The sequence below is a fragment of the Streptomyces tibetensis genome, from assembly GCF_040647715.1.
GTDB classification, from domain to species: domain Bacteria; phylum Actinomycetota; class Actinomycetes; order Streptomycetales; family Streptomycetaceae; genus Streptomyces; species Streptomyces tibetensis_A.
The window spans coordinates 378,741-422,322 of the sequence record NZ_JBEZCR010000007.1; the positions used below are offsets into that span (position 1 = coordinate 378,741).

Below are 43,582 nucleotides of genomic sequence, written 5' to 3' on the forward strand. Positions count from 1 at the left end.
CGCGGCGATCCCGTCCTCGATGCCGATGACCCGGCCGAGCCCGTACATGTCGTGCGTGACCTGGTCACCCACGGCGAAGTGCTTGGGAGCGGGGGCTACCGGAGCCTTGAAGGGGCTGGTAGGCAAATGACGCTTCGGAGCAGCAGGCTTTGTCATTGGCCTCAGTATGCGCCCAGTCGGGCCGCTCGCGCTGCGACTGTCCCCGTCCGGTGCCCGAACCGAGATGTGACCGAGGCGCTCGACTGGCCCAGAAAATCGAACACATGCTTGAATTCGGTCATGCGAACGTTTCCCGACGACCTCGTCCGGGCGCAGCGGGAGTGGAGTGCCACCTACCGGCAGCTCGCCGATCGGCCCGGCCGCACCGAGCTGCGCCGGCGCCTGTACCGGCTGTCGGCACAGACGTACTTCCACCCCATCTGGCAGCGGCGACGGCCGAGCCCGGCTGCGTGGTGGGAGCTGCGGGAGCTGGGAAGAGCGGCGGGGGACGTGCGTGAGCGGCTTCCCCGGTGACGCCCCGGCCTGCGGGACCGTACGTCCCGGATGATCCTGAAGGCATGTCCGGACCGATTCGCGTGATCGTGCACCCGCCGTCACCCTCGGGTGGCCGCCGCGTGCGCGTGGACGGCGAGATCCTCGGCCTCGCCCACAACGTGACCGACGTCGCGGAGTTCCTCCGCCGCGCGGGTCTTGAGATCGACCCGGCGGACGTGGCGGAAGTGCCGTGGATCGACTGGCGCGGGGTGGGACCCGAGCGCTGGGGCCCGGAGACGGGTGACTGACGCGCGAGCTCACCCAACACGCCAAGATGGTGGTATCCACCCTTTTCTGCCTTATCGGAGGGCCCCATGAAGGACCTCAAGTTCGAGCAGAAGCGCTCCCAGTCACGCCAGGAGGCCGCCGACCAGCTCACGGCACTCGCGGACGCCCTGCGGGAAGGCGGGGACGCCGAGCTGGAACTCGGCCCCGGCACGCTGGGCCTGCGGATCCCGGACGACCTCCACAGCGAGATGGAGGTGGAGATCGGTGACGGGGAGATCGAGCTGGAGATCGAGCTGAAGTGGTCGACGGCACGGACGCCGTCGACGCGATCGGACACGGGCGCACCTGAGGAGCAGCCCAAGCGGAAGACGGCGTCCGCCGCCAAGGGCCGAAGCAGCACGGGCCGAACCGGCGCGGGCGCCGGCAAGACCAGGAGTACGAAGCGGTCCGCCGCGAAATCCGCGTGAGCAAAGGGGCCCGGCTGTCGGCTCGGCTCCCTTGCCCGGCTTGGACCCCGGCTCGGGGCTCCCTTGCCCGGCTTGGACCCCGGACCCCGGCCGCGCTCCTCGTACCCTGTCCCGGTGCCGTCCTCCCGCCTGCACCGCGTCGCCGTCCTCGTGCTGCCGGGTGCGAAGCCGCTCGACGTCGGCATCCCCGCGCAGGTGTTCACGACTCGCGCGAGCATGCCGTACGGGGTGCGCGTGTGCGGGTCGGCGCCCGGCCTGGTGACCGGCGGCGACGGCCTGTCGTACTACGTCGCCCACGGTCTGGACGCGCTCGCCTGGGCCGACATCGTCTTCATCCCCGGCTACCGGTTCCCGGACCGCGACGACCCGCCGCGGGCCGTCGTCGACGCGCTGATCGCGGCCCACGAGCGGGGCACGCGGCTCGCCGCCATCTCCACGGGCGCCTTCGCGCTCGCCGCGACGGGCCTGCTCGACGGCAGACGCGCCACGACGCACTGGCACTACACACGGGCGCTCACGGCGAAGCATCCGCTCATCCGGGTGGACGAGAACGTCCTGTTCGTCGACGAGGGCAGCGTGCTGACGTCGGCGGGCGCCGCCTCGGGCATCGACCTGTGCCTGCACATCCTGCGCGGCGACCTCGGAGTCGCCGCGTCGAACCACGCGGCCCGGCGCCTGGTCGCCGCCCCCTACCGCAGCGGCGGCCAAGCGCAGTACGTGCCGCGCAGCGTGCCCGAGCCGCTCGGGGAGCGCTTCGCCGCCACGCGGGAGTGGGCGCTGCACCGGCTGGGCGAGCCCCTCACCCTCGAGGGGCTCGCGCGGCACGCGGGGGTCTCGGCGCGTACGTTGTCGCGGCGCTTCGTCGAGGACACGGGGTACACACCGATGCAGTGGGTCATGCGCGCCCGCATCGACGTGGCCCGTGAGCTGCTGGAACGTTCGGAACGCAGTGTCGAGCAGATCGCCGCCGACGTCGGTCTGGGCACCGGCGCGAACCTGCGGCTGCACTTCCAGCGCATCCTCGGCACCACGCCGAGCGAGTACCGGCACACGTTCGCCCGCGGCGAGTAGCCCTTGCCCCGTGACACGGGAGGGCGCGTGCGGCGGGGACACGGGAGGGCGCGTGCGGCGGGGACACGGGAGGGCGCGTGCGGCGGGGACACGGGAGGGCGCGTGCCGCGGGACCTGGTCGGGCGGTGCTGGCGCGATCCTTTCGAACCCTGGCGATCCCGCCGCTGTCCCGCGCGGACGCCCGGCGCGACGCTGGGGGCGAACCGGAGAGACCGAAGGGACACCCCACTCATGACGCGCATCGCCATCAACGGATTCGGCCGCATCGGACGCAATGTGCTGCGCGCCCTGCTCGAACGCGACAGCGACCTCGACGTCGTCGCCGTCAACGACCTCACGGAGCCCGCCACCCTCGCCCGGCTGCTCGCCTACGACTCGACGGCGGGCCGCCTCGGTCGCCCCGTGACCGTCGACGGGGACACGCTCGTCGTCGACGGCCACCGGATCAGGGTGACGGCCGAGCGCGACCCCGCGCGGCTGCCGTGGGCCGAACTCGGCGTCGACCTCGTCCTGGAGGCCACCGGCCGCTTCACCTCGGCCAAGGCCGCCCGCGCCCACCTCGACGCCGGCGCGAAGAAGGTGCTCGTCAGCGCTCCGTCGGACGGCGCCGACGTCACCCTCGCGTTCGGGGTCAACACCGACTCCTACGACCCGGCCGTGCACACGATCGTCTCGAACGCCTCCTGCACGACCAACGCGCTCGCCCCGCTGGCCAAGGTGCTCGACGACCTCGCGGGCATCGAGCACGGCTTCATGACGACGGTGCACGCCTACACGCAGGAACAGAACCTGCAGGACGGCCCGCACCGCGACGCCCGCCGCGCCCGCGCCGCCGGCGTCAACATCGTGCCGACCACGACGGGTGCCGCCAAGGCGATCGGCCTGGTGCTGCCGAATCTCGACGGCAAGCTGTCGGGCGACTCGATCCGTGTGCCGGTCCCGGTGGGCTCGATCGTGGAACTCAACACGACCGTCGCCCGCGACGTGACGCGCGAGGACGTGCTGGCGGCGTACCGCACCGCGGCGGAGGGCCCGCTCGCCGGAGTCCTCGAGTACTCCGAGGACCCGCTCGTGTCGTCCGACATCACCGGCAACCCGGCCTCGTCGATCTTCGACTCGGCCCTCACCCGCGTCGACGGCCGCCACGTCAAGGTGGTCGCCTGGTACGACAACGAGTGGGGCTTCTCGAACCGCGTGATCGACACGCTGGAACTCCTCGCCGGCAGCTGAGGCAGCTGCTCGGGTCGGACGGGCGGCGGCGCGGCCCAAGGCGACGGCGCGACCGAAGGCGACGGCGGCGGATCTGCGGACCGCCACCCGGGTGATCAAGCCCTTCGAATCACTGGCCGCAAGCACATCCGGCGGCCGCCGGGGCCTCCTCGGTCGCCTGACTGGTGCAGCAGGCGTCCCCGGCGGCGATGGGGTCGGCGCTCTTGCCGAGGTTGTCGGCGTCAGCCTTGACGACGTAGACCTCCCAGGGCTCCTTGCCGGGGCCGTGGACCCACACCTTGTCCTGGAGGGCGTAACAGCAGGAGGTGTCGTTCTCCTCGAAGGTGGCCAGGCCGGCGTCCTTGAGACGAGAGGTGGCGGCGTCGACCTGGTCGGTGGACTCGACCTCGACGCCGAGGTGGTCCAGGCGGGTTTCCTCGCCGGGCTGTCCCTCGATCAGGACGAGCTTGAGCGGGGGCTCGGTGATGGCGAAGTTGGCGTAGCCCTCGCGCCGCTTGGCCGGTTCGGTGCCGAACAGCTTCGAGTAGAAGGTGATCGACGCTTCCAGGTCGCTGACACGGAGGGCGAGCTGAGCGCGAGACATGGCACGACTCCCGACGAGTTGCATTGACGTCTTTCGATGCAACATTGCGCTCTGATTCGAAGGATGTCAACATAGAGGAATGTCGAATCAAGAGTCGGTTGTGCTGGGTCAGGACGATGCTGCCGGCGGCTGTTGCCCAGCGCTGCTCACGACCCCCTTGGGCGAGGGCCAGGCAGTCGAACTGGCCAAGGTGTTCAAGGCGCTGGGTGATCCGGTGCGGTTGCGTCTGCTGTCGATGATCGCCTCACGCGCGGGTGGCGAGGTCTGCGTGTGCGACCTGACCCCGGCCTTCGACCTGTCCCAGCCGACGATCTCGCACCACCTGAAGCTGCTCCGGCAGGCCGGGCTGATCGACTGTGAGCGGCGCGGCACCTGGGTCTACTACTGGCTGGTCCCGGAGATGACCGACCGACTGGCCGCGATTCTGACCCGCCCGGCCGGTGAGCCGCTGCCCGACCACACCGCGCCTGCCGGGGCCGCCTCGTGAGCACTGCGGTTGCTGAGGGGAACGTGGCGGGACGCTTGTCCTTCGTCGATCGCTACCTGGCTGTCTGGATCCTCGCGGCCATGGCCGTGGGGCTCGGCCTGGGCCGCCTGGTCCCGGGCCTGGGTGACGCGCTGGCCAAGGTGACGGTCACGGGTGTGTCCCTGCCGATCGCCCTGGGCCTGCTCGTGATGATGTACCCGGTGCTGGCCAAGGTCCGCTACGACCGCCTCGACACCGTCACCCGCGACCGCCGTCTGCTGCTGTCGTCCCTGTTGCTGAACTGGGTCATCGGCCCTGCGCTCATGTTCGCGCTGGCCTGGCTGTTCCTGCCGGACCTTCCCGCTTACCGCACGGGCTTGATCATCGTCGGCCTGGCCCGCTGCATCGCCATGGTCGTCATCTGGAACGACCTGGCCCGCGGACACCGCGAAGCCGCTGCCGTCCTGGTCGCACTGAACTCCGTCTTCCAGGTGATCGCCTTCTCGGCACTGGGCTGGTTCTACCTCTCCGCCCTGCCCGGCTGGCTGGGCCTGGAACAGACCGGCCTGGACGTCTCGGTGGGGGAGATCGCCCGCAGTGTGCTCATCTTCCTCGGCATCCCGCTCGCGGCCGGTTACCTCACCCGCCGCATCGGCGAGAAGACCAAGGGCCGCACCTGGTACGAAGCCAAGCTCATCCCGCGTATCGGCCCCTTCGCCCTGTACGGCCTGCTCTTCACGATCGTCATCCTCTTCGCCCTGCAAGGCGAGGCGATCACCTCACAGCCGCTCGACGTCGCCCGCATCGCTCTGCCGCTGCTGGTCTACTTCGCCGTCATGTGGGCCGGGTCCATGGCTCTGGCCCGTGCCGTCGGTCTGGAGTACTCACGCGCCACGACGCTCGCCTTCACCGCTGCGGGCAACAACTTCGAGCTGGCCATCGCCGTCGCCATCGCCACCTTCGGGGCCACCTCCGGCCAGGCACTCGCCGGCGTCGTGGGTCCCCTCATCGAGGTGCCCGCACTCATCGGCTTGGTGTACGTCGCCTTGTATGCGCGCCGCCACTTCACCGCCCCAGCCGCTGTTCCCGCACCTCAGGAAGACGCCGCCCATGTCTGACGCAGCCACCCCGTCCGTCCTGTTCGTCTGCGTCCACAACGCCGGACGCTCACAAATGGCCGCCGCCTTCCTCACCCGCCTCGCAGGCGACCGCGTCCAGGTCCGTTCCGCAGGCTCCGCCCCCGCCGACACCGTCAACCCGGCCGTCATCGAGGCCATGGCGGAGACGGGCATCGACATCACGGCCGAGGTGCCCAAGGTGCTCACGGTGGAAGCGGTCCAGGCGTCCGACGTCGTCGTCACGATGGGCTGCGGCGACACCTGCCCCGTCTTCCCCGGGAAGCGCTACCTCGACTGGGAACTGCCTGACCCGGCCGGGCAGGGCGTTGAAGCGGTTCGCCCGATCCGCGACGAGATCGAGAAGCGTATCCGCGGCCTGGTCGACGAGATCGCCCCGGCGAGCCGAGCGTGAGTGCCCCGGGCACAGTTCGCAACGTGGCCATGAGTCCCGAGCATGCCGACGAGGTCCTGACGATCTACCAGCTCGGTATCGACGAGGGCAACGCCACCTTCGAGACCGTCGCACCCACGTGGGACGATTTCGACGCTGCCAAGCTGCCCCGACACCGGTACGTCGCTCTCGACGACTCCGGAAGGGTGCTGGGCTGGGTCGCTGCTGTACCCGTGTCCGATCGGTGCGCGTATGCAGGCGTGGTCGAGCACTCGGTGTATGTCCACCCTGGGGCCCGCGGTTGTGGGATGGGCTCAGTCCTCCTGCAAACCTTGATCAGGTCGACCGAGGCGGCGGGCATCTGGACGATCCAATCCGGCATCTTTCCCGAGAACGCCGGCAGTCTCGCCTTGCATCAGCGAGTCGGATTCCGCGTCATCGGCACTCGCGAACGCATCGGCCGACACCGCGGCGTATGGCGCGACGTCGTCCTGGTGGAACGCCGCAGCCCTCTCGTCGCATAGAGCGAACGCACAACGACAGGTTTGGCGGGGTTCACGTGCCTCGTACTGGTCGGTGCCGGTGGAATCCTGGAAGTGAGACGGGCAACGTCGAAGGGCCCCACCGCGAACGGTGGGGCCCTTCGACATCGTGCCCGGTGAGGCACTGGCGGAGGATACGAGATTCGAACTCGTGAGGGGTTGCCCCCAACACGCTTTCCAAGCGTGCGCCCTAGGCCTCTAGGCGAATCCTCCGCTGGGAACATTACATGACCGAGAGGAGTGCTCGCGAACTCGTTCACCGCCCCCGACATCAGGTAACCTTGGCGCAGCCCCTCACGCGGCGCTATCTGACTGAACTCCCCCAGGGCCGGAAGGCAGCAAGGGTAGGTCGGCTCTGGCGGGTGCGTGGGGGGCGTCTGCGTTCCCGGCACGGCCTCCCGGCCGGGTCCGGCCCGGGCCCGATGTCACTGGGCGCCTATAACCTCGTATGCGTGTCGTCTCTCGCTCTGTACCGCCGCTACCGCCCCGAGACCTTCGCCGAGGTCATCGGGCAGGAGCATGTCACCGACCCGCTGCAGCAGGCGCTGCGGAACAACCGGGTCAACCACGCGTACCTGTTCAGCGGGCCGCGCGGCTGTGGCAAGACGACCAGCGCGCGGATCCTGGCCCGGTGCCTGAACTGCGAGCAGGGGCCCACGCCCACGCCGTGCGGTGAGTGCCAGTCCTGTCAGGACCTCGCGCGCAACGGCCCCGGCTCCATCGACGTCATCGAGATCGACGCCGCCTCCCACGGTGGCGTGGACGACGCCCGTGACCTGCGTGAGAAGGCCTTCTTCGGCCCGGCCCGCAGCCGGTACAAGATCTACATCATCGACGAGGCCCACATGGTCACGTCGGCCGGCTTCAACGCGCTGCTGAAGGTCGTCGAAGAGCCGCCGGAGCATCTCAAGTTCATCTTCGCGACCACCGAGCCCGAAAAGGTCATCGGGACGATCCGGTCCCGGACCCACCACTACCCCTTCCGGCTGGTCCCCCCGGGCACCCTGCGGGAGTACCTCGGCCAGGTCTGCCAGAAGGAGACCATCCCCGTCGAGGACGGCGTGCTTCCGCTCGTCGTGCGGGCGGGCGGCGGGTCCGTGCGTGACTCCATGTCCGTCATGGACCAGCTCCTCGCGGGTGCCGCGGCGGACGGTGTGACGTACGCCATGGCCACCGCCCTGCTCGGATACACCGACGGCTCCCTCCTCGACTCCGTCGTCGAGGCGTTCGCCACCGGAGACGGAGCCGCGGCCTTCGAGGTCGTCGACCGCGTGATCGAAGGCGGGAACGACCCCCGCCGTTTCGTCGCCGACCTCCTGGAGCGGCTGCGCGACCTGGTGATCCTCGCCGCCGTTCCGGACGCGGCGGAGAAGGGGCTCATCGACGCCCCCGTCGATGTGATCGAGCGCATGCAGGCCCAGGCAGGCACCTTCGGCCCCGCCGAGCTGAGCCGTGCGGCCGATCTCGTCAACGAAGGCCTGACCGAGATGCGCGGCGCCAACTCGCCCCGTCTCCAGCTCGAACTGATCTGCGCCCGCGTCCTGCTCCCCGCCGCCTACGGGGACGAGCGCTCCGTCATGGCCCGTCTCGACCGGATCGAGCGCGGCGCGAACTACTCCGCCGGCCCCGCCGGCCTGCCCGCCATGGGATACGTACCCGGGCCGGAGGGTCACGGGGGAGCGGCGGCCGCCGCGGTTCAGGGGGGCGGCGCCGCTGCGGCCCACATGGGTGGCGGCGCTCCGGTGCCGCCGGGTGGCGGCCCTGCCGCGGCCCGTGCGGCGGTCCGTGCGTCCGGAGCACCGGGCAACGGCGGTGGTGCCGGTGGAGGCGGCCATACGGCGCCTGCGGCAGGCTCCGCACCTGGGGCAGCCGCCCCTGCGGCCGGGCCCGGCCACTCGGCAGCGGGCCAGGGGACCCCGCCGTCGGCACCAGGCACGCCCCCCGTCCAGGGGACCCCGCCGTCGGCACCAGGCACGCCCCCGGCCCATGCCCCCGCTCCCGGCACGCACGGCGTGCCCTCCGCCCCCGACGGGCCGGACCCCGCCCGGACCCCCGCCGAAGCCCCGGCCGCCTCAGCTCCCGCGGGACCCGCCCCGTCGGCCCCCGCCCAGTCCGCCCCCGGCGCCTGGCCCACCGCCGCCTCCGCCGGAAGCGGCGGCCGTCGCCCCGGCGGCTGGCCCACGGCGGCCTCGGGCGCCCCCGCCTCGAACACCCCACCGGCCAGCACTCCACCGGCCGGCACGCCGCGGACGAGCGCTCCCGCGGCCGGCAGCCCACCGGCGGCCCAGCCCTCGCCTCCGGCCCCGACGACCCCGGCCCCCGTCTCCGGTCCCGCTCCCACGGGCGGCGGTCTCGACCCCCGCATGCTCTGGCCGAACATCCTGGAGGCGGTCAAGAACCGCCGACGCTTCACCTGGATCCTGCTCAGCCAGAACGCCCAGGTGGCAGGCTTCGACGGCACGACCCTGCAGCTCGGCTTCGTCAACGCGGGAGCGCGGGACAACTTCCTGAGCAGCGGCAGCGAGGAGGTGCTGCGGCAGGCGCTGGGCGAGCAGTTCAACGTCCAGTGGAAGATCGAGGCGATCGTCGACCCGTCGGGCGGCTCCGCACCCCCGGCGCCGGGCGGCCCCTCAGGGTTCGGCGGCGGCCACAGCGCCTCCGGCGGTCCCGGTACCGGCAGCCACAACTCCGGCGGCGGTGGCTACAACTCCGGCGGCGGCTACAACGCGGGTGGCGGATACAACGCGGGCGGCGGTACGGCCACGGCCCAGCGCCCCGCCCCGTCCCCGTCGGCTCCCCCGGCCGCTCCCGCCCAGTCGAGCGGCCCCACTCCCCCCGCGACCTCCGCCCCGGCCCCCGCGCCCACCGCCTCCGTCCCCCAGCCGTCCGCCCCACGGCCGCGGCACGTCTCCGTCGAGGACGACATCCCCGAGGACGACGACCCCGACCTCGACGAGTCGGCCCTCTCCGGCCAGGAGCTGATCGTCCGGGAGCTGGGGGCGACGGTCGTCGAGGAGTTCACGAACGAATAGCCCGGGCCTGTCTCGGAGGAACCTCCAACTCGCGGCCCGCCCTCCCTTCGGAAGCCCGCACAAGGCGGAGCCGGCGTCTCCCGTTAGGCTGGCCCCGTGAAGGTCCTCGTCATCGGCAGCGGCGCCCGCGAACACGCCCTGTGCCACTCCCTGTCCCACGACCCCGACGTCACCGCGCTGCACTGCGCCCCCGGCAACGCCGGCATCGCCGAGGTCGCCGAGCTGCACCAGGTCGACGCCCTGGACGGCGCCGCCGTCACCGCGCTGGCGACCCGCCTCGGCGCGGAGCTCGTGGTCGTCGGCCCGGAGGCCCCGCTGGTCGCCGGTGTCGCCGACGCCGTGCGCGATGCCGGCATCCCGGTCTTCGGCCCGTCCGGCCGGGCCGCACAGCTCGAAGGCTCCAAGGCCTTCGCGAAGGACGTCATGGCCGCGGCCGAGGTGCCCACGGCCCGGTCGTACGTCTGCACGACGGCGGAAGAGGTCGACACGGCCCTCGACGCCTTCGGCGCTCCGTACGTCGTGAAGGACGACGGGCTCGCCGCGGGCAAGGGCGTCGTCGTCACCGACGACCTCGAAGCGGCCCGGGCCCACGCGGCGGCCTGCGAGCGCGTGGTCATCGAGGAGTACCTCGACGGCCCCGAGGTCTCCCTCTTCGCCGTGACCGACGGCGAGACGGTCGTGCCGCTCCAGCCCGCCCAGGACTTCAAGCGCGCCCTGGACGGCGACGAGGGCCCCAACACCGGCGGCATGGGCGCGTACTCCCCGCTGCCGTGGGCCGACCCGAAGCTGGTCGACGAGGTGCTGCAGACCGTGCTGCAGCCGACCGTGGACGAGATGCAGCGGCGCGGCACGCCGTTCTCCGGCCTGCTCTACGCCGGTCTCGCGATCACCTCCCGGGGTGTCCGCGTGATCGAGTTCAACGCCCGGTTCGGCGACCCCGAGACCCAGGTCGTGCTGGCCCGGCTGAAGACGCCGCTGGCCGGCCTGCTGATGGCGGCCGCCACCGGCAACCTGGCCCACCTGGAGCCGCTGCGCTGGAGCGACGACGCGGCCGTGACCGTGGTCGTCGCCTCGCACAACTACCCCGGAACCCCGCGCACCGGCGACCCGATCGCCGGTCTGGACGAGGTCGCCGCCCAGGACGCCCCGCACGCCTACGTGCTGCACGCCGGCACCAGGCAGGAAGGTGACGCCGTCGTGAGCGCGGGCGGCCGCGTCCTGTCCGTGACGGCCACCGGCAAGGACCTCGGCGAGGCCCGCGACCGTGCCTACACGGCCGTCGGCCGCATCCGCCTCGACGGCTCCCAGCACCGCACCGACATCGCCGCGAAGGCGGCAGGCGCGTAACGGACGCCCGCGCCCGGCAGGCGAACCACCGCCGCCGATGAACCCCACAGGCCCCGGATCCGTCTCAGGATCCGGGGCCTGACTTTTGAGGTCGGCAGTGGCCTCACGCATCGGGGAAGCAGTGGCCAGACGTGTGGGGGAGGGGTGGCCTGAACTGTGCGGAAGACGGGGGCCTGATGCTCACCGTCCGTCACTCACCTTTCCCCAAAGCCATTCCATCGGGTGACCGATGCCGTATCCGGCTGACGGGGGGCGGAGCCCCAACTAGGGTGCGGCGCAAGCGTTCCGGCACTTGGCCCACCGGCATTGCGATGTCAGTGGCGGGTGCCACAGTGGGGGAGTGAGCAAGGCAAGCATCGGGTCAACGGGGAGGGGGTGAGGTCGGTCGTGACCGGAATGGGTGTGGAAGCAGGCGCGCAGGTCGCACGGGCACGGGCACTGGCCGTCCTGCGCATCCGCAGTCGTGCCCTGGCCGTCGCCCTGCTGCCGGCCGCCGTCGCCGTGATCCTGCTCGCGGGTGCCGCCGGTGACCGTCTGGAGGGCCCCGTCTGGGACGCGGCCCGGGCGGTACTGACACCGGTCGCGGCCCTCGTGCTGCTCGCCGCGGCCGGCATCGCCCTGGTCGTCGCCCGGGCCCGGCCCGCCATGAGCCCGACCGTCCCGGTCACCGAGGAGGCGGCCCCCGATCTGTACCGCATGGTGCGCGACCTCGCCGACCGCCTCGACGTCCCCGCGCCCTCCGCGATAGCGCTCACCCCGGACTGCGACAGCTGGCTGGAGGACCGCACCCACCGGTCCCACGCCCCGCCGCCGGTCGAGGAGCATCAGGACATAGCCGGGGCGGGCAGGCAGGCGCAGCGTCGGCAGCCCGTCGCGCCGGTCCTCGTCATCGGCTCGCCGTTCCTGTGGTGGATGCGGGTCGGCGAGCTGCGCGCGGTCCTCGCCCCGGTCATCGCCGGTACGGGCCCCTCGGCCCACCCCGACATAGCCGCCGCCCGGCGCTTCGTCCGGGGCCTGGACGCCGCGGTGGCCGTGGGGTCGGCTCCCCGCCGCGACCCGCTGTCGCGGGCGGTGCTCGCCGGGGTCGGCCGGGTCGCCCGGCTTCTGCTGCGCAGCTGCCGGATCCACGCCGCCGAGATGGAGCGGGGCGTGGCGGCCGCGGCCGCGGAGCGTGCACAGGCTGTGGACTACGGGCTGCGGATCGTCGCCCAGGAGCAGGTGGGCCTGGCCTACGCGGGCTGGGACCGGCTGCTGACCCGGGTCGCTCTGCCCGCCTGGCGGATGGGCCGCTGGCCGTCCCGGCTGGACGCCGGTGTGGTCGCGGCGCTCACGGAGCTGTCCCGGCGCGACCGTCTGGCCGAGGGCTTCGCGTCCCGGCTGGGTGAGCGACCGGCCTGCGATCTGCTGGAGGAGCCGGGCACGGTCGACGAGGCCGCATCCCTCCTCGCCGCCCGCCTCTTCCACGGCGGTCCCGCAGGACCCGGGCCCGACTGGTCACCGGTCGACTGGAGCGAGTATCCGGACGAGGTCGTGGACCGCAAGTGGCGCCTCGACGCGGCCCGGCTGCACCGCGTCCTGGACGCGATGGGCGTCCGCCCCACCACCGACCCCGGGTCCTCCGCCGCCGACGCCCCGACCTTGTCCCGCGTCCTCGACCACCTCACGGACCCGGGCCCTGCGGCTACGACCGGGAGGGCCCGAGCTGGTGACCCCCCGGCGCCCCCGACCAGGGACATAGCCACGGACCCGACCGCGGACCTGACCACGGATCCGACCGCGGACCCGACCGCGGCCCGGGCGGCCGACCCGACCGCGGCTGCGGCCCCGACGGGTGGCCCCGGACACCCGCCCGGTTCCAGACCGGACACCGCACCACCCGAAGCCCCCGGCACACCCGATCCAGGCCCCGCCGGCACCACCAGCCCCACGAGCACCATCCCGGGCACCACCCCACCGGACCCCCTCGACGACGAGGACCTCTCCGGTACGACGGCCCCCAGCGCCACGCTCGCCGCCCGGCTCAGCGCCGAACTGGCCAGGGAAGAGGCCGCTCCCTTCCCCGCGGGGACCCCGACTCCGGCCTCGCCGTCCCCCACCACCGACCTCACCGCCCTCTGGGACGACCGAGCCCTCCCCCTCTTCCCCCTCCAGCCCCCGCGCACCGCCCGAGAGCTGCTCGCCGACCACCTCACCGCGATGGTCTGCTGCGCCGCGATGGACACCGCCGGTGCGACCCCGGGCCTGGACTGGCTGGACGGCCCGACCCTCCTCGTCGACGGCGAGCGCACGGCCGATCTGGCGCCCAAGGTCCTCACCCTCATCGAGGACGGCGACGCCACCCCTCTGCGGGTCTGGCTGTCCCAGCTCGGCATACGCCCGGAGAAGCCGGTCCGCCTCGGCTGACCGCCGGAGCGCCTGCTTCCGGTTCTGGCCAATTCAAAACGAACAGTGACGAAGTGCGCGCATCATGTGATGTGCTGGGAGTGTTCGCGTGTATGGCAAGAGCGTGCGACATACGACAAACACATAAGCGCGAAGGCGCCGCACCCACCGCACGCACCACAGAAGGCGACCCACGCAACGCACCGGCACAAGCCAGTCGCTCGCACGCGGCACGAGCAACACCGGCTCGCACCACACCAGCACGACGCCACACGGCACGCATCACCACGGGGGCCAAGGGGAGGGAAAGCAAACATGGGTTCGGAGCAGATCCGCCGCTGGGAGTCGGGAGCGCTGGCGCACGCCGTGACGGATCCCTTCGGGCAGGGCCCCGTTCCATGGCTGCGCGGCAGCGTGACGTACTTCGACGACTCGGGCCAGGTCGTCCCCTGGTACGTGGACCAGGACGCCCCCCACCCGTCGAAGAAGGGCAACCGCTCGGGCGGCCCCCGCGCGGCCGACGACGTCAACCTCCAGATCAAGGGCTTCGCCTCCACCGCCGCGGTGGCGCCCGGCGAGGCCATCGACTTCCACATCACCGTCGATCCGCCGCAGCAGTTCGCCGTCGACATCTACCGCATCGGCCACTACGGCGGTGACGGCGCCGCGAAGATCACCACCAGCCCGCGCCTGTCCGGCATCGTCCAGCCCGCGCCGCTCACCGCGGACCGTACGGTCTCCTGCCACCACTGGTGGCTGTCCTGGCGGCTGCAGGTCCCCTCGTACTGGAACATCGGCGCCTACGTCGCCGTCCTCACCACCGCCGACGGCTACCGCTCCCACGTCCCCTTCACCGTCCGCCACGACCAGCCCGCCGACCTGCTGCTCGTGCTGCCCGACGTCACCTGGCAGGCGTACAACCTGTATCCGGAGGACGGACGCACGGGCGCCAGCCTCTACCACGCCTGGGACGACGAGGGCCGGCTGCTCGGCGAGTCCGAGGCCGCCACGACGGTCTCCTTCGACCGCCCGTACGCGGGCGCAGGCCTCCCCCTCCACGTCGGCCACGCCTACGACTTCATCCGCTGGGCCGAGCGCTACGGCTACGACGTCGCCTACGCCCACGCGAGCGATCTGCACGCGGGCCGCGTCGACCCCACCCACTACCGCGGCCTGGTCTTCCCGGGCCACGACGAGTACTGGTCGGCCGCCATGCGCACGACCGTGGAGCGCGGCCGCGACGCCGGCACCTCGCTGGTCTTCCTCTCCGCCAACTCCATGTACTGGCAGGTGGAGCTGGGCCCCTCCCCGTCCGGCGTGCCCGACCGGCTGCTGACCTGCCGCAAGCGCCAGGGGCCGGGCAGGCCGGTGCTGTGGCGGGAGATCGACCAGGCGGAACAGCAGTTGCTGGGCATCCAGTACGCCGGGCCTGTCCCCGAGCCGCACCCGCTGATCGTGCGCAACGCCGGGCACTGGCTGTGGGAGGCCACCGGGGCGCACGAGGGCGACGAGATCGAGAACCTCGTGGCGGGCGAGGCCGACCGCTACTTCCCGCGCACCCCGTTGCCCGAGCACGAGGAGCGCACGCTGCTCGCCCACTCCCCGTACACCGACAAGGAAGGCACCGCGCGCCACCAGGAGACGTCCCTGTACCGAGCCCCCTCCGGCGCCTGGGTCTTCGCAGCAGGAACGTTCGCCTGGTCCCCGGCCCTGGACCGGCCCGGACACGTCGACGGCCGTATCCAGCGCGCCACGGCCAATCTGCTGGACCGCATCTGCAAACGCGACTGACCCGCTGTCCGTGATCATGCCCGGATACGGGAGAATCGAGCCACTTGGACAGAACCACGGGGAGGAACCGTGTCCGGATTCGTCGAAAAGCCCGAGCCGATCCAGGTTCCGGGCCTGGTGCATCTGCACACCGGCAAGGTGCGCGAGCTGTACCGGAACGAGGCGGGCGACCTCGTGATGGTCGCCAGCGACCGCATGTCCGCCTACGACTGGGTGCTACCGACCGAGATCCCCGACAAGGGCCGGATCCTCACGCAGCTGTCCCTGTGGTGGTTCGACCGGCTCTCCGACCTGGTCCCGAACCACGTCCTGAGCACGGAGCTGCCCGAGGGCGCCCCCGCCGACTGGGCGGGCCGCACGCTGATCTGCAAGTCGCTGCGGATGGTCCCCGTGGAATGCGTGGCCCGCGGCTACCTCACCGGCTCGGGCCTCGCCGAGTACAACGAGACCCGCACGGTCTGCGGTCTCGCCCTGCCGGAAGGCCTGACCGACGGCAGTGAACTGCCCGCCCCGATCTTCACTCCGGCCACCAAGGCCGAGGTCGGCGAGCACGACGAGAACGTCACCTACGAGGAGGTCGCCCGCCAGGTCGGCGCGGACACCGCGGCCCGGCTGCGCCAGGCGACCCTCGCGGTCTACTCGCGGGGCCGGGACATCGCCCGGGAGCGGGGCATCATCCTGGCGGACACGAAGTTCGAGTTCGGCTTCGAAGGCGACGACCTGGTCCTCGCGGACGAGGTCCTCACCGCGGACTCCTCCCGCTTCTGGCCGGCCGACCAGTGGCAGCCGGGCCGTGCGCAGCCGTCGTACGACAAGCAGTTCGTCCGCGACTGGCTGACCTCGCAGGAGTCCGGCTGGGACCGGAAGAGCGAGCAGCCCCCGCCCGCCCTGCCCCAGCAGGTCGTCGACGCCACCCGCGCCAAGTACGTGGAGGCGTACGAGCGCCTGACCGGCACGAGCTGGTCGTAGGGGAAACAGCCGCCAGGACACAGCCGTCAGGACTCAGCGGTCAGGACACAGCAGGCAGGACACGGTCCTCAGAGCAAGCACGGAGAAGCCCCCCGGCCGGAACCGGGGGGCTTCTCGATGGAGCGAACGACGAGGTTCGAACTCGCGACCTCAACCTTGGCAAGGTTGCGCTCTACCAACTGAGCTACGTTCGCATGCGCCGTGGCGCGAGAACCACTATACCCAACCTCGCTCCCGCGCGAGCCGTACCGCCGCATGCCGGTTCTCCGCACCGAGCTTCGAGGCGGCCGACGACAGGTAGTTCCGCACGGTGCCCTGCGACAGCGCGGCCCGCTCGGCGATCTCCGCGACGGGCGCTCCGTCGGCGGCGAGTTCCAGGACCTCCGCCTCCCGCGCGGTCAGCGGCGAGTCCCCGGCGGCGATCGCGTCGGCGGCCAACTCCGGGTCGACGTAACGGTTCCCGGCGTGCACGGTCCGGATGAGTTCAGCGAGCCGCTGCGCGCTCACGGTCTTGGGCACGAACCCGCGCACACCGGCCTGCAACGCCCGCTTCAGATGTCCGGGCCGCCCATGGCTGGTGACGATGAGCACCTTGCAGCCGGGCAGTTCGGACCGCAGGGATGTGGCGACCTTCACACCGTCGGCCCCGGGCATCTGGAGATCCAGCACGGCGACATCGGGCTTGTGCGCCCGGGCCATCGCCATCGCCTCGGGCCCGGTGGCCGCCTCGGCGACCACGACGAGGTCCTCCTCCAGGGACAGCAGCGCGGCGAGCGCCCCCCGGATGAGGTGCTCGTCGTCGGCGAGCAGCAGCCGCACGGGCTCCGCGGCCGTCATGAAGTGACCTCGCTCACAGAACGCGCCGCGACGGCGGTCCGAGCAGAGCCGGAAGCGGTGGGCGACGAAAGCAGCGGAATCTCCGCCGTCAGCCGGAACCGCCCCCGTTCCACGGCCCCGGCCTCGAGCGTCCCGTCGAGCTTCACCAGCCGCTCCCGCAGCCCGGCGAGCCCCGAGCCGGCCGGTCCGGACCCGGATCCCGCTCCCGCTTCGCTCACCCCGTCGTTCTCCACGGTCAACACCACCCGCCCCTCCAGCACCTGTAGTCGTATCTCACACCGGCGTGCGTCCCCGTGCCGCAGCACGTTGGTCGCGGCCTCCCGGACCACCCACCCCAGGGCGGACTGCACTGCGGGCGGCAGGCCGGCCGCCGGCACCCCGGCGATGGTGCAGTCGATGCCGGCCGCCGCCAGCACCCCCTGCGCACCGGCGAGTTCCGAGCCGAGGTCGGCCTCCCGGTAGCCGCGCACGACCTCCCGCACCTCCCGTTGTGACTCCTGCGCGAGCCGCTGCACCTCGACCATCTGCGGCACGGCCTCGGGCCGCCCCCGCTGGGCGAGCTGCACGGCCAGTTCGCTCTTGAGGGCGATCACGGCGAGATTGCGCCCCATGACGTCGTGCAGATCACGCCCGAACCTCAGCCGCTCCTCGGCGACGGCGAGCCGGGCCCGGGTCTCGCGGGCCTCGTCGAGTTCGTAGACGGCGTTCAGCAGCCACACCGAGAAGACGGCCGTGAAGGCGATGAACAAGCCGCCGACCAGCACGATCAGTGCCGTGAAGAGCGCCGTGAGGGCGGGGGCGCCGAGCGCCAGGGCCACGACGCAGGCGCCTGCCGCGAAACCGCCCGAGATGCCGAACGCGCGCCGCCGGGAGCGCACGCCGAGCGCGATGATGCCGGGGCCGAAGATCAGGATCACGCCGAAGACGCTGCCGGCGGCGGAGTCGACGCCTTCGCGGTGGGGCCCGTGTTCGGCCAGTGCGAGCGCGACGGTGGCGATCACGGCGGTGACGGCGCCCAGGGTCCACATCAGTCCGGTGGGCTGGGGCCTGCGGCCGCGCGTGAAGTCGATCGCCCGGGACACGGTGACGAAGCTGAGGGCTGCGTGCACGGCGACCACCAGCAGGGCGGCACCGCCCAGTCGCGCTCCGAGCGGGGCGACGGACGTGAGCCCGACGGAGAAGAACTCCATCACCGCGAAGAAGTGGAACGACCACCGGGTGTACGTCTCGACCTTCTCCGGTGTGCTCTTGTGCCGCCACCACCTGCCCGGCATGCGCATCGGCCCGTCACTCCCCCTCGTTCTGCACCGCGGTCCTCGGTCAGCGCCGCGGTTCCCAGCGGAACCACCGTCGTACAGCAAACACCGCGACGAGGATCCAGGCCACGGCGGTCGCGAGAGCGCCCAGTGCCTCGTACGCGGAGAGGTCTCCGGTCCAGCCGCCGCGCACCAGCGTGACGACGGGCGTCAGGGGCAGCAGCTCGCAGACGGAGGCGACGCGGTCCGGCATGAGCTCCAGCGGCCAGAACACGCCGGAGCCGATCATGGAGAGAAGCAGCAGCGGCATGGGCGTGGCCTGGGCGCTCTCGCCGGTCCGGGTGAAACTCGCGGTGGCCGCGGCGAGGGCCGCGCACATCACGAGACCCAACAGCAGCCCGAGCACGACCAGATGGGGAGCCGAGGGCGCGGACAGGTCCAGCAGGGCGACGCAGCCCGCCGTGAGCAGCAGGCACTGCACGAGCCCGGTGAGGACGGCCGGCAGCGAGGAGCCGGCCAGGATCTCGACGTCCCGCAGCTCCCCGGTGCGCAGCCGCTTGAGGACGAGCTCCTCACGCCGGACGACGAACACGCCGACGAGCACCGAGTAGACGGCGAAGAGCAGGGAGAAGCCGACCGCGGCGGGCAGCACCAGGGTGCCCGTGTTCAGCCCCGCCCCGGTGAGGTCCATCCCCTCCGCCGCCGACCGCACGCTGAACGGCATCACCAGCGGCACGAACAGCGCGGCGACGAGCGCGCCCCTGGTCCGTCCGAGCAGGGTCAGTTCGGCGCGGGCGAGCGCGGTCATCCGGCTCAGCAGGGTCGTCGCCGCTGCCGGGCGGGGCGTCGTGCGGGTGGCGCTCATGCCGCGTACTCCTTCGTCGTCGTGCCGGTGGTGGCCTGCTCCGCGGAGACGTGCTGGGCGATGTGGAGGAACGCCTCCTCCAAGGAGGCCGAGCGCACGTCCAGGCGGCGCAGCTCGACCCGTGCCTGCGCGGCCCACATCAGCAGGCCGGTGGCCGACCGCTGGAGTTCATGGGTGCGCAGCCGGACGATCCGGCCGTCGGTCTCGTGCCCGGTCACGCCCAGTTCGCCGAGCGGCGGGAGGTCGCCGACGTGGTAGCCGTCGGGCAGTTCGAAGGAGATCCGCGACGGCTCCGCGGCGGTCACCTCGGCCGGGGTGCCGGTGGTGGCGATACGGCCTTCGTGCATGATCGCGAGCCGGTCGGCGAGGTTTTCGGCCTCCTCCAGGTAGTGCGTGGTCAGCAGCACCGTCGTCCCGCCGTCGCGCAGCGCGCTCACCAACTCCCAGGTGGCCCGGCGGCCTTCGGCGTCCAGCCCGGTGGAGGGCTCGTCGAGGAAGAGCACCTCGGGATCGCCGAGCAGGGCGAGCGCCAGGTCGAGGCGGCGCCGCTGGCCGCCGGACAGCTGCTTGACCCGGGTGCCGGCCTTCGTCTCCAGGCCGACCAGCGCCAGTACCTCTGCCGGCGGCCGTGCCCCGCTCACGCACCCGGCCCACATCCGGGCGGTCTCCGCGACGGTGAGTTCGGAGGGGAAGCCGCCTTCCTGCAGCATCACGCCGGTCCGGGGCCGTACGGCGGCCCGGTCGGTGTACGGGTCGTGTCCGAGGACCCGCACCCGCCCGCCGGCCGGCCGCGCGAGTCCCTCCAGGAGTTCGACGGTGGACGTCTTGCCCGCGCCGTTGGTGCCGAGCAGCGCGAAGATCTCGCCGCGTCGGACGGAAAAGCTGATTCCGCGTACCGCCTCGAACCCGCCCCCGTACACACGCCGCAGGTCAGTGACCTCAATCACGTGTTCGTGTCCGTTGGTTTCCATGATTCAAGCGTCCCGGCCGTGCGGGCCCGGAAGCAGTGCGCGCTGTCATCACTCGGCATGACAAATGTCAGGCGGACGCTCGGTCGGGGGAGCACGAAAAGACCCCGATCCAGATGGACCGGGGTCTCATTCCCGAGCGGACGACGAGGCTCGAACTCGCGACCTCAACCTTGGCAAGGTTGCGCTCTACCAACTGAGCTACGTCCGCATATGCTCCCGATCGGCTTTCACCGACCGGTGCGGCACCAGCCTACCTGATCCACGACAGTGGCCGGTACGGCGATGCAGAGCGGGTGACAGGAATCGCACACTGCGCCTTCCCCCTGGAAGGGGGATGTTCTACTACTGAACTACACCCGCATGTTTCCGTGAGCTGGGCCTTTCGGCCTCGCCCCTCGGCGTGCTCCAGACTCTAGCTGATCAGCCGGGGTGCTGCGCAAGTCGGCTGCCGCGAGGGGCGGGTGACCGGGCATCGGTCCGGGCTCGACGGACCGTCACTGCGCGGCCGTGAACGCCTCGTAGACCTTCTTGGGGATGCGCCCGCGCGCGGGGACGTCCATCTTGTTGGCCTGCGCCCAGGCGCGCACGGCCGACGGGTCGGGGGCGACCTCCGTCTGCCGGTACGCCTTGCCCGAGCGGGACCGCTTGCGGCCGGCCTCGACGTAAGGCGCCAGTGCCTTCCGCAGTTCTCCGGCGTTGCCTTCGCTCAGGTCGATCTCGTACGACTTGCCGTCCAGTCCGAAGGCGATCGTTTCCGCCGCTTCCGAGCCGTCGATGTCGTCAGAGAGAGTGACCACGACCTTCTGCGCCACGAATATCGATCCCTTCATGCGGCACTATGCCAATTCATTTGTACCGTGCCTGGCAATGCATTGTGAAGCCCGACTAAATCCTTCCGCGTGTCCGAAGGCAATAGGTTTCGGGTGTCGATCCGGAATCTTTCCCGAAAACTTCCCGTGTGGGTCCGTAGATGCCGGATCGTGATGACGGTCACGTAGTTTCCTACAAGTCAACGCGCGTAGAAATTTTGTGCGGGTAGTCTGAAGGAACCTGCTCAGCACCACACACCGGGAGTGCCAGTGGCACGCGTCGTAGTCGACGTCATGCTCAAGCCGGAGATCCTCGACCCCCAGGGCCAGGCGGTGCAGCGCGCACTGCCGCGGCTGGGTTTCGACGGGATCTCGGACGTCCGCCAGGGAAAGCGTTTCGAACTGGAAGTTGACGGGCCGGTCGACGAGGCCGCCCTCGCCCGCATTCATGATCTTGCGGAGTCATTCCTCGCAAACACCGTGATCGAGGACTTCGCGATCCGGGTCGAGGAAGTCGCGGAGGCCGCGAAGTGACCGCCCGTATCGGCGTCGTCACTTTTCCCGGCAGCCTGGACGACCGTGACACCCAGCGCGCGATCCGCGTCGCCGGCGCCGAGCCGGTCGCCCTCTGGCACAAGGACAAGGACCTCAAGCAGGTCGACGCCGTGGTGCTGTGCGGTGGTTTCTCCTACGGCGACTATCTGCGCGCCGGGGCCATCGCCCGTTTCTCGCCGGTGATGGAGCCCCTGCTGGAGCAGGCGAAGGCCGGTCTGCCGGTCCTCGGCATCTGCAACGGCTTCCAGATCCTCACCGAGGCCCACCTGCTGCCGGGCACGATGCTGCGCAACGACCACCTGCACTTCATCTGCCGTGACCAGAAGCTGCGGGTGGAGAACGCCTCGACCGCCTGGACCACCGACTACACGGCCGGCCAGGAGATCCACATCCCGCTGAAGAACAACGACGGGCAGTACGTCGCCGACGCGTACACGCTCGACCAGCTGGAGGCCGAGGGCCGGGTCGCCTTCCGCTACCTCGACTTCAACCCCAACGGCTCGCAGCGGGACATCGCCGGCGTCACCAACGAGGCCGGAAACGTGGTCGGCCTCATGCCGCACCCCGAGCACGCCGTCGAGCCGCTGATCGGCACCGGCCGCACCGACGGCCTCCCGTTCTTCACCTCGATCCTCAAGAAGCTGGTCAACGCATGAGCCGGACGCCTCTGGACACGGTCGAGCACGCGGCCGCGACCCCCGACGTCGAGCTGCCCTGGGCCGAACTGGGCCTGAAGAAGGACGAGTACGAGCGGGTCGTGGAGATCCTCGGCCGCCGGCCCACCGGGGCCGAGCTCGCCATGTACTCGGTGATGTGGTCGGAGCACTGCTCGTACAAGAGCAGCAAGGTCCACCTGCGCCAGTTCGGCGAGAAGGCCCCGCAGTCCGACGCGATGCTCGTCGGCATCGGTGAGAACGCCGGTGTCGTCGACGTCGGCCAGGGCTACGCGGTCACCTTCAAGGTCGAGTCGCACAACCACCCGTCGTATGTCGAGCCGTACCAGGGCGCTGCCACCGGTGTCGGCGGCATCGTCCGCGACATCATCGCGATGGGTGCCCGCCCGGTCGCGGTCGTCGACCCGCTGCGCTTCGGCGCGGCCGACCACCCCGACACCAAGCGCGTCCTGCCGGGCGTCGTCGCGGGCATCGGCGGCTACGGCAACTGCCTGGGCCTGCCCAACATCGGCGGCGAGGTCGTCTTCGACGCCTGCTACCAGGGCAACCCGCTGGTCAACGCCGGTGCCATCGGCGTCATGCGGCACGAGGACATCCACCTGGCCAAGGCGTCCGGCGCGGGCAACAAGGTCATCCTCTACGGTGCCCGCACCGGCGGCGACGGCATCGGCGGCGCCTCGATCCTGGCCTCCGAGACGTTCGACGACGCCAAGCCCTCGAAGCGCCCGGCCGTCCAGGTCGGCGACCCCTTCCAGGAGAAGCTCCTCATCGAGTGCACCCTGGAGGCCTTCGCCGAGAAGCTGGTCGTCGGCATCCAGGACCTCGGCGCGGCGGGCCTGTCCTGCGCGACGAGCGAGCTGGCCTCCAACGGCTCCGGCGGCATGCGCGTCACCCTCGACGACGTACCCCTGCGCGACTCCACGCTCTCGCCCGAGGAGATCCTCATGAGCGAGTCGCAGGAACGCATGTGCGCGGTCGTCGAACCGGAGAAGGTCGACCGCTTCCTGGAGATCTGCGAGAAGTGGGACGTCATCGCCACCGTCATCGGTGAGGTGACCGACGGCGACCGCCTGGAGATCTACTGGCACGGCGGCAAGATCGTCGACGTCGATCCGCGCACCGTCGCCCACGAGGGCCCGGTCTACGAGCGCCCGTACGCCCGCCCCGACTGGCAGGACACCCTCCAGGCGGACGACGCGAACAAGCTGCCCCGGCCGGCGACCTCCGAGGAGCTGAAGGAGCAGGTCCTGAAGCTGGTCTCCTCCCCGAACCAGGCCTCCAAGTCCTGGATCACCAGCCAGTACGACCACTTCGTGCAGGGCAACACCGTCCTCGCCCAGCCCGAGGACTCCGGCATGATCCGGATCGACGAGGAGACCGGCCTCGGCGTGGCCATCGCCACGGACGGCAACGGCCGGTACGCCAAGCTCGACCCGTACCACGGCGCCCAGCTGGCCCTGGCGGAGGCGTACCGCAACGTCGCCACCACCGGCGCCAAGCCGCTGGCCGTCTCCGACTGCCTGAACTTCGGCTCGCCCGAGGACCCGGCGGTGATGTGGCAGTTCGCGGAGGCCGTGCGCGGTCTGGCGGACGCCTGTCAGCAGCTCGGCACGCCGGTCACGGGCGGCAACGTCTCCCTCTACAACCAGACGGGCGAGGCGGCCATCCACCCCACCCCGGTCGTCGCGGTCCTCGGCGTCATCGACGACGTGGCCCGCCGCACGCCGGTCGCCTTCCAGGAGGAGGGCCAGCTGCTCTACCTCCTCGGTGACACGCGTGAGGAGTTCGGCGGCTCGGCCTGGTCCCAGGTCGTCCACGACCACCTCGGCGGCCTGCCCCCGAAGGTCGACCTGGAGCGCGAGCGTCTGCTGGCCGAGATCCTGATCTCCGCCTCCCGCGACGGCATGATCGACTCCGCGCACGACCTGTCCGACGGCGGTCTGATCCAGGCGGTCGTCGAGTCGGCCCTGCTCGGGGAGAAGGGCGCCCGCCTGATCGTCCCGGACGGTCTGGACGCCTTCACCTTCCTCTTCTCCGAGTCGGCGGGCCGCGCGGTGGTGGCCGTACCGCGCTCGGAAGAGGTCCGCTTCAACGACATGTGCGGTGCGCGGGGCCTCCCGGTCACCCGCATCGGTGTCGTCGACGGCGACACGATCGACGTCCAGGGCGAGTTCACCCTCCCCCTGACCGAGCTGCGCGAGGCACACGAGAGCACGATCCCGGCGCTCCTGAAGTAGCCAACCGCTCCGAAGCCCCCGCCCGACTTGCCGGGCGGGGGCTTCGCCGTGTCCGGACGGAAACGGCGCCCCCTGCCTCTTGTGCGTAATTACGTAGTTCCGTAATCTCTGATTCATGGACCTGGAACAACGCGTCGCACAGCTCGAAAGTCGTCTGGCGGCCCTGGAAGGCACCCGACGCACCGGCCCCCGCGTCGTCGGAGGCGACTTCTGGGCGCTGAGCGGGCTGAAGGAGCAGCTGTCCGAGGTGGGTGCGGCCGACGGCGGTGTCCTCTACACGGGCTCCGTGGGCCTGCCGACGGGCGAGGAGTACTCCTGGCAGATGACCGTCCTCACGGAGGACCTGCTGGACGGCGACTGGACGACGGCCGCCGAGGCGTTCGCGGCCCTGGGCCACCCGGTCCGCATCCGTCTGCTGCGCGAGATCCTCGGCGGCCGGCGCACCGCCGCGGAACTCGCCGAACTGGACGAGGTCGGCACGACCGGCCAGATCTACCACCACCTGCGCCAGCTCACCACCACGGGCTGGCTCCACACGACCGCCCGCGGCCGCCACGAGGTGCCGCCGGGGCGGGTGGTACCGCTGCTGGTGGCACTGGCGACGACCCGCCCGTAGGAGAACGGTCGGGACAGGATGCCCGCACGCAAGATCATCTTGATCACTTCCGGGCGCTGCGAACGAGGCGGCCCACTGTCACCGCCCCCACTTAGGCTGACCCCCATGCCCCCGGCCAGGAAACGCACCCGCAGCTACGACCCCGTCAAGATCCGCGCAGCCGTGCTCGCCCAGTTCGGGAACGTACGGGAGGCCGTCCGGGGCCTCACCCCCGAGCAGCTCGCCCTGCCCACCCGGCTGGGCGACTGGGCCGTACGGGAGCTCGCGGCCCACGTGACCATGGCCGTGGAGAGCGTCAGCCGCAACCTCGACCGGGAGGAACCGGCGAAACCGGAGCTCACCCTCCTCGACTGGCCCTTCGCCACGGCCGCCCGAGCCGGGGACATCGAGGACGGCACCCGTCTGCTCGCCGAGGCCCACCCCGACCTCGACGCCCTGTACGCCGAGACCGCGGAGCGCCTGGCCGGGAGACTCGAGGGCGCCCCCGGCACCCGCGTCCTGGCCACACGGACGGGTGCCATGACCCTCGCCGACTACCTCGTCACCCGCACCGTCGAACTCGTCGTCCACACCGACGACCTCAACGCCGCCGTCCCCGGCCTGGACATCCCACACGACCGACAGGCCCTGGCCGCCTGTACCCGGCTGCTCGCCGACGCGCTCGCCGCGAAGGCGCCCGGCGGCTCCACGGAGGTGCGGGTGCCGCCGTACGCGGTGGTGCAGTGCGTGGCGGGGCCGAGGCACACCCGGGGCACCCCGCCCAACGTCGTCGAGACGGACCCGCTGACCTGGATCCGGCTGGCGACCGGACGGATCACCTGGGCGTCGGCGCTCCAGGACGCCAAGGTCAGCGCGAGCGGAGAGCGGGCGGACCTGTCGGCCCATCTGCCCCTGATGAAATAGGCGGAACCGATCCCCCCGGGTCCCCCGTCGAAGTGGCATGGACAGGCAGAAGCAGCGCATGACCCTGACGGCCGCCGCCATGCTCGTCCCGCTCCTGGCGGCCTGTGGCAGCGAGAACGCGGGCAGCGGCAGCGGCTCGGTCGGTGCCGGCAAGCCGATCACCGGTGTGCGGTGGAACGTGGACAGCGTCACCACGGACGGCAGGACACAGAAGGCCCCGGCCGACGCCCACGTGACCATCGGCAAGGGCCGGGCCGAGGGCAGCCTCGGCTGCAACAACTTCAGCGCCGAGGCCACCGTCGACGGCGACCGCGTCCGGCTCGGCAAGACCCGGGCCACCGAGATGGCCTGCGAGGACACCCCCGTCGCCTTCGAGACGACCCTCGCGAAGGCCCTCTCGAACCAGGAGCTGACGGCGAAGACGGACGACGACCGGCTCACCCTCACCACCGGCCAGGGCGACACCGTCCGCCTGACCAAGGCGAAGGACGCCCCGCTGGCCGGCACCAGGTGGACCGTCACGACCCCGGGCACCGACGGCCGGGCCCACCTCACCTTCGACGAGAAGAAGGGCACCGTCTCCGGCAGCCTCGGCTGCAACAAGGTGAACGCCGAGGCCACGGTCCGCGACGGCCATATCACCCTCGGCCCTCCGGCCACGACCCGAATGATGTGCGAAGACTCACTCATGAACGGCGAGAAGAAGCTGCTGCGCCTTTTCGACGGAAAGCTGACGTACGGAGTCGATCATCAAACCCTCACGCTGACCAGCGAAAACGGTACGAGCGTGCGGGCGGTCGCCGAGCGGTGATCCACCGGAAAGTCCGGTATCCCCAATTCGGACCAGTGGTCGACCTCGCCTACACTCGGTGGCGTGCCACGTGGTGACGGACGACTCAACCACGACCTGCTCCCCGGCGAGAAGGGCCCCCAGGACGCTTGTGGCGTCTTCGGTGTCTGGGCTCCGGGCGAAGAGGTCGCCAAGCTCACGTACTTCGGGCTCTACGCCCTCCAGCATCGAGGCCAGGAATCCGCGGGAATCGCGGTCAGCAACGGCTCACAGATCCTCGTCTTCAAGGACATGGGCCTGGTTTCCCAGGTCTTCGACGAGACCTCCCTCGGTTCGCTCCAGGGTCACATCGCGGTCGGTCACGCCCGCTACTCGACCACCGGTGCCTCCGTCTGGGAGAACGCCCAGCCGACCTTCCGCGCGACCGGACACGGATCCATCGCGCTCGGCCACAACGGCAACCTCGTCAACACCGCCCAGCTCGCCGAGATGGTCGCCGACCTGCCCAAGCAGGAAGGCGGACGCACCCCGCGCGTCGCGGCGACCAACGACACCGACCTGCTCACCGCGCTCCTCGCGGCCCAGGTCGACGAGGACGGCAAGCCGCTGACCATCGAGGAGGCCGCTCACGCGGTCCTCCCGAAGGTCAAGGGCGCGTTCTCGCTCGTCTTCATGGACGAGCACACCCTGTACGCGGCCCGCGACCCGCAGGGCATCCGCCCGCTGGTCCTCGGGCGGCTGGAGCGCGGCTGGGTCGTCGCCTCCGAGTCCGCGGCCCTCGACATCTGCGGCGCCAGTTACGTCCGCGAGATCGAGCCGGGCGAGTTCGTCGCCATCGACGAGAACGGCCTGCGGACCTCACGATTCGCGGACGCGAAGCCCAAGGGCTGTGTCTTCGAGTACGTGTACCTGGCCCGCCCCGACACCGACATCGCCGGCCGGAACGTGTACCTCTCCCGCGTGGAGATGGGCCGCAAGCTGGCGAAGGAAGCCCCGGTCGAGGCCGACCTGGTGATAGCGACGCCGGAATCCGGAACCCCCGCCGCCATCGGCTATGCGGAGGCCTCCGGCATCCCCTTCGGCAACGGCCTGGTGAAGAACGCCTACGTCGGCCGGACGTTCATCCAGCCCTCGCAGACCATCCGCCAGCTGGGCATCCGCCTGAAGCTGAACCCGCTGAAGGAAGTCATCAAGGGCAAGCGCCTGGTCGTCGTCGACGACTCGATCGTGCGCGGCAACACCCAGCGGGCCCTGGTCCGCATGCTCCGCGAGGCGGGCGCCGCCGAGGTCCACATCCGGATCTCCTCGCCGCCGGTGAAGTGGCCCTGCTTCTTCGGCATCGACTTCGCCACCCGCGCCGAGCTCATCGCCAACGGCATGACGATCGACGAGATCGGCACCTCCCTGGGCGCCGACTCCCTGGCCTACATCTCCATCGACGGCATGATCGAGGCGACCACCATCGCCAAGCCGAACCTGTGCCGCGCCTGCTTCGACGGCGAGTACCCGATGGAGCTCCCGGACCCCGAGCTGCTCGGCAAGCAGCTGCTGGAGACGGAGCTGGCCGCCGGCCCGGCCGCCACGGCCGCCGCCGACGCGATCCGCCGCCCGTAAGACGGCCCGTACCACCTGCCGTACAACACGAAGGTTCTCATCGTCATGCCTGACACAACTGGTGCCAGCTACGCAGCCGCGGGCGTCGACATCGAAGCGGGCGACCGCGCCGTCGAACTGATGAAGGAGTGGGTGAAGAAGGCCCAGCGCCCCGAGGTCCTCGGCGGCCTCGGCGGCTTCGCCGGCCTCTTCGACGCCTCCGCCCTGAAGAACTACGAGCGGCCGCTGCTCGCCTCCGCCACGGACGGCGTCGGCACCAAGGTCGACATCGCCCGGCAGCTGGGCGTCTACGACTCCATCGGCCACGACCTGGTCGCCATGGTCATGGACGACATCGTGGTCTGCGGCGCCGAGCCGCTGTTCATGACCGACTACATCTGCGTCGGCAAGGTCCACCCCGAGCGGGTCGCCGCCATCGTCAAGGGCATCGCCGAAGGCTGTGTCCTGGCCGGATGCGCCCTGGTCGGCGGCGAGACGGCCGAGCACCCGGGCCTGCTGGGCGAGGACGACTTCGACGTCGCCGGAGCCGGTACGGGCGTCGTGGAGGCCGACCGGCTGCTCGGCGCCGAGCGCATCCGGACGGGTGACGCGGTGATCGCCATGGCGTCCTCCGGGCTTCACTCGAACGGGTACTCGCTCGTCCGTCACGTCCTGCTGAACCAGGCGGGCCTGGCGCTGGACGCGCACATCGAGGAGCTCGGCCGCACCCTCGGCGAGGAGCTGCTGGAACCCACGAAGATCTACTCGCTGGACTGCCTGGCCCTCATGCGCACCACAGAGGTGCACGCTTTCAGCCACATCACCGGTGGCGGCCTCGCGGCCAACCTCGCCCGGGTCGTCCCCGACGAGCTGCACGCGATCGTCGACCGCTCCACCTGGACCCCGGCCCCGATCTTCGACCTGGTCGGCCGCACGGGCAGCGTCGAGCGCCTGGAGCTCGAGAAGACCCTGAACATGGGCGTCGGCATGATCGCGATCGTGCCGCAGGAGTCCGTGGACGTGGCCCTGGCGACCCTCGCCGACCGTGGCGTGGACGCCTGGGTGGCCGGAGAGATCACTGACCGGGGCGAGCACACCACTGGTGCCGCCCTGATCGGTGACTACGCGAGCTGAGACACGGCGGTCTCGCCCTGCAGGCAGCACAGAACCCGGTCGGTGACCGGAGTCACCGACCGGGTTAATGCTCTAGTGCAGGGTCAAGCGCCGCGACGATGCTGCGAGGACTGGCCGTCCTCGTCGTCGTCGTCCTCGTCGTAGAGGTCGGCGTACCGTGCGTACAGGTCCTCGTCCTGATCATCGTCTTCGAACGGCTCGCCGTTAGGCGGCTGCGGATTCGAAGGCGATGCACCCAGCTCCTCGGCCAGGCGTGAGAGGTCAGTCCCACCGCTGTTGTACTTCAGCTGGCGGGCGACCTTCGTCTGCTTGGCCTTGGCCCGGCCGCGCCCCATGGCTCGACCCCCTCAACGACGGGGCTCGACGGCCCCAGAGTCTTGACACGCGTTCATGGTCCGGCACGGACTCTCCGCGGAGAGACCGGTCCGTAGGGCTTCCACGGTACCTGAGCCCGCGCCCATACGGTACGTCGCCCGCATGACGTGCCCGCGCCCAGGACCTTCGAGGCGCCCCGTCCTCGCTGGTCAACCGCGATTTTAACCACTTATCGGCGGTCGACCCGCCGGTAGAAGTGAGAGTTCTCTCTAACTGCCCACCGACGGGTACCGGCCAAACGTACGAGACTTCCTGGATCAGTCCCGCAGCGCCCGGGTCAGCGCACCCGGCGGGCCAGGGTCGCGTCGTGCATCCGCTGCTCGGCGATCCGGTCGGCCGCCGCGGCGGGCGGAATGCCGTCCTCCTTCGCACGTGCGAATATGGCCAGCGTGGTGTCGAAGATCTTCGACGCCTTCGCCTTGCACCGCTCGAAGTCGAAGCCGTGCAGCTCGTCCGCGACCTGGATGACCCCGCCGGCGTTGACCACGTAGTCCGGCGCGTAGAGGATCCCGCGGTCGGCGAGGTCCTTCTCCACGCCCGGGTGGGCGAGCTGGTTGTTGGCGGCGCCGCAGACGACCTTGGCGGTCAGCGCCGGCACGGTGTCGTCGTTCAGGGCACCGCCGAGCGCGCAGGGGGCGTAGATGTCGAGGCCCTCGACGCGGATCAGGGTGGCGGTGTCGGCGACGGCCGTGACGCCCGTCGGGTGGGCGGCGAGGATGCGGCCCACGGCGTCCTCGCGCACGTCCGTGATGACGACCTCGGCGCCTTCCGCCCGCAGGTGCTCCACCAGGTGGTGGCCGACCTTGCCGACACCGGCGATGCCGACCTTGCGGCCGCGCAGCGAGGGGTCGCCCCACAGGTGCTGCGCGGAGGCGCGCATGCCCTGGTAGACGCCGTAGGCGGTCAGGACGGAGGAGTCACCGGCACCGCCGTTCTCGGGGGAGCGGCCGGTCGTCCAGCGGCACTCGCGGGCCACGACGTCCATGTCGGCGACGTACGTACCGACGTCGCAGGCGGTGACGTACCGGCCGCCGAGCGAGGCCACGAACCGGCCGTAGGCGAGGAGGAGCTCCTCGCTCTTGATCTTCTCCGGGTCGCCGATGATCACGGCCTTGCCGCCGCCGTGGTCGAGACCGGCCATGGCGTTCTTGTACGACATGCCGCGGGCGAGGTTCAGCGCGTCGGCGACGGCCTCCGCCTCGTTCGCGTACGGGTAGAAGCGCGTACCGCCGAGCGCGGGGCCCAGGGCGGTGGAGTGGAGGGCGATGACGGCCTTGAGGCCGCTCGCGCGGTCCTGGCAGAGCACGACTTGCTCATGTCCGCCCTGGTCCGAGTGGAACAGGGTGTGCAGTACATCAGCAGGTGCGCCGGTTACGTCGGTCACTGTGGTGACTCCTGAGTAGGTGCGGCGGGTGGAGACCAGCCCTCGTGCGGGTGGCGGGGACTGTTGAGCATGAGATTAGAGCCTGGCGGGCCCGCCGACCGCACACAGCACAGGATCACCTCCGACCGGAGTACACCCGTGCGACGATTTGCATAGATTTCCCGCGCGATCGTGAGTGGGTTCCGCAGGTTTTCACGGCGGTGCGCGGGGGAGGGAGCAGGCGTGCCCAAGGTGACCTCGGTGATCGTCCCCTACGCGACCTACCTGCGCGTGTACGAACCGCTGGCCGCCTTCCCCGAGCCGGAGCGCAGCCAGTGGGCCCGCTACGCCCGCCGTGCCGACCGTCCCACGTACCAGGACGAACTCCGCCGTGCGCTGGCCGACTTGGCGCCGGTCCCGCCGGTCCCGGTGCCGGTGCACGAGAGCGAGGACGCCTTCGTGCTCGACGTCGAAGGCGTCGTCTGTATCTGCCCCTGGCGCACCCGGCTGCGCGGCTGGCTGGCCCTGGACGAGCTCTCCGAGGAGCTCCCCCCGCCGGTGATGGACGCGGTCCTGCCCCCCGTCCTGCGGCGCCAGGCGGCCCAGGACTACGAGCGCTGGCTGGCGATCAACCCGGACGCCCGGCCGTGGATCCGCACGGCCACCTGGCAGGTGCCGATCAACTGGTTCGTCCTGGTCTCCGACGAGGAGCGCGAGTACGACAGCGGCGCCTCGGCCGGCGGCCCACCGGTGCTGCGCTACCGCACCCCCATGGTCCAGGCCCGCCGGCGCGTGGCCCGGGGCCTGCGCGCCCTGAAGGAGGCCATGGACGAAGGTCCGCTGATCGACGGCCTGATGGACGTCGGGCGCTGGCTCGAGGAGTTCCACCCGCGCTCCCTCGTGGAGCTGGACTACGGCGGCCTCGTGCACGCGCTGCCGGCGGGGGCGCTGGAGGACGATCACTCGGCCGCGGACGTGGCCGAGGGCATCGCCGCCCTGAGCAGGGGAGACGGGGAGGCCGCGGGGAAGGCGTACGCCCGGCTCGTGGAGCGCTGGCGCTCCGTGCGGGATCTGCGGTCGGCCAACTGACCCCTGACCATGATGTCCGTACACACCGCTCGCATTCGGTCACGAACTGACGTTTGACGAACCGCCCGATTTGGGGTTTCGTCCTCGCACCGAGTTCCTGAAGCGGGCCGTGCTTCTCCTGAGGCTTCGTCAACAAGGGACGTAGGGCCCGATCCGGGCAGACCTCTCAAGTAGGCCAAGCGTGACGGACTACACGTACGAGGCTCTTGCGTCCCTTGCCCCTCCTCATGCCAAAATAGGACAAGGAGTCCGGGGAGGGCTCCTTCCGTCCCATGGTGCTGCACTATGGGCGGAATCTCAGCATTGCACGCTTTGGGGGGTCTGGTGACTTCCTGATCACCCTGTGACTGATCGTCACAGCGGTGTGACTGTCCGCTATGGCATGGTCCATCGGCTTCCGTCGCTGATGAACACCTGGAGGGGCAATTCCATCGGTTTGGCCGACGCGGCTGGACAGATGGTGTAGTTGTAGTGCCGAGGACAAGCCGTTCGTCCTATAACCGACTCGACTCGCGTCCGCCATTTCGGGCAACGCGGGTCAAGGTGCAGAATTTAGAGGAAAGAACCGAGAAGGTTCGGTTCTCCCGAGGAGGCCGCTCATGACCGCTCGCACCCCTGATGCCGAGCCGCTGCTGACCCCGGCTGAGGTCGCCACCATGTTCCGTGTGGACCCGAAGACGGTCACGCGGTGGGCGAAGGCCGGCAAGCTCACGTCGATCCGCACGCTCGGCGGGCATCGGCGCTACCGCGAGGCCGAGGTCCGCGCTCTGCTCGCGGGCATCCCGCAGCAGCGCAGCGAGGCCTGAACAACTGAATAACCGGGCAAAACCGGCCGGTCCCCCACTGGTCGCGGCGCCCGGAACCGCAGCTCCAAGCGACGCGGGTCCTGCCCCAACAGGCCCCACGCCCACGCCAGTCAGAGCTTCTCAGGCATACAACAGGGTGCGTCGTCGATCGCGCTGGACTCCGCCGGGTCCAGCGCGATCTTTTTTGTGCGCCCGCGACGGTTCTGCCGATCCGGCTGTGAGCGGCCTTGTAGGAGCCTGGGGAGGGGTGTCGGGTCGCCTGTGCGTGACACCCCGGACGGGGTGCAATTGCACATATTAAATTGACCCATTGTAGGAGGGGGGTAAGTAACCCCTTTCCCAAAACTCATACGGTGACACCCGTCACATACCAAGCGGCTTGTTAGCTCCGCCTCGGCTGCGGTAAGGGAGCCTCCCTCTCCAGCGACCCGCGTGCGTACGGGTGTTGGGACCCCTCGTGGATCAGGCCGGCGCAGGGCTCTCGTCCTCTTGGGGCGGCGGGGGCGGGGCCGGAGCCGCGGTCCGGGTGGTGCGCGGAGCGGACTCCATCGCCAGCCGCAGCAGTCGGTGGCAGATCGGGCAGCGCCGCGTGAGGTGCCCGTACGACGACGCGGCCGACAGGTGCGCGCGGAGCAGGGCCCGCGTCTCGTGCCTGGCCGCTGCCGCCATACGCCACCTCCAAGAGGCCGTACGAGGAACGGCCCTGGTTCTGGGGTACCGAGGGATTGAGGGGCCGTCAAGACGGCGTGTACGGGCCCGGAAACAGCTGCGGAGCCCAGACGTACGAAAGGGGCCGGTTCTCGAAGGCCCGGACGCAACGCAAAGAGCCCGCATCCGAAGATCCGGGCTCTCTCACTGCGGTCCTGACGGGATTTGCTGTATTCGATGGCGGCTGCGCCGCGGGCGCGGCCTGCACCTCGACCGGGTGGCGGGGGTAGGGGCCGGGGATGCGAGAGGGCCCGCACCCTTGCGGGGGCGGGCCCTCTTCTCTCACTGCGGTCCTGACGGGATTTGAACCCGCGGCCTCCACCTTGACAGGGTGGCGAGCACTCCAAACTGCTCCACAGGACCAGGTTTCGCGGCGCTATTCGTGCGTTGCGCTGCGAGAAGAGACTGTACAGGAGGGTGAGCCCCGGGTCGAACTCACCCAGCGTGCCGGTCCCGTCACGGCGCCGCCGCGTCGATCGCCTTCACGATCCGCTTGTCGGACACGGGGTACGCCGTGCCCAGCGCGTGGGCGAAATAGCTCACCCGGAGCTCCTCGATCATCCAGCGGATGTCCAGCACCGACGACGGGACCGGCCGGCCCTGCGGCAGCTGCTCCAGCAGCCAGGCGTACTCGTCCCGCATCTCCTGGACCTTCTGCATCCGCGTGGTGTCCCGCTGGACGTTCGTCGGCATCTGCTGCAGACGCCGGTCGGCCGCCACCAGATAGCGCATCAGGTCCGGCAGGCGCCGCAGCCCCGCCTCCGTCACGAAGCCCGGCTTCACGAGGGCGTCCAGCTGCCCCCGTACGTCCTGGAGGTTCGCCAGCAGCGCCGGGCTGCGCACGGCCTTCAGGCGCCGCTCACAGGCCTGCCAGGCAGCCAGGACCTGCTGCACCTGGCCCACCGTACGGACTGTCGTGTCGACGATCTCGGCACGCACCCTGTCGTACAGCTTCCGGTACGACTCCTCGTCCCACGCCGGACCGCCGAAGTCCCCGATCAGCTTGTCGGCGGCCGCCATCGCGCAGTCGTCGAACAGACCCTGGATCGAGCCGTGCGGATTCGCGGACAACGCCAGCTTCTGCGCGTTCGTCAGGCGATCGCTCGCGAACTTCGCCGGATTCACCGGGATGTTGCGCAGGATCAGCCGGCGCGTGCCCTTCCACATCGCCTGCGCCTGCTCCGCCTCCGTGTCGAAGAGGCGCACGGAAACCGTGTCGCCGTCGTCGACCAGCGCCGGATACGCCTTCACCGGCTGACCGGCCCTGCGGGTCTCGAAGACCCGGCTGAGCGTGCCGATCGTCCAGTCGGTCAGGCCCGAGCGCTCCAGGGACTCACCGCCCGAGCGTTCCGCCGTCGCCGCGGCCGCCTGGGAGAGCGCCTTGCGGGCCTTCGGACGCAGCTTGAGCTTCAGCGCCTCCAGATCCTTGTCCTCGGCCAGTTTGCGGCGCCGCTCGTCGACGATCCGGAACGTGACCTTCAAATGGTCGGGGACCTTGGACAGGTCGAAGTCGTCCGCCTCGAAGGGCACGCCGACCATGAGCCGCAGCTCACGGGTCATCGTCGCCGTCAAAGGCTCCTGAAGGGGCACGGCCCGCTCCAGGAACGCCTTCGCGAAGTTCGGCGCGGGGACGTAGTTCCGCCGGATCGGTTTGGGCAGAGACCGGATCAGCTCCGTCACCAGCTCCTCGCGCAACCCCGGGATCTGCCAGTCGAAGCCCTCGTCCGTGACCTGGTTGAGCACCTGGAGCGGAATGTGCACCGTCACGCCGTCGGCGTCCGCCCCCGGCTCGAACTGGTACGTCACCCGGAACTTCAGATTCCCCTGACGCCACGAGTCGGGATAGTCCGCCTTGGTGACCTCGCCCGCCTTCTCGTTGATGAGCATCTCGCGCTCGAAGTCGAGAAAGTCGGGCTGCTCGTGCCGCTTGCGCTTCCACCACGAGTCGAAGTGGGCCCCGGAGACCACGTGTTCGGGAATCCGCTGGTCGTAGAAGTCGAACAGCGTCTCGTCGTCGACCAGGATGTCCCGGCGCCGGGCCCGGTGCTCCAGCTCCTCCACCTCGGTGAGGAGACGGCGGTTGTCCGAGAAGAACTTGTGGTGCGTACGCCAGTCACCCTCCACCAGCGCGTTCCGGATGAACAGCTCACGGCTGATCTCCGCGTCGATCCGCCCGTAATTGACCTTCCGCTGCGCCACGATCGGCACGCCGTACAGCGTGACCTTCTCGTACGCCATCACCGCGGCCTGGTCCTTCTCCCAATGCGGCTCACTGTAGGTGCGCTTGACCAGGTGCGCCGCGAGGGGCTCGACCCACTCGGGCTCGATCTTCGCGTTGACACGCGCCCACAGGCGGGACGTCTCCACGAGCTCGGCGGACATCACGAAACGCGGAGGCTTCTTGAAGAGGGCCGACCCGGGAAAGACCGCGAACTTGGCGTTCCGGGCGCCCAGATACTCGTTCTTCGCGCCGTCCTTCACGTCCTTCATGCCGATGTGCGACAGCAGGCCGGCCAAGAGGGAAAGGTGGATGCGGTCGGCCGGGGCGTCGTCCTCGTTGAGATGGATGCCCATCTGCTTCGCGACCGTACGCAACTGCGAGTAGATGTCCTGCCATTCGCGAATGCGAAGGAAGTTGAGGTACTCCTGCTTGCACATCCGGCGGAACGAGGACGACCCGCGCTCCTTCTGCTGCTCACGGAGATAGCGCCAGAGGTTGAGGTACGCGAGGAAGTCGCTGGTCTCGTCCTTGAAGCGCGCGTGCTGCTGATCGGCCTGCGTCTGCTTGTCCGCGGGGCGCTCACGCGGATCCTGGATGGACAGCGCGGCGGCTATCACCATGACCTCGCGCACACAGCCGTTCTTGTCCGCCTCCAGGACCATCCGGGCCAGCCGGGGGTCGACGGGCAGCTGCGCCAGCTTGCGGCCGGTGTCCGTGAGCCGTTTGCGGGGGTCCTTCTGCGCCGGGTCCAGGGCGTTCAGCTCCTGGAGCAGCTGGACACCGTCGCGGATGTTGCGGTGGTCCGGCGGATCGATGAAGGGGAACTTCTCGATGTCACCGAGACCGGCCGCCGTCATCTGCAGGATCACGGAAGCGAGGTTCGTCCGGAGGATCTCCGCATCCGTGAACTCCGGACGCGCGTTGAAGTCGTCCTCGCTGTACAGCCGGATACAGATACCGTCGGACGTACGCCCACAGCGGCCCTTGCGCTGGTTGGCACTCGCCTGCGACACCGGCTCGATGGGCAGCCGCTGAACCTTCGTACGATGGCTGTAACGCGAGATCCGCGCAAAACCCGGGTCGATCACATACTTGATGCCCGGAACCGTCAGCGAGGTCTCGGCGACATTCGTGGCCAGAACGATCCTGCGGCCGCTGTGCTGCTGGAACACCCGATGCTGCTCCGCATGGGAGAGCCGGGCGTAGAGCGGCAGGACCTCTGTGAACCGGTAGTTCTTCTTGGTGAGGGCGTCCGCCGTGTCCCGGATCTCCCGCTCACCGGAGAGAAAGACCAGGATGTCGCCCTTCCCCTCCCTCTGAAGCTCCTCCACGGCATCCGTGATCGCGGTGATCTGATCACGGTCGGCGTCGTCCCCGTCCTCCTCCAGCAGCGGCCGGTAGCGCACCTCCACCGGATACGTACGGCCACTGACCTCGACGATCGGCGCATCACCGAAATGCCGCGAGAAGCGCTCGGGGTCGATCGTGGCCGAGGTGATGACGACCTTGAGATCAGGGCGCTTCGGCAGCAGCTGAGCCAGATACCCGAGCAAGAAGTCGATGTTGAGAGACCGCTCGTGCGCCTCGTCGATGATGATCGTGTCGTAGGCACGCAGCTCACGATCCGTCTGGATCTCGGCCAGCAGGATGCCGTCCGTCATCAGCTTGACGAACGTGGCATCCGGATCCACCTGATCAGTGAAACGGACCTTCCAGCCCACCGCCCCGCCGAGCGGAGTGTCCAGCTCCTCGGCAACCCGCTCGGCAACCGTCCGGGCCGCGATCCTGCGCGGCTGCGTGTGCCCGATCATGCCCCGCACACCGCGCCCCAGCTCAAGACAGATCTTGGGAATCTGCGTCGTCTTGCCGGAACCGGTCTCGCCGGCGACGATCACGACCTGGTGATCGCGAATGGCCTCGGCGATCGCATCCTTCTTCTGGCTGACCGGCAGCTGCTCGGGATACGTGACCTCGGGCACGAGCGCACGCCGACCGGCCATCCGCTCCTCCGCCCTGCCGACCTCCGCCTCGATCTCGGCGAGCACAGCGGCCCGCGCCTCCGGCTTACGGATCTTGCGCGCACCTTCGAGCCTGCGCCCGAGCCGGTGCGCATCGCGCAGCGACAACTCGGACAGGCGGGGGGCGAGGGCGCCGAGGGCGGGGGCAGGGTGCGTAGACATACGGGATCCAGGATCTCATCCCCCGCAAATCAGAGGCGAACGGATTTCCACCAGAGCACGCAGACCGTCTTCGAGCGCTTGAACGAGCAGCCATTCGATCGAGTGGTCGAAGGTCGATCACCTGACCCGAAGCCATCGGCGGGGCGAGCTGCGAGCCGGGGCCCTTCTGGGTAGCGGGCTCGGACGCTCGTACGCCGCCGTGGGTGGTCCTGGTAGCGGACGCGATCGCTCGTACCACGGGGGCGGTAACGCAAGGCATACAACAAGGCCCCGATCCGCAGATCGGGGCCTTAGCTGTGGCTGGGGCCGGGGTCGAACCGGCGACCTATCGCTTTTCAGGCGATCGCTCGTACCAACTGAGCTACCCAGCCACGAGGTTTCACGTGAAACCTCAGCGGTCCTGACGGGATTTGAACCCGCGGCCTCCACCTTGACAGGGTGGCGAGCACTCCAAACTGCTCCACAGGACCAAGCTTCGTACGACAGTGTCGCACAGGGTGGTGCGTGCCCCCAACGGGATTCGAACCCGTGCTACCGCCTTGAAAGGGCGGCGTCCTAGGCCGCTAGACGATGAGGGCTATCGGCCCGCCTGCGCGCTTCTCAGCGCGTCGGGGACGTGAGAAGCATATGGGATGGCGGGAGCTATCGCCAAAACGGTTTAGGGGGAGGCCGACGGGGAGGCCCCCGAGGGGGTGGTGGGGGAGGGTGTCGCGCCGGGCTGGTTCTCCTCCGGGAGGTGGCGGCTGACCTCCGCCGTCGTGAGGCCGAGGCCGCCCAGTTCGATCTCGTCCCAGGCCTGGAGGTGGCGGGTGTCCCGGTCGAAGTACAGGATCGACGCCTCGATGGGGTCGGGGTGCTTGCCTTCGATGGCGCGCAGTCCGCTGCCGCCCGTGGAGCCCTCGATGCGCAGCCGGGTGCCGTAGGGCAGCAGCTCCATCTCGTCGTGGTGCAGGTGGCCCGCCAGGGCCAGGGGGGCTTCGCCGTCGATTTCGCGGGCGGCGGCGGGTTCGTGGGCGACGGCGATGTCCACCGGGGTGCCGGCGGTGCTCTGGTCGCTCAGGGCGGTGGCGAGGCGGGCGCCGGCCAGTTCTTGGGACTGTCGGGCGCCGGTCTGCCGTGAGCGGTCGGGGGTGTACTGCGGGTCTCCGATGCCGGCGAAGCGCAGGCCTTTGATCGTCTGTGCCTTGCCGTCGTCCAGGACGTGGACGTTCTTCAGGCTCTCCATGTAGCGCTGGGTGATCATCGAGTCGTGGTTGCCGCGGACCCAGACGTAGGGGGCGCCGAGGTCTTCGATGGGGTCCAGGAAGCCGTTTTCGGCGGCGGTGCCGTGGTCCATGGTGTCGCCGGAGTCGACGATCACGTCGATCTTGTACTGCTCCACGAGCGAGGCGATGATTTTCCAGCTCGCCGGGTTGAGGTGGATGTCGGAGACGTGCAGGACCCTGATGGTGGAGGGGTCGGGGGCGTAGGCGGGGAGTGTCGAGGTGGCGTCGTAGAGCTTGGTCACGTTGGTGACGAGGCGGGCCAGTTCCTTTTGGTAGACGTCGAATTCCGTGACGATGCTGCGTGCGTTGCCGACCAGGGAGGGGGCTGAGGTGAGCAGTCCGGAGAACTTGGGTTCGAGGACGGAGTCGGGGCGCCAGGTGGCGTAGGCCGTGCCGCCCGAGGCGGCGAGGAGGGTGAGGGCGAGGCCGCCGGCGGCGAGGGCGCGGCGGGGTCGGCGGTAGACGGCGAGGCCGAGGGCGGTGGCCCCGGCGACGACGGCGACGCTGGAGCGTACGGCCAGGTCGAGGGTGCCGCGGCCGACGTCCTGGGTGACTTCGTCCTGGAGGCCGGAGAGGCGTTCGGGGTGGTCGACGAGGGCCTGGGAGCGGTCGGGGTCGAGTTGGTCCACGTTCACGTCCAGGCGGACGGGGGCGATGTGGCTGTCGAGCTGCAGGGCGCCGAGGGGTGAGATGTTGATCTTGGTGCCGCCGGTGAGGGAGGGCCGCAGTGTCATTGTGGTGTCCATGGGGCCGACCGGGACCCGGACGTTGCCCACGACCAGCAGTCCCAGCCAGGCGCCGCACAGCACGACGGTCACGAGTCCCGCGGCGCGGGTCCAGGGGTGTGGCTGGGCCACGAGTTCGATGGTGGTGGGCGCCTGGCGGGAGCGGTAGCGGCGGGCCAGGGCGCGTGGGGCGTTGCGGATGGGGTTCAGGGCGTTCAGGACTGCGGCGGGGACGCGGGCCATTGATCCCGTATGCCCAAGTGTGCGGCCGGATATGCGGCGCCGGGAGGCTCTCGTGGGGCGGGGCCGTGGCTGACAATGGGCCTGTGCTGGAGATGACGCGTGAGGAGTTCGAGGAGCTGGTCGCCGAGGCGCTCGACCGGATCCCGCCGGAGTTGACGCGGCTGATGGACAACGTCGCGGTGTTCGTCGAGGACGAGCCGCCGGCGGAGGATCCCGAGCTGCTCGGGCTGTATGAGGGGACTCCGCTGACCGACCGGGGTGAGTGGTATGCCGGTGTGCTGCCGGATCGGATCACCATTTACCGGAACCCGACTTTGCGGATGTGTGAGTCGCGGGAGGACGTGGTGGCTGAGACGGAGGTCACCGTGGTGCATGAGATCGCGCACCATTTCGGCATCGACGACGAGCGTCTTCACGCCTTGGGGTACGGCTGACCGGGTTGTGAATGAGGGGCGCGTGTCCTCTTGTGGGCGGCGGGAGTTGGAGGTGTTGACTTCCTCACCCGTTCCGGAGGTGGCCCCGTGCGCCGCTTGTACGTACCCGTCCGACTGGCCGTCACGGTCGTGGCGGTTGCCGCTGCCGCCGGCTGCATGAGTGTCGGTGACGACGATGCGGGCGGGAGCGTCAAGCCGTCGCACTCCGCCGGGCAGCGGGGTGGCGGGGCGCCCGAGGGTGGTCCGGCGGTGTCGGGGGGCGGTGCGCATCCGGGTGCGGTCGGGACCGATGGTGAGCGGGGGCGCGGCAAGGGCGGGAAGGGCAAGAAGGGCAAGGGCGGCGCGGCGGGGAAGTCGGCTGCGCCCGAGGTGTCGCCGAGTGCTGAGGTGAGCCCGCCCGGGCCGGGGGGTGACAAGCCCGGGAAGCCGGACCGGCCGACGCCGAAGCCGCCGGTGCCGCCGACGCCCACGCGGACGGTCGAACCGGAGCCCACGCCGACGCCGCAGGAGCCGACGGCGTCTCCCGAGCCGACGCCGGAGCCGTCGTCGTCGGCGCATGAGCCGCCGGGGCCGCAGCTCGAGCAGCGGGAGCCGGCGCCGGAGGCGGGGGCGCCGGCGTAGGGGCGGGGATGCGTAGGTGGCGCCGGTGTAGGGGCATGGGTGCCTCTAGGAGTGCGTGGGTGGCGTGGGGGTGCATGGGTGTCCCAGGAATGCGCGGGTGGCGTGGGGGTGCACGGGTGAGTGCGCGGTGGCGCGGGGGATGCGCGGGTGGGGCGAAGTTTTCTTTCGGGGCGGGAACAATCCCGGCTGGGCGGTGGTTGGGCAGGAGTGGGTGCTGTCCGGCCTTCGGAGGGTGGCCCGCTGTCTGCCTGCACAGTCCGGTTTGCCTTGTGGGGCCCGGAGTGCGTATGGTGGCAGATCGTTTGATCCCATCTTGCCCGGCGCCACTGCAGAGCGCGCCGTGTGGCGCGTACTCTCCCTTGCCGTGGTGGACCGCATTGAGGCGGTCGTATTGCGATTCGCGAATCACGGAGTTGACGGGCGCGTGCCGACTGAGACTCCGGAAGGTTTCGCATTCGCATGTCCATTGCCAGTACTGATCACGTCGTCGTGCCCGAGAACGAGGCAGTCGAGGACGCCCCCGAGGTCACTTTCGCGGACCTCGGTCTGCCCGAGGGCGTCGTGCGCAAGCTCGCGCAGAACGGTGTGACCACCCCCTTCCCGATCCAGGCCGCGACCATCCCGGACGCCCTGGCCGGCAAGGACATCCTCGGCCGAGGCCGCACCGGCTCCGGCAAGACCCTGTCGTTCGGTCTGCCGACCCTGGCGCGTCTCGCCGGCGGCCGCACCGAGAAGCACAAGCCGCGCGCGGTCATCCTCACCCCGACCCGCGAGCTCGCGATGCAGGTCGCGGACGCCCTCCAGCCCTACGGCGACGTCGTCGGCCTGAAGATGAAGGTCGTCTGCGGCGGTACGTCGATGGGCAACCAGATCTACGCCCTGGAGCGCGGCGTCGACGTCCTCGTCGCCACCCCGGGCCGGCTGCGCGACATCATCAACCGTGGCGCCTGCTCCCTGGAGAACGTCGAGGTCGCCGTCCTCGACGAGGCCGACCAGATGTCCGACCTGGGCTTCCTGCCCGAGGTCACCGAGCTGCTCGACCAGGTCCCGGCCGGCGGCCAGCGGATGCTGTTCTCGGCCACGATGGAGAACGAGATCTCCACCCTGGTCAAGCGTTACCTGAGCAACCCGGTCACGCACGAGGTCGACAGCGCCCAGGGCAACGTCACGACCATGTCGCACCACATCCTCATCGTGAAGCCCAAGGACAAGGCGCCGGTCACCGCCGCGATCGCCTCCCGCAAGGGCCGCACGATCATCTTCGTCCGCACGCAGCTGGGTGCCGACCGTATCGCCGAGCAGCTGTGCGACGCCGGTGTGAAGGCCGACGCGCTGCACGGCGGTATGACGCAGGGTGCGCGCACCCGCGTGCTGGAGGACTTCAAGAAGGGCTACGTCAACGCGCTCGTCGCGACCGACGTCGCCGCCCGCGGCATCCACGTCGACGGCATCGACCTGGTGCTGAACGTGGACCCGGCCGGTGACCACAAGGACTACCTGCACCGCTCCGGCCGTACCGCTCGCGCGGGCCGCTCCGGCACGGTCGTGTCCCTGTCGCTGCCGCACCAGCGGCGTCAGATCTTCCGGCTGATGGAGGACGCGGGCGTCGACGCCTCGCGCCACATCATCCAGGGCGCCGGCGCCTTCGACCCGGAGGTCGCCGAGATCACCGGCGCCCGGTCGATGACCGAGGTCCAGGCCGAGTCGGTGGGCAACGCGGCGCAGCAGGCCGAGCGTGAGGTCGCTCAGCTCACCAAGGAGCTGGAGCGGGCGCAGCGGCGTGCCAACGAGCTGCGCGAGGAGGCCGACCGCCTGATCGCCCGGATCGCCCGCGAGCAGGGTGAGGACCCCGAGGCCGCGGTGGCAGAGGCCCAGGCTGCGGTGGTGGCCGCGGCGGCCGAGGTGTCCGTGCCCGAGCAGCCGGCGGCGCAGGATGTCGACCGGGCGGACCGGGACGACCGTGGTGGTCGTGGCTTCGAGCGTCGTGACGACAACCGCGGTGGCGGTTTCCGCCGGGACGAGCGTCGTGATGACCGTGGTGGCCGTTCCTTCGAGCGTCGTGACGACCGTGGTGGTCGTGGCTTCGAGCGTCGTGACGACAACCGCGGTGGCGGTTTCCGCCGGGACGAGCGTCGTGATGACCGTGGTGGCCGTTCCTTAC

General features: G+C 70.4%; 39 protein-coding genes, 8 tRNA genes and 1 other RNA gene (1 of these 48 running past the window's edge). 28 read left to right on the plus strand and 20 right to left on the minus strand.

From position 1 onward, the window contains the following. Positions 1–156 carry the 5' portion of a hypothetical protein gene (locus tag AB0B29_RS21180; RefSeq protein ID WP_053670482.1) on the minus strand. It extends 66 nt beyond the left edge of the window, so 156 of the gene's 222 nt are visible here — the first part of the coding sequence; its start codon is at positions 154–156; its stop codon lies off the left edge, out of view. A 123-nt stretch (positions 157–279) separates the two neighbouring features. Here AB0B29_RS21180 and AB0B29_RS21185 point away from each other — a divergent pair, with 123 nt between their 5' ends. The 5 genes from AB0B29_RS21185 (at position 280) to gap (ending at position 3,530) form a co-directional block, all read left to right on the plus strand. After that, on the plus strand, positions 280–513 hold the full coding sequence (locus tag AB0B29_RS21185; protein ID WP_362241839.1) for a hypothetical protein: 234 nt from the start codon (positions 280–282) through the stop codon (positions 511–513). A gap of 44 nt (positions 514–557) precedes the next feature. Then, positions 558–782: a hypothetical protein gene (locus AB0B29_RS21190; RefSeq protein WP_362241842.1), complete on the plus strand. Its 225-nt coding sequence runs from the start codon at positions 558–560 to the stop codon at positions 780–782. A 66-nt stretch (positions 783–848) separates the two neighbouring features. Next, a complete protein-coding gene (locus AB0B29_RS21195) occupies positions 849–1,229 on the plus strand; it encodes an amphi-Trp domain-containing protein (RefSeq protein WP_362241845.1) in 381 nt (126 codons plus the stop codon). A gap of 114 nt (positions 1,230–1,343) precedes the next feature. After that, positions 1,344–2,300, plus strand: coding sequence for a GlxA family transcriptional regulator (locus tag AB0B29_RS21200; protein ID WP_362241848.1), 957 nt, complete (start codon positions 1,344–1,346; stop codon positions 2,298–2,300). A 231-nt stretch (positions 2,301–2,531) separates the two neighbouring features. Continuing rightward, positions 2,532–3,530: a type I glyceraldehyde-3-phosphate dehydrogenase gene (gene gap, locus AB0B29_RS21205; protein ID WP_362241851.1), complete on the plus strand. Its 999-nt coding sequence runs from the start codon at positions 2,532–2,534 to the stop codon at positions 3,528–3,530. Between the two features lie 109 nt (positions 3,531–3,639). Here gap and AB0B29_RS21210 read toward each other — a convergent pair whose 3' ends face one another. Then, positions 3,640–4,113 (minus strand): ArsI/CadI family heavy metal resistance metalloenzyme, encoded by a 474-nt coding sequence (locus tag AB0B29_RS21210; protein WP_362241854.1) that lies wholly within the window; start codon positions 4,111–4,113, stop codon positions 3,640–3,642. Positions 4,114–4,192: 79 nt separating this feature from the next. Here AB0B29_RS21210 and AB0B29_RS21215 point away from each other — a divergent pair, with 79 nt between their 5' ends. The 4 genes from AB0B29_RS21215 to AB0B29_RS21230 are packed head-to-tail and all read left to right on the plus strand — an operon-like array spanning position 4,193 to position 6,612. Then, positions 4,193–4,600 carry an ArsR/SmtB family transcription factor gene (locus AB0B29_RS21215; protein ID WP_362241857.1) on the plus strand — a complete coding sequence of 136 codons (408 nt, stop codon included), beginning with the start codon at positions 4,193–4,195 and terminating at the stop codon, positions 4,598–4,600. A 23-nt stretch (positions 4,601–4,623) separates the two neighbouring features. Then, positions 4,624–5,697 (plus strand): ACR3 family arsenite efflux transporter, encoded by a 1,074-nt coding sequence (gene arsB, locus AB0B29_RS21220; protein ID WP_362241859.1) that lies wholly within the window; start codon positions 4,624–4,626, stop codon positions 5,695–5,697. After that, positions 5,690–6,109, plus strand: a complete 420-nt coding sequence (locus AB0B29_RS21225; protein ID WP_362241862.1) for an arsenate reductase ArsC — start codon at positions 5,690–5,692, stop codon at positions 6,107–6,109. The genes arsB and AB0B29_RS21225 overlap by 8 nt, the downstream gene beginning before the upstream one ends. A 29-nt stretch (positions 6,110–6,138) precedes the next feature. Further along, the gene (locus AB0B29_RS21230) at positions 6,139–6,612 is read left to right on the plus strand and encodes a GNAT family N-acetyltransferase (protein ID WP_362242031.1); all 474 of its coding nucleotides are present in this window, start codon (positions 6,139–6,141) and stop codon (positions 6,610–6,612) included. A 143-nt stretch (positions 6,613–6,755) separates the two neighbouring features. Here the strand turns inward: AB0B29_RS21230 and AB0B29_RS21235 are convergent. Continuing rightward, positions 6,756–6,843: transfer RNA gene (locus tag AB0B29_RS21235), tRNA-Ser, on the minus strand. A gap of 73 nt (positions 6,844–6,916) precedes the next feature. On the opposite strand from AB0B29_RS21235, the gene ffs reads away from it, so the two are divergent. From ffs to AB0B29_RS21265, 6 genes are all read left to right on the plus strand, one after another. Further along, positions 6,917–7,011: signal recognition particle sRNA small type (ffs, locus tag AB0B29_RS21240), an RNA gene on the plus strand. A gap of 71 nt (positions 7,012–7,082) precedes the next feature. Beyond that, entirely contained in the window at positions 7,083–9,662 is a 2,580-nt protein-coding gene (locus tag AB0B29_RS21245) for a DNA polymerase III subunit gamma and tau (RefSeq protein WP_362241864.1), read from the plus strand. 96 nt (positions 9,663–9,758) lie between these two features. Continuing rightward, complete coding sequence (gene purD, locus AB0B29_RS21250) at positions 9,759–11,009, plus strand: phosphoribosylamine--glycine ligase (protein ID WP_362241866.1); 1,251 nt, start codon at positions 9,759–9,761, stop codon at positions 11,007–11,009. 396 nt (positions 11,010–11,405) lie between these two features. After that, positions 11,406–13,412, plus strand: a complete 2,007-nt coding sequence (locus tag AB0B29_RS21255; RefSeq protein WP_362242033.1) for a hypothetical protein — start codon at positions 11,406–11,408, stop codon at positions 13,410–13,412. A 294-nt stretch (positions 13,413–13,706) separates the two neighbouring features. Continuing rightward, complete coding sequence (locus AB0B29_RS21260; RefSeq protein ID WP_362241869.1) at positions 13,707–15,182, plus strand: N,N-dimethylformamidase beta subunit family domain-containing protein; 1,476 nt, start codon at positions 13,707–13,709, stop codon at positions 15,180–15,182. A gap of 69 nt (positions 15,183–15,251) precedes the next feature. Then, positions 15,252–16,151 (plus strand): phosphoribosylaminoimidazolesuccinocarboxamide synthase, encoded by a 900-nt coding sequence (locus tag AB0B29_RS21265; protein ID WP_362241872.1) that lies wholly within the window; start codon positions 15,252–15,254, stop codon positions 16,149–16,151. A gap of 118 nt (positions 16,152–16,269) precedes the next feature. On the opposite strand, the gene AB0B29_RS21270 is transcribed toward AB0B29_RS21265, so the two are convergent. From AB0B29_RS21270 to AB0B29_RS21305, 8 genes are all read right to left on the minus strand, one after another. Beyond that, positions 16,270–16,345, minus strand: a tRNA-Gly gene (locus AB0B29_RS21270). Positions 16,346–16,367: 22 nt separating this feature from the next. Next, positions 16,368–16,988: a response regulator transcription factor gene (locus AB0B29_RS21275; protein WP_362241875.1), complete on the minus strand. Its 621-nt coding sequence runs from the start codon at positions 16,986–16,988 to the stop codon at positions 16,368–16,370. Beyond that, positions 16,985–18,268 carry a sensor histidine kinase gene (locus tag AB0B29_RS21280; protein WP_362241878.1) on the minus strand — a complete coding sequence of 428 codons (1,284 nt, stop codon included), beginning with the start codon at positions 18,266–18,268 and terminating at the stop codon, positions 16,985–16,987. The genes AB0B29_RS21275 and AB0B29_RS21280 overlap by 4 nt, the downstream gene beginning before the upstream one ends. A gap of 40 nt (positions 18,269–18,308) precedes the next feature. Beyond that, positions 18,309–19,109 carry an ABC transporter permease gene (locus tag AB0B29_RS21285; protein ID WP_362241881.1) on the minus strand — a complete coding sequence of 267 codons (801 nt, stop codon included), beginning with the start codon at positions 19,107–19,109 and terminating at the stop codon, positions 18,309–18,311. Further along, positions 19,106–20,080: an ABC transporter ATP-binding protein gene (locus AB0B29_RS21290; RefSeq protein WP_362241884.1), complete on the minus strand. Its 975-nt coding sequence runs from the start codon at positions 20,078–20,080 to the stop codon at positions 19,106–19,108. The genes AB0B29_RS21285 and AB0B29_RS21290 overlap by 4 nt, the downstream gene beginning before the upstream one ends. A 135-nt stretch (positions 20,081–20,215) precedes the next feature. Continuing rightward, positions 20,216–20,288, minus strand: a tRNA-Gly gene (locus AB0B29_RS21295). Positions 20,289–20,368: 80 nt separating this feature from the next. Then, positions 20,369–20,440 (minus strand) — tRNA-Gly (locus AB0B29_RS21300). A gap of 134 nt (positions 20,441–20,574) precedes the next feature. Next, positions 20,575–20,892: a histone-like nucleoid-structuring protein Lsr2 gene (locus AB0B29_RS21305; RefSeq protein WP_344460887.1), complete on the minus strand. Its 318-nt coding sequence runs from the start codon at positions 20,890–20,892 to the stop codon at positions 20,575–20,577. 267 nt (positions 20,893–21,159) lie between these two features. On the opposite strand from AB0B29_RS21305, the gene purS reads away from it, so the two are divergent. The 8 genes from purS (at position 21,160) to purM (ending at position 29,391) form a co-directional block, all read left to right on the plus strand. Further along, a complete protein-coding gene (purS, locus tag AB0B29_RS21310) occupies positions 21,160–21,423 on the plus strand; it encodes a phosphoribosylformylglycinamidine synthase subunit PurS (RefSeq protein WP_352097588.1) in 264 nt (87 codons plus the stop codon). After that, on the plus strand, positions 21,420–22,100 hold the full coding sequence (purQ, locus tag AB0B29_RS21315; protein ID WP_362241888.1) for a phosphoribosylformylglycinamidine synthase subunit PurQ: 681 nt from the start codon (positions 21,420–21,422) through the stop codon (positions 22,098–22,100). Before purS ends, purQ begins: the two co-directional genes overlap by 4 nt. Beyond that, positions 22,097–24,355: a phosphoribosylformylglycinamidine synthase subunit PurL gene (gene purL / locus AB0B29_RS21320; RefSeq protein ID WP_362241890.1), complete on the plus strand. Its 2,259-nt coding sequence runs from the start codon at positions 22,097–22,099 to the stop codon at positions 24,353–24,355. The genes purQ and purL overlap by 4 nt, the downstream gene beginning before the upstream one ends. Positions 24,356–24,470: 115 nt before the next feature. Further along, the gene (locus AB0B29_RS21325; protein ID WP_362241893.1) at positions 24,471–24,971 is read left to right on the plus strand and encodes an ArsR/SmtB family transcription factor; all 501 of its coding nucleotides are present in this window, start codon (positions 24,471–24,473) and stop codon (positions 24,969–24,971) included. Positions 24,972–25,076: 105 nt separating this feature from the next. Then, positions 25,077–25,874 (plus strand): maleylpyruvate isomerase family mycothiol-dependent enzyme, encoded by a 798-nt coding sequence (locus AB0B29_RS21330; RefSeq protein WP_362241896.1) that lies wholly within the window; start codon positions 25,077–25,079, stop codon positions 25,872–25,874. A gap of 37 nt (positions 25,875–25,911) precedes the next feature. Then, positions 25,912–26,685, plus strand: a complete 774-nt coding sequence (locus AB0B29_RS21335) for an META domain-containing protein (RefSeq protein WP_362241899.1) — start codon at positions 25,912–25,914, stop codon at positions 26,683–26,685. Between the two features lie 63 nt (positions 26,686–26,748). Next, positions 26,749–28,278 carry an amidophosphoribosyltransferase gene (gene purF, locus AB0B29_RS21340; protein WP_362241902.1) on the plus strand — a complete coding sequence of 510 codons (1,530 nt, stop codon included), beginning with the start codon at positions 26,749–26,751 and terminating at the stop codon, positions 28,276–28,278. Positions 28,279–28,323: 45 nt separating this feature from the next. Further along, positions 28,324–29,391, plus strand: a complete 1,068-nt coding sequence (gene purM, locus AB0B29_RS21345; protein WP_362241904.1) for a phosphoribosylformylglycinamidine cyclo-ligase — start codon at positions 28,324–28,326, stop codon at positions 29,389–29,391. An 83-nt stretch (positions 29,392–29,474) separates the two neighbouring features. Here purM and AB0B29_RS21350 read toward each other — a convergent pair whose 3' ends face one another. Both AB0B29_RS21350 and AB0B29_RS21355 read right to left on the minus strand, forming a co-directional pair. Further along, the gene (locus tag AB0B29_RS21350; RefSeq protein ID WP_362241907.1) at positions 29,475–29,726 is read right to left on the minus strand and encodes a DUF3073 domain-containing protein; all 252 of its coding nucleotides are present in this window, start codon (positions 29,724–29,726) and stop codon (positions 29,475–29,477) included. 317 nt (positions 29,727–30,043) lie between these two features. Continuing rightward, on the minus strand, positions 30,044–31,150 hold the full coding sequence (locus tag AB0B29_RS21355) for a Leu/Phe/Val dehydrogenase (RefSeq protein ID WP_362241910.1): 1,107 nt from the start codon (positions 31,148–31,150) through the stop codon (positions 30,044–30,046). Between the two features lie 222 nt (positions 31,151–31,372). Between AB0B29_RS21355 and AB0B29_RS21360 the strand changes: the two genes are divergently transcribed. Then, a complete protein-coding gene (locus tag AB0B29_RS21360; protein ID WP_362241913.1) occupies positions 31,373–32,218 on the plus strand; it encodes a hypothetical protein in 846 nt (281 codons plus the stop codon). Positions 32,219–32,817: 599 nt separating this feature from the next. Next, on the plus strand, positions 32,818–33,024 hold the full coding sequence (gene bldC / locus AB0B29_RS21365; RefSeq protein ID WP_003949541.1) for a developmental transcriptional regulator BldC: 207 nt from the start codon (positions 32,818–32,820) through the stop codon (positions 33,022–33,024). A 462-nt stretch (positions 33,025–33,486) separates the two neighbouring features. Here the strand turns inward: bldC and AB0B29_RS21370 are convergent, their stop codons facing one another. The 7 genes from AB0B29_RS21370 to AB0B29_RS21400 all read right to left on the minus strand — a co-directional run bounded on the left by AB0B29_RS21370 (position 33,487) and on the right by AB0B29_RS21400 (position 40,366). Beyond that, on the minus strand, positions 33,487–33,693 hold the full coding sequence (locus AB0B29_RS21370; protein WP_362241916.1) for a DUF6274 family protein: 207 nt from the start codon (positions 33,691–33,693) through the stop codon (positions 33,487–33,489). Positions 33,694–34,020: 327 nt separating this feature from the next. Then, positions 34,021–34,095, minus strand: a tRNA-Asp gene (locus AB0B29_RS21375). A gap of 93 nt (positions 34,096–34,188) precedes the next feature. After that, on the minus strand, positions 34,189–38,133 hold the full coding sequence (hrpA, locus tag AB0B29_RS21380; RefSeq protein ID WP_362241919.1) for an ATP-dependent RNA helicase HrpA: 3,945 nt from the start codon (positions 38,131–38,133) through the stop codon (positions 34,189–34,191). Positions 38,134–38,430: 297 nt separating this feature from the next. Next, positions 38,431–38,504 (minus strand) — tRNA-Phe (locus AB0B29_RS21385). A gap of 24 nt (positions 38,505–38,528) precedes the next feature. Further along, a tRNA-Asp gene (locus AB0B29_RS21390) sits at positions 38,529–38,603 on the minus strand. A gap of 35 nt (positions 38,604–38,638) precedes the next feature. Then, a tRNA-Glu gene (locus AB0B29_RS21395) sits at positions 38,639–38,711 on the minus strand. Between the two features lie 80 nt (positions 38,712–38,791). Continuing rightward, positions 38,792–40,366 carry a metallophosphoesterase family protein gene (locus AB0B29_RS21400; RefSeq protein WP_362241922.1) on the minus strand — a complete coding sequence of 525 codons (1,575 nt, stop codon included), beginning with the start codon at positions 40,364–40,366 and terminating at the stop codon, positions 38,792–38,794. Positions 40,367–40,449: 83 nt separating this feature from the next. Here AB0B29_RS21400 and AB0B29_RS21405 point away from each other — a divergent pair, with 83 nt between their 5' ends. From AB0B29_RS21405 to AB0B29_RS21415, 3 genes are all read left to right on the plus strand, one after another. Then, positions 40,450–40,800 (plus strand): metallopeptidase family protein, encoded by a 351-nt coding sequence (locus AB0B29_RS21405; protein ID WP_362241925.1) that lies wholly within the window; start codon positions 40,450–40,452, stop codon positions 40,798–40,800. An 87-nt stretch (positions 40,801–40,887) separates the two neighbouring features. Then, a complete protein-coding gene (locus tag AB0B29_RS21410; RefSeq protein WP_362241928.1) occupies positions 40,888–41,421 on the plus strand; it encodes a hypothetical protein in 534 nt (177 codons plus the stop codon). A gap of 459 nt (positions 41,422–41,880) precedes the next feature. Further along, positions 41,881–43,582: DEAD/DEAH box helicase (locus tag AB0B29_RS21415; RefSeq protein WP_362241931.1), on the plus strand; the 1,702-nt coding region annotated here is incomplete at its 3' end.

Bases quoted from the DNA above. Each gene is read 5' to 3' on its own strand.
- AB0B29_RS21185 (WP_362241839.1), top strand. From the start codon at position 280: ATGCGAACGTTTCCCGACGACCTCGTCCGGGCGCAGCGGGAGTGGAGT.
- AB0B29_RS21190 (WP_362241842.1), top strand. From the start codon at position 558: ATGTCCGGACCGATTCGCGTGATCGTGCACCCGCCGTCACCCTCGGGT.
- AB0B29_RS21195 (WP_362241845.1), top strand. From the start codon at position 849: ATGAAGGACCTCAAGTTCGAGCAGAAGCGCTCCCAGTCACGCCAGGAG.
- gap (WP_362241851.1), top strand. From the start codon at position 2,532: ATGACGCGCATCGCCATCAACGGATTCGGCCGCATCGGACGCAATGTG.
- AB0B29_RS21210 (WP_362241854.1), bottom strand. From the start codon at position 4,113: ATGTCTCGCGCTCAGCTCGCCCTCCGTGTCAGCGACCTGGAAGCGTCG.
- AB0B29_RS21215 (WP_362241857.1), top strand. From the start codon at position 4,193: ATGTCGAATCAAGAGTCGGTTGTGCTGGGTCAGGACGATGCTGCCGGC.
- AB0B29_RS21225 (WP_362241862.1), top strand. From the start codon at position 5,690: ATGTCTGACGCAGCCACCCCGTCCGTCCTGTTCGTCTGCGTCCACAAC.
- AB0B29_RS21230 (WP_362242031.1), top strand. From the start codon at position 6,139: ATGAGTCCCGAGCATGCCGACGAGGTCCTGACGATCTACCAGCTCGGT.
- AB0B29_RS21255 (WP_362242033.1), top strand. From the start codon at position 11,406: ATGGGTGTGGAAGCAGGCGCGCAGGTCGCACGGGCACGGGCACTGGCC.
- AB0B29_RS21260 (WP_362241869.1), top strand. From the start codon at position 13,707: ATGGGTTCGGAGCAGATCCGCCGCTGGGAGTCGGGAGCGCTGGCGCAC.
- AB0B29_RS21275 (WP_362241875.1), bottom strand. From the start codon at position 16,988: ATGACGGCCGCGGAGCCCGTGCGGCTGCTGCTCGCCGACGACGAGCAC.
- AB0B29_RS21280 (WP_362241878.1), bottom strand. From the start codon at position 18,268: ATGCGCATGCCGGGCAGGTGGTGGCGGCACAAGAGCACACCGGAGAAG.
- AB0B29_RS21285 (WP_362241881.1), bottom strand. From the start codon at position 19,109: ATGAGCGCCACCCGCACGACGCCCCGCCCGGCAGCGGCGACGACCCTG.
- AB0B29_RS21290 (WP_362241884.1), bottom strand. From the start codon at position 20,080: ATGGAAACCAACGGACACGAACACGTGATTGAGGTCACTGACCTGCGG.
- purL (WP_362241890.1), top strand. From the start codon at position 22,097: ATGAGCCGGACGCCTCTGGACACGGTCGAGCACGCGGCCGCGACCCCC.
- AB0B29_RS21325 (WP_362241893.1), top strand. From the start codon at position 24,471: ATGGACCTGGAACAACGCGTCGCACAGCTCGAAAGTCGTCTGGCGGCC.
- AB0B29_RS21330 (WP_362241896.1), top strand. From the start codon at position 25,077: ATGCCCCCGGCCAGGAAACGCACCCGCAGCTACGACCCCGTCAAGATC.
- AB0B29_RS21335 (WP_362241899.1), top strand. From the start codon at position 25,912: ATGGACAGGCAGAAGCAGCGCATGACCCTGACGGCCGCCGCCATGCTC.
- purM (WP_362241904.1), top strand. From the start codon at position 28,324: ATGCCTGACACAACTGGTGCCAGCTACGCAGCCGCGGGCGTCGACATC.
- AB0B29_RS21350 (WP_362241907.1), bottom strand. From the start codon at position 29,726: ATGGGGCGCGGCCGGGCCAAGGCCAAGCAGACGAAGGTCGCCCGCCAG.
- bldC (WP_003949541.1), top strand. From the start codon at position 32,818: ATGACCGCTCGCACCCCTGATGCCGAGCCGCTGCTGACCCCGGCTGAG.
- AB0B29_RS21370 (WP_362241916.1), bottom strand. From the start codon at position 33,693: ATGGCGGCAGCGGCCAGGCACGAGACGCGGGCCCTGCTCCGCGCGCAC.
- hrpA (WP_362241919.1), bottom strand. From the start codon at position 38,133: ATGTCTACGCACCCTGCCCCCGCCCTCGGCGCCCTCGCCCCCCGCCTG.
- AB0B29_RS21400 (WP_362241922.1), bottom strand. From the start codon at position 40,366: ATGGCCCGCGTCCCCGCCGCAGTCCTGAACGCCCTGAACCCCATCCGC.